Source organism: Pseudomonas guariconensis (genome assembly GCF_015680235.1).
Taxonomy (GTDB): Bacteria; Pseudomonadota; Gammaproteobacteria; order Pseudomonadales; family Pseudomonadaceae; genus Aquipseudomonas; species Aquipseudomonas guariconensis_A.
Window position 1 is genome coordinate 1 of the sequence record NZ_JADLJL010000015.1, and the last position, 52,500, is coordinate 52,500.

A 52,500-nucleotide genomic window follows, 5' to 3' on the forward strand; every position below is an offset into this window, starting at 1 on the left:
GCCAGGCATCCATGCCTGGCACCCACCTGCGCAAGGCTTCCACTCGGCCTCCTGACGTCGCGTTTGGCGGCGCCTGGGCTATCGCGTATCACAAGCAAAGGCAACAGAAGGGCTGCTTGGTAGGATCATGTCACTGTGCTGTTGTGATCAGAATCTTGGCTGCCATTCCCTTAATGATTGGGGCCGCTACGCGCCCCATCGCGGCACAAGGCCGCTCCTACAGGATCACGCAAGGCTTGCCAATGGCGGGTTGCCTGTGGGGAGCGGGCTTGTCCGCGATGGCAGGGCTTTGTCTTGCGCTGGGTCAATACTGCCCCGCGCAACCAGGCAGATCCTCGGAGGTAGACAGACCTTCCAAGAGGACTCGGCCATGAGCAGCACCTTTTTCATCCCCGCCGTGAACATCATGGGCATCGACTGCCTTGACGAGGCAATGACGGCCATCGCCGGCTACGGCCTGCGCAAGGCGCTGATCGTCACGGACCACGGCCTGGCGCAAGCCGGTTTGGCCGAGCGTATCGCCGGCCTGTTGGCCCTGCGCGACATCGATTCGGTGATATTCGACGGTGCCAAGCCGAACCCGAGCATCGCCAACGTCGAGGCCGGGCTGGCCTTGTTGCAGCATGAACGGTGCGATTGCGTGGTGTCCCTTGGCGGCGGCTCGCCCCACGACTGCGCCAAGGGCATCGCCCTGTGCGCAACCAACGGTGGGCGGATCAGCGACTACGAAGGCGTCGACCGCTCCGCCAAACCGCAATTACCGCTGATCGCCATCAACACCACCGCAGGCACCGCCAGCGAGATGACCCGCTTTTGCATCATCACCGATGAGGCGCGCCACGTGAAGATGGCCATCGTCGACCGCAATGTCACGCCGATCCTTTCGGTCAATGACCCGGCGCTGATGGTCGGCATGCCCGAGGGACTGACCGCCGCCACCGGTATGGATGCCCTGACCCACGCCATCGAAGCCTACGTGTCGACTGCCGCCACGCCGATCACTGACGCCTGCGCGCTCAAGGCCGTGACCTTGATCAGCGATAACCTGCGCCGGGTCGTCGCTGATGGCAGTGACCTGCAGGCACGGGAGAACATGGCCTATGCCCAATTCCTCGCCGGCATGGCGTTCAACAATGCATCTTTGGGCTACGTGCATGCCATGGCACACCAATTGGGGGGCTTTTACGACCTGCCGCACGGGGTGTGCAACGCCATCCTGTTGCCCCATGTGCAACGTTTCAACGCCAAGGTCAGTGCCGCCCGCCTGCGCGATGTGGCCAAGGCCATGGGCGTGAAGGTGTGTGGGTTGGACGCGGAGCAGGGCGCAGGCACGGCGATTTCGGCCATCGAGAACTTGGCGGCGGCGATCGGCATTCCGGCCGGTTTGGCAGCGCTCGGGGTCAATCTGGAGGATGTACCGGTGCTGGCGGCCAATGCCTTGAAGGATGCCTGCGGCCTGACCAACCCGCGGCCGGCGAGCCAGGCGCAGATCGAGGCGATTTTCAAGGCGGCGTTCTAACAGACTCAAGCGTTTCGCCCGGCCTGTAGGGCTGCGCAGCAGCCCCAGACCCCATGATGCCTTCACCGCTCGCGCATAAAGAACCCAGCCACATATTTGCGGAACGTCTCCAGGCTCTTGAAGTCGGCATAACGTTTGAAATTCTCGGCATCCGGCTCCGGGCCGATGGGTTGCTCCAGCAGGGAAACCGACAGCACCCGGTCCTGGTCCGAGGTGAGCACCAGCTCATCCATCACCTGCCCACCAATGACCGGCCGACGCATCAGCACCTTGACGCCTTTGCTCGCCATCCAATCGATCAGCGACACCAATGCCTTGAGCGGCTCGCGCTCTTCGTCGCGGTACACCGGGAACAGATGCCCGCGCGACAGCACCGGCACGCTGGCGACGTGGATCAGTTCATAGAAATGGCTACCGGCGGTGGTGGGTGAATAGAGCGCCAGGGCCAGCAATGGCCCGCTGGTGCGGCTGCCGCCCCAGAACAGATGGTGGCCCTGGAAGTCGAAGCCGTCCTCGGTGCGGGCGTTGAACAGCTTGCGCCCCTTGACTTGGTCGATGCAGTCGAGCAGCAGGCCATGGCGGCGGTGGTTGCCGAAGGCCGTGGCGTCACGCAGGCGGGACTTGAGCATCATCATGTGCTTCATGTCCAGGCGGGTTTCCAAGTAGTTGCTCGCCGGCACCCGCTCCACCAGTGGATAGCGACCGGCCACGCCGCGCAGGTCGGCGAACTGGACCGTGAGGTCTTTCTTCAGGTGGGTGGCGTAGACATTCAAGCCACTGGCTTCGATCCAGGTCAGCAACAACGACAACAAGCGCTGCTGTACGCGGCGTTCGGCAGGAGCGCCAGGGCCACCTTCCCCAGCCCGATTGAAATCACCCAGCAGGCGCAGCGCAGTGTCTGGCGGCAGCCAGGCGGCCGGTGCGGCGGTTTGCTCGCTGCGTTCGCCGGTTTCGCGCTCGACCTTGGTGAACGGGCAGCCGGGCGCATGCTCGGGGGTGTCCGGGTTGTTGCGCAGGAACAGGGTGCCGGTACTGCCATTGAGGCTGACGTTGAGCACTGGCACGGCATCTCGGCGGCAGTCGCAGGCTAGCCATTGGTTGGCGCTGCGTACCTTCATCAGCCACTGGTTGGCCTGCAGCAGGCGTGGGCCGGCGAGGGTGCCGGAGGCGAAACCGACCAGCAGTTCCTCTTCGGCCGGCGTGAGGCTGCGCACCTGCGCAGCGGTCTTTTCGATGATTCGCATTCAGCAGCTCCAAGCTACGAGCCTCAAGCTTCCGGTAAAGTCAGGGCGCTTTCAAGCCGAACGCCTGAAGCTCGCAGCTTGTGGTTCACTGGCCGCCGAACAGCTTGGCGGCGCGGGCGCGGATTTCCTCGGGGCTGAGGTCTTCCTTATGGGTGGAAACGAACCACAGGTTGCCGAATGGATCCTTCAGCGTCCCGCTGCGGTCGCCATAGAACTGGTCCTGCACCGGGCGCAGGGCCAGGGCGCCGGCGGCGACGGCCTGGTCGTAGATTTTGTCGCAGTCGTCGACATACAGGTGCAGGCCGACGGCGGTGCCGCCCAGCGACTGGCTGGCCGCCAGGCCGCCCTCCATGTCGCAAGGGTCGGCGAGCATCAGCGAGGAATCGCCGATCTTGAGCTCCGCATGGCCTACGCGGCCGTCGGGGCCTTCGAGGCGGAACATCTCCACCGCACCAAAGGCCTTCTTGTAGAACTCGATGGCCTTTGCCGCGTCCTTGATGCCCAGGTAGGGCGTGATGCTGTGTTGTCCTTCGGGAACAGGTTTGACCGCCATTGCAAGGTTCCTCCTTCAGGTAAGGTCAGTACCGACCCGCCACGGGGTATACCGCGGCAGGCTTCACGCATTTACCGAGGCTGTATATTTGTACAGTTTCGGCAAATGCGCAAATGCCATTTCCCTATTAGAGGCCGTCTGCCTAGAAGATGTAGTCGGTGGTCAGGAAACTCGACTGGCGGTTGCGGATGATCTCGCTGATCAGTGCTTTGTTGGCGTCCTGGAACTTGGCGGCCACCAGGGTACGGATGGAGAACACCCGCAGGGCGTCATGTACCGACAGGGTACCTTCGGCGCTGTTCTTGCGGCCGTTGAACGGGTAGCTGTCCGGGCCGCGCTGGCACTGGGCGTTGAGGTTGATGCGGCCAACCTGGTTGGCGAAGGTGTCGACCAGCATGCCGATGGTCTGCGGGTCGTTGCCGAACAGGCTCAACTGCTGGCCGTAGTCGGAGTCGAGCACATAGTCGATCACCGTCTGCAGGTCGCGGTAGGGCACCACCGGCACCAGTGGGCCGAACTGTTCCTCGTGGTAGACGCGCATGCTGGGCGCCACCGGGTAGAGCAGGGCCGGGTAGAAGAACGAGCCACGGCTGGTGCCGCCGCCTTCGTTGAGCACGCGGGCGCCCTTGGCGGTGGCATCGGCCACCAGGCCATCGAGGTAGTCGACCTTGCCAGGCTCGGGCAGCGGCGTCAGGGCTACGCCCGGCTCCCAGGGCATGCCGGGCTTGAGCGCGGCGAGCTTGCGCTGGAACTTGTCGAGGAACGGCTCGACCACATCTTCGTGGACGAACAGGATCTTCAGCGCGGTGCAGCGCTGGCCGTTGAACGACAGGGCGCCGGTGACCGCCTCCTCGACGGCGTTGTCCAGGTCCACTTGGGGCAGGACGATACCAGGGTTCTTCGCATCCAGGCCCAGGGCCGCGCGCAGGCGGTGCGGGCGCGGGTGCAGTTTTTTCAGGTCGCTGGCGGCCTTGTGGGTGCCGATGAAGGCGAACACGTCGATCTTGCCGCTGGCCATCAGGGCACTGACCGTTTCGCGGCCACGGCCATAGATGACGTTGATCACCCCAGGCGGGAAGCTGTCGCGGAAGGCTTCGAGCAATGGGCGGATCAGCAGCACACCGAACTTGGCCGGCTTGAACACTACGGTGTTGCCCATGATCAGCGCCGGGATCAGGGTGGTGAAGGTCTCGTTGAGCGGGTAGTTGTAAGGGCCCATGCACAGCGCGACGCCCAGCGGTGCGCGGCGGATCTGGCCAAGGGTGCCTTGCTCGAGTTCGAAGCGGCTCGACCGCCGGTCGAGGTCCTTGAGGGCATTGATAGTGTCGACGATATAGTCGCAGGTGCGGTCGAACTCTTTTTCCGAGTCCTTCAGGTTCTTGCCGATCTCCCACATCAGCAGCTTGACCACCGCCGTGCGCTGTTCGCGCATGCGCCCCAGGAAGGCTTCGACATGCTGGATACGCTCGGCCACACGCATCGTCGGCCAGGCGCCGCGGCCTTTGTCGTAGGCCTGTACGGCGGCGTCCAGGGCAGTGAGGGCGGTATCGGCATCGAGCAGCGGGGCGCTGCCGAGAATCACTTGCTGCTCGCTGTCGCCGTGCTTGAGCCAGACCGGGCTGCGCACCGTGGCCAGGGGGCCGTCCCAACGCCTGAGCTGGCCACCGACCAGGTAATCGCGTTGCTCTAGGGGTTCGCCCAGGCGCCAGGCCTCGGGGATGTCATCGGGGGCGGGAAACAGCGAATCGAGCAGACGGTCCATGGGTACTGCACCTCGTTTGTTCTTGGGTAGGTGAATCGCTTCAGCTGCGAGCATGCACCCACTGGAAGAAAAACACCAGTCTGGCTCAAATTTGCCGTGGCCGGGCCGATACAGGATCAATCGCCGCCGATTTCAGCCCAATGAAGACTCTCCCCGTACCCCCTGATCAGCCGCCGCCCCATCCAGGCACGCTGCGGCGCACTGTGCACCGCTTGCTGCCGGTCGGTTTCGCCCTGGTGGGCATCGGCTTGTCCATCGCGCTCGGGCACTTGGACATGCGCCGTGAGCAAAGCGAGCAACTGAACAACATCGCCGCGCGCCTCTCTGGGGTACGCAGCGCCCTGGAGGCGCAGCTGCGAGCGGCATTCGCCGAAGCCGAAGGCATCGCCCAGCTGATCACCACCGATGGGAGAATCAGCCCCGGGCATTTCCACGGCATGGCCCAAGACGCCCTCGAGTCAGTGCCCTACATGCACCACATCGCCCTGGCGCCGGACGATGTGATCAGTGCGGTCCACCCCGAACAGGGCAACCAGGCGATCATGGGCCTGGACTACCGCCGGTTGCCCGACCAGTTCCCCATGCTGCAGTCGGCCCGTGAGCACCGCGAGGCCGTGCTGGCCGGCCCGGTCGGGCTGTACCAAGGTGGGCGGGCATTGATCTACCGGCGGCCGGTGTTCGTCGCCGGCAAGCGGGGGGTGAAGCTTTACTGGGGCAATGTGTCGATCGTCGCCGACATCGACCGCTTGCTGTGGGCCGCAGGCCTGCGCCCGGACATGGACATCCAGGTGGCGTTGCGCGGGGCGGACGGCAAGGGTGCGGACGGCGCGATGATCTGGGGCGATCCGCACCTGTTCGACGACCCGCTGCTCAGCCAGGTGGTGACGGTTCCGGGCGGGCATTGGCAGATGGCCGCCGCGCCCCGCGATGGCTGGCCGGTACTGGGCCTGTTCGCTTCACCGCTGTTCCTCTTCGCCCTGACCTGCACGGGGTTGTTCAGCCTGTTCGTCGCCCAGCTCAACGGCAACCAGCGCCTGCTGCAACAGCGCAACCGCGAACTGCGCCAGTCGCAGGCGCAGCTCGAACGCCTGGCCCACTACGACACCATCACCGGGTTGCCCAACCGCGTGCTGTTCCAGAAACAGCTGGCCGAGGCCATTGCCAGGGGCCATGGGCTGGCCGTGCTGATCCTCGATATCGACGGTTTCAAGCAGGTCAACGACAGCTTGGGCCATCCAATGGGCGACCTGTTGCTGCAACAGGCCACGGCGCGCTTCCTGCAGGAACTGGACAGCGCCGACCGGGTTTGCCGCCTGGGTGGCGACGAATTCGTGTTCATGCTCCAGGGCAGCCAGGGCCAGATCAGCCACCAGGTGTGCGCCTTGCTGCGCTGCTTGCAGCGGCCGTTCGACCTCAACGGCAATGCGGCGCTGGTCACTGGCAGTATCGGCCTTGCCCGCTGCCCGCAGCATGGCGAGGCGGTGGACAGCCTGCTGCGCCACGCCGACACCGCCATGTACGCGGCCAAGGAGGGCGGTCGCAACGCCTGGCGGTCCTACCACCCGGACATGACCGAACGCCTGCAGCAGCGTCTGGAGCTGGAGCGCAACCTGCGCCGGGCCCTGCAGCACGACGAATTCGAGCTGTGGTACCAGCCCAAGCTCGACCTGTTCAGTGGTCGCGTGGAAGGGGTGGAGGCACTGCTGCGCTGGCGTGACCCTGAGCGCGGGTTGGTATCGCCGGCCGAGTTCATTCCCCTGGCAGAGCGCACCGGCCTGATCATCCCGTTGGGCGAACGTGTGCTGGAGTTGGCCTGCGCCCAGCTGGCCGCCTGGCGCGCCGCCGACTGCCTGCCAGGGTCGATGGCGATCAACGTGGCGGCGCTGCAGATCGAGCGCAGCGACTATGTCACCAGCCTCGCCACGGTGCTGGCCCGCTACGACCTGCCGGCGAGCCTGCTGGAGGTGGAGATCACCGAAAGCCTGCTGATGGAAAGCCAGCAGCAGGCCTGCGCGGTGCTCGCGCAGTTGCGGGCCATGGGCGTAGCCACGGCGGTGGACGACTTCGGCACTGGCTATTCGTCACTGGCCTACCTGCGTGCCTTGCCCATCGACCACCTGAAGATCGACCGGGCGTTCATCAAGGACCTGCCGGGCGATGACGATGCCCAGGCGGTGGCCTGCGCGATCATCGACCTGGGCCATGCCCTGGGCTTTCGGATCACCGCCGAAGGTATCGAGACCCAGGCCCAGTACGATTTCCTGCGTAATGCCGGATGCGACCAGGGCCAGGGCTTTTTGTTGGCACGGCCGATGCCGGCGGCGGACCTGGCCCAATGGCTGCAGGCGAGCCGGGACTGCGGCTGAGTGGCGAGCCGGCCAGGCCGGTAGCCTCAGGACTCGACGAGCCTGGGGACTGCCCCATAGCCAATGCGCTGGGTTTGCCTGAGCTGCTGCTCGACCAGCGACTGCAGGGATTCGCCGGTGGGCAGGTAGGCATCGCCGAAGTCCTGCCCACCCAGGGCGCTGGGGTGCGTCACGATTTCCAGGATGCCATGGGCCGGGGCCAGCCCGGCCTTCAGGTCAGCGGGGGTGCAGACGTAGTCGGCCGTGGCGCCACTGAGCTGGCGCAGGCGGCGGTTGAGCAGGGTCTTGTACAGGCGCTTGACTGGGCCGATGTTGTGGCCGAGGTTGCGCGCCAGGCGCACCGGGACGCCTTGGCTGCGGGCAAAACGCGCGACCACTTCACCTATCGGCCAGATGTTGTGCACATGCTGGTGCGAGTCGAGGTGGCTGGGCACAAGGCCGTGGGCCAGGCAGTGTTGCCATTGCGCGTGCAGCTCCTGCTCCACGGCGGCACGTTCGCCCCGGGACAAGCGCAGGGTCGCGCGCTTGAGCGCGAAGGCGAACTCCCCGCTAGGCGAGCAGAACCGCGGTTCGGCGAGAATCGCCTGGCTCATCGGCCGGCCCTGGGTCAGGTTGAAGTGCAGGCCTATCCTGCCCAGCAGCGCGGGCTGGCGAGCCAGGGCGCAGGCCGCGGCGAAGGCGGGCATGTTGGCCATGGCCGTGGCCGAGCTGATCAGCCCGGCCTGGAACGCTTGCAGGATCACCGCATTGGTGTGTGGGCTCATGCCGAAATCGTCAGCGTTGACTATGACCTGGGAGGGCATCGGGGTTCTCCTGTGGGGAATCGGATGGGGTGAGGGCGGTCGATGGCCGTGCGCGCCCGTTCAGATAGGGCTTGAGCAGTCGCCAGGCGCGCAGGGCCAGGCCCAGTAGGCGGCCGTCAAGGCGCTTGCTGTAGAGGCTCAGGCGCCATTGTTCGAGCGGGTCGGTCATGCGTTCATGCAGCTGGTGGCTGGAGTGGTGCAGGCTGACCCGCGAAGCGTCGATCCAGGTCCATCCATCGTCCAGCCCCCAGCGAATCCACTCATCCAGCAGCACGCGACCGCTGCCCAGGTCGCGATGATCCGGCATGAAGGCCAGGTTGTAATCGTAGAGCCGCCCCTGTTCGAGCAGGCCGAGGCGGTAGCTGATGCAGCGACCGTCCAGCTCCAGGAGCACCAGGTACACCAGGCCTTCTCTGGCCAGGGCGGAGAACGCCTGGTACATCCATTGGCGGCGCTGCACGCCTGAGAAGATCCCGACCTCGTCATCGCCTTTCCAGCTGGCGGCTTCCACGGTGCTGACGGCATCGAGCAAGGCGCCGATGTCATGCACGTTGGCCTGCACCCGGCGCACTTGGGCACCGCAGGCGGCAATGCGCTTGCGCGCCCGGCGCAACTTGTAGCGTGGTGCGCCGCCGGGCTCCTGGCGATCGGCCTGGCTGACCCGGTGCAGCGGGACCACACAGCTCAGGCGTTGCTCGCAATGCGAACTCGCCGCGGCCCAACGGCCCAGCCAGCCATGGGGCTGTACCGACACTTCGCTCAGTTGCAGTAGGGCATGGGGCAGGTGCTTACAGATGGCCTGGAAGACGGTGTCGGCATCGGCCTCGGGGAGGTCGACGAGCAGGGCGATGCGGTCGCTCAAGGGGTGGCCCAGGTGGCGCACCACCGGGGCGTTGAACGGGCCATACGGTTCGCGCATGCGCACCAGCGGCAGGCACAGCCGCAGTTGTCCGCCCCGATAGCCCAGCAGCACCTGCAGGCGTTGGCCAAGCTGCAGGGCACCTTCGGCGGCCCGCAGCCAACCCAGGTGGTTGAACGGGGTGCTACCCGCTACCCGCCGGCGCAGGGCCTCGTATTCGTCGGCCGGGAAGTCGGGGGTGAGCAGCGAGTCGTGCCAGCTCAGTCGCAGGTCCATGGCTTCAAGGCTCCTTGACGGTGGCTTGGTGTGTGGGGGCCGGGCGCGTGGCGTACATGCGCCGGCCCGCAGAGGGCGTGTCAGGGTGCGCCTGCGCAGCGTTCCAGCTCAGGGCGAACAAGGTCTGGCCAGGCACCTGGAAACGCACCTGGCCGCCTTTGCAGGCGTACGTGGTCGGCCGTGGCTGGTTGTCCGGGCCGAACAGCTCCAGCCGGGCGTCCGGGCACGCATCCAGGGCCAATGTGACCTGCTGCAGTCGGTCGGCCTTGTTGACCCCCAGCAGGCTACGCCGATGCGCTTCGGCCATGGCCAGGGCATCGACTTCGAACCCGTCGTTGTCCAGGGCCAGCACCTGGCCCAGCCAGTGCCGCTGGATGAACTGCTGGGCCAGGCCGACGGGCTTTAGCTGGAAGTGGGTGTCGTCGATGACCTGGACCATGCCCTTGGGCCATTCGGGCTCGTCGGCGACATGGAACCAGTTGAGCATGTCCAGCAGGCCATCGGCCGAGGCATTGATCACCACCGACGCCCACCAGAGACCTGCGTAGTGGGTGTTCTGGTCGTAGGGGCTCAGGCTCGAGCCGCTGGAGAGGTTGGTCTGGTCCAACAGCAGCGCCTTGCGTGGCCGGCCCTGATCGTCTAGCCCCACCAGGGCGGCGGCCTGTCGCACACTGTCACGGTAGCTACGGGTGGCCAGCAGGTCGCGGACCATCCACTCGTGCCAGGCCAGAGCATCGACCTGGGTGCCTTGTTCCTCGAGCAGGCGCCGGGCCCAGTCAATGCCGCGCAGGCCCTTGGCGTCGTCCCTGAACGGGCCGCCGAGCCAGCGCGAAGATGCCGGGATGGCGATACGAACGCCCGCTTCGCGCGCTCCAGGCCAGTTGTGGACCACGGCGGTCATGAGGCGGAAGTAGTCGCGGAAGCTGGCGTAGTCGGGGTAGTTGAGGTTGGGTTCGTCGGCCACGCTCAGGTAGTGCACGCCCTTGCCGCCCAGCCGGGTGGTCGCTGCGAGCCAGGCCTGCAGGCCGTTGCGGGTGGGCGCATCGGCTGCCAGCACGGCGCGCCGGCCGGTGCCGGCCAGCAAGGTGATGTCCTGGTCGATGGCGAAGCGCTCCTGGTACAGGCGGCGCCAGGCGTCTTCGTAGTGCGGCTTGCGCACCAGGACGTCGACGAAGCTGTAGAAGCCCGCCGCCTGCGGGCGCAGGGCGTCCAGGGCGGCAAAGCTGGACGGTGGCGGCGGCACGTAGTGCATGGCCACACCCAGCAGTGGCGTCGGACCCAATGGTCGTTCGGCAAGCGTGAGTGCCACCTGGCCCTGGGCGAGCGGCAGGTCGCCCAGATGCTCGGCTCGCTGGGCGAACAGATTGGCCGTGCCGTCCAGCCAGAACGCGGCCTTGCCGCTGCCTTGCAGGTACAGGCGCCAGGTTTCGTCGCGGGCGCTGACCGGCAGCCTTTGCTGGTCGAACTGCCAATAGGCGCGGTAGGGCGCGAGCGCGACCTCCACCTTGTAACCGTCGCCCAGGCGCTGGGCCAGCAGGCGATTCACCCCGCCATGGTATTTACCGGCCAGGCTCGCCTGTTCGCCCGCCTTGACGCGAAAGAACAGGGTGGTGCCCGATGCCACTTCGGCGTTGAAGTGCACCTTCGCCGGCGCGAACAGGGCCCGGGTCGTATCCAGGTGCTCGACCTGGTAGCTGCGGAAGCTGTAGCCAGGAATCTCCAGCCGGTAAGGGCCTGCGGCAGCTTCCAGTGGCCAGCTTTGCTCGCCCCGCACCTGCTCGGCGCTGATCGCCCGTTCGGCCCGTAGCCGCCCTTGGCCATCGAGCAGATACAGGTGCTCGCCATTGGCATCGGCCTGCCAGGCCGGGTGCCACTGGATGCGCAGCTCGTCGGTGCGCTCGGGCTGCAGGTACAGGCTGCCGTCGCGGATGTCTCCCCACTGTAGGCTGGCTGCCAAGGCCCACGACGGTACCAGCGCCGCGAGCAGGGCCAGGCACTTCACGCGGGCCTCCGTTGCAGCATTTCACGCAATGGGGCGTGGTCGCTGGGCAGGATGATCAGGGTCTGCCACAGGGCCACGTTGCTCAGTTGGCAATACACCACGAGCATCGCAAAGGTAACCGCCAGGTAGGCGATCGACGAGGCCAGGGCCGCGCCGACGATGCCCCAGGCCGGGATCATGAAGATGTTGAGCAGCAGGTTCAGCGCCGCGCCAGCGCCCATGATCAGCGACACCGTGCCCGGCCGGTTCTTGCCCAGCAGGTCCAGGCGCAGGATGGCGGTATAACACAGGCCCAACAGCCCCGGGAGCAGGGCGAGCAAAGCTGGGTAGGCGGGGGCGTACTCGATGCCGAACAGGGTGATGATCAGCCACTTGCCGATCAGCGCCATGCTCAGGCAGGCCAGCAGCATCACCGTGGCGGTCAGCCGCAGGGCCAGGGGGGTGAGACGCTGCATGTCGGCATCCTGTTGCAGCAGGTGCTTCATCAAGGGCGTGGTGACGGCTTCGGGGACGATCAGCAGCAGCTCGGCCGCCGCCGTGGCCATGGCGTAGTGGCCCAGGGCGGTACTGCCGAGCACCGCACCGATGAACAGGTAGTCCGAGCGCAGGATCACTTGCTGGAACAGCAGGTCAGGGTGGCTCTTGGCGCTGTAGCTCAACAATTCGCGCTGGTCGCTGCGGTCCCAGCGCAGGCGTACCGGGTACTGGCGTGCCAGCCAGGCCACGCCCAATACCAGCACCACGGCAAGCCCCAGCAGCCAGCTGATCAGCGCCGCCTCCATGGCCTGTTCGCGCCACATCCAGAACAAGGCGAGGAACAACAGCAATGGCGCCAACGACTCGGTCAGGCGCAGGGCGTTGAAGGCATCCACGCCACCGCTGGCATTGTGCAGGGTCAACAGGCCGCTCTTGAGCACCGCCATCGGCACGGCCAGCAGCAACAGCCAGGCCAGCAGGCCGAGCTGCTGGGTCACTTCCAGTTGGCCGCCGAACTGACGGACCAAATAGACCCACAGCAGGGTCAGTAAACCGGCGAGCAGGCAGCCATAGACCAGCACCTGGGTCAGCAGCAGGCCCATGTCGCGGCGCTTGGCAGCCTGGTAGCCCACCGCGCTATTGAGCCCACCGCTGGTGACGGCACTGATCAGGTCGGGCAAGGCACTGAGCAGGGCGAACAAGCCTCGTTCGCTCGGGCCGAGGATCCGCGCCAGCAGCACGTTGCGCAACAGGCGCAGGGCGATCATCGCAAGCTTGGTGCCCATGCTCAGCGCCAGATGACGCAGGTAGGTGCTACGGATCATGCAAGGCCTCCACGGGCGATGCGCCAGGCCAGCAGCGAAGGGCAGGCAGCGGTGTGCTGGCTGACCCCGATACGCGGCAGGGCGAGGGGGTCGTCGTCATTCCGGAACAGCCCCTGGCGGGTGCTCAGGCCATAGGCATAGCTGTGCCGGGCGACCCATGAGCGGACCCGGTCGTCGTGGTCGCCGTTGGGGTAGCAGTACACCGGCAGCGGGTGTTCGCAGTGCTCATGCAGGGCGGCATGGCTACGCTGCAGTTCCTCGCCCAGGCGCTGCTCGTCGAGCTCAGGCAGCAAGGCATGGCTGGCACCATGGGGGCCGAAGCGCACCAGGCCGGTCGCTTCCAACTGGCGTACCTGGTGCCAGTCCAGGGCTTGCGGTACAGGCTCGGCCGGGCAGGCGTCGGTCATCCGTTGCAAGGTGGGCTGGCCAAGGCTCTTGAGGCTTTGCAGGTAATGGGCCAGCACTTGGCTGCGGGTATGGGAGCGGCTGCTCAAGAAATACGCCGCCGGCAGTGGGCGCCCGGTTTCACGCAATAGCTCGGCCAATGCCAGGCGCGCGTCCTCGCCGCGGGTGCCCCACAGGGTCTCGCCGATGCTTTCCCACCAGAAACGCTGGCGGCTGCCGATGTAGTCGGTGGACAGGAAGATGCTGGCCGGCACGCGATAGCGCAGCAGCAGCGGGAAGGCATTGACCGCATTGTCGCGCCAACCGTCGTCGAAGGTCAGGGCGACCCTGGGCCGGCCATGGCCGTTGGCAGGCCGGGGGGCCTGCAGCAGGTCCAGCAGGGTGACGCATTCGAAGTGCTGCGACAGCCAGCGCAGCAGGCGCTCGAAGGCCCGCGGGCCCAGGCACAGCTCGTTGCGATGGGGCAGCGCCGCGAGGCTGTCGTCCTCCAGTACCCGGTGCAGCATGAGGATCACCCCGGTGCTGTGCAGGCGGGCACGGGTACTGGGCAAATTGAAGTACAGCCAACCGCTAGCCTGCTTGATACGGGTCTTGATCGGCATAGAGGTGTACTCATCGATTCTGGTCGGGGTTCCACTGGCTGTAGCTGTACCCGCGCAGGAACTGCCACACGCCGATGCTCATGCCAGCCACCGTGACCAGCAGGAAGGCAGCCAGGCGAAACGGCTTGGGCAGGCGGCGACGGGCGTCCAGCAGGCCGAGCACCGCAGCGCCATAGCCGAGCAGTTGGGCTGCCAGGCAGAGCAGGTAGAAGCCGCCCTCGGTGGCCAGCCAGAGGTTGGCCAACAGCAACGGCACCAGTAATACGGGAGCCAGGCGGCGGATCAGCTTGTGGCTGGCCAGGGCAACGGCGTACAGGCCATGCCTGAAGGGGTTGAGCAGCTCACGTCGGGCGGCCAGGCTCAGCAACCCACCGACAGTGACCCGCTGGCGACGGCGGAACTGCTTGCCGGCCTCGTCCACACCTTGGTCCAGTACCACAGCCTCGGGCACGTAGACGATGCGCTTGCCCGCCACCGGCGCGCAGGTACTGATGAAGAAATCATCGTTGGCCTGGCGGGGAATCGGCTGGAACAGCTCGCGACGCAGGGCGAGCAGGGCGCCGTCGGCCGAGACCATGCAGCCGGTGCGGTTCTCGACCTTGCGCAGCCACGCTTCGTAATGGCGGTACAGGCTGTCGCCCAGGCTCAGGCCTTGCCCAGGCTCGGGAATGATCATGTGCCCGGCGGTGCAGCCGACTCCGGGGTCGGCGAAGGGGGCCAGGAGCCGGCGCAGGGTGTCGCCGGACCACTGGTTGTCGGCATCGGTGAACACCAGGATATCGCCCTGGCAACGTTGCACCGCCGTGTTCAACGTGGCGCCCTTACCTTGGCGCGGCAAATCCAGCACCTGCACGCACGCAGCACCGATGCCGCGGGCACGGGCCACGGTGAGGTCGCTGGAGCCATCGCTGGCCACCACCACCTGCAGGTCGGCGGCCGAGTAATCCTGTGCCAGTACGCTGGCCAGCTTGTGTTCGATGTGCCGCTCTTCGTTATAGGCGGCGATGATCACGCTGACCCGTTGCGGGGCCAATGGGCCTGGCAACTGGCGGGGAAAGAAGGGCGCGGCCAGCGTCAGCAGCAGCGGGTAGCCGACCCAGGCGTACATCGGCAGCAACAGGCACGACCAGAAAATGAACTCAGCCACGGGCAGGCCTCCTTGCGGTGCGGTTGAACAGGTTCAGCACGAGGGCGGCGCCGGCCAGGTGCAGGCGGACCCAGTGCAAGGCCCACAGTTGCAGGGTGAACACCGGGGCGCGGTGCTTGAGGCTCTGCCTCAGACTCAGTGCCAGGGCCGGGAGGGCGCCCAGCACCATCAGCAACAGGGCGAGCCGACCAGCCCCCTGGAACAGGGCCAGCAGTGCCAAGGCGGTCAACACCCAAGGCACCAGCGACAGCAGCGGGAAACGCAGCATGCGCAGGCTGGCGCCATGGCTGCGCAGCAGTTGCAGGTGGCTGCCCTGGCGCCACAGTTCCTTGCCCAGCCATTCGCCCCAGGTGCCCTCGAAGCCCCAGTGCAGCACCGTCGGTTGGCGCAGGGCGCGCAGGCGCGCGCCGGCCTGGTGCAGGCGCAGGGTGAAGTCCTTGTCCTCGCCGGTGCGCAGGCGTTCGTCAAAGCCGCCCACCCGCTCGAACCAGTCGCGGCGCAGCAGCAGATTGGGCGCCGCTAGCCAGGTGCTTGGCTGCAGGGTTTGCCCGGCGCGCAGCGTGCGCCGTTGCCAGGCGTAGGCGAACCAGGGGGCTTGGCGAGGCGTATCGCAGTCGAGGGCGAAGACATCGCCTTGGTCGCATTGCTGCAAACTGACCAGCAGGGTGAGCCAGTTGCCAGGTACTTCGATGTCGGCATCCAGGAACGCCAGCCAGGCGCCGCGGCTGGCCCGGGCACCGAGGTTGCGCAGGGCGGCGATGGTCGCGCCCGGCAGCGTCAGCACCGTGGCCCCGAGCTCGCGAGCGATGTCGGGACCGGCATCGGTGGAGCCGTTGTCCACCACCAGCAATTCACACGCCAGGCCCGCCTGCTGGGCCGATGCCCGGGCGCACGCAAGGGTTCGGCCGATGTGGCGGGCCTCGTTGAACATGGGGATGACAATGCTCACCTGGTTCATCGCGCCACCGCCGTGGTCGGGGCCTCGGCGGCCTGGCGCACCAGCACGCTGGACAACGCCAGCATCATCCACAGGTACTTGTGGCTGGGTACGCTGAGGAACATCAGGAATAGCCCGATGGCCACCAGGCTCATGGTCAGGTGAGCGGCAAGGTCGGCATGGTAGTGGTCTGCGGCGGTGCGCCAGCTGGCGCTGGCCCTGGTGAAGTTGCGCAGCGCCAGCAGCATCATGCCGATGAACAGCAAGCCTGCAGGTATGCCGGTTTCGGTGAACAATTCCAGGTAGGTGTTGTGGGCCTGCCGGTAGAGGTCGTCGCTGGTGCGCTTGGCCGGGGCGAAGGCCTTGGAGAACCCGGTGTGGGCATAGTGCAGCGGGAAGGTGCCGGGACCGGTGCCAAGCACCGGGCTGTGGCTGATCATGTCCTTGCCGACCACCAGGTAGGAGGCGCGTCGGCCCAGGGACTCGTCCTTGTGCGCGTTGATCCCTGACTTGAGCTGGGCCAGCGACTGGATGCGCTCCAGGTACGCCGGCGGCATCAGCGCGGCGCCCAATGGCAGCACGATGGCCAGGCCCAGCATGGCGAAGCCCAGGTGCCGCGGCCGGATCCGCGCCAGTTGGGCGCGGTAGACGTACAGCACGGCAACCAGGGTGGCCAGCAGCACGACCAGACCGGACCGCGACTCGGTGCGGGTCATCCCGGCGAGCATCAGCAGGCAGCATACCGCCCAGAACAGCTTGACCGGCACCTGCCGGGCCTTGATCAGCAGCCACAATGCCAGGGGCATGGCGAAGGTGATCAGCAGGGCCAATACGTTAGGGTCAAGCAGGGCCGAGGCGCGACCTTGTTGTTGGTATTTGCTCGAGAACATGGCGAACAGGCAGGTGACGCACACACTCAGGGTCACGACCCGGCACAGGGCTGGCAGGTTGAGCTCGCGCCCTACCAGCAAAGTGATTACGAACACCACCAGGCCTACGGTGAACTCGCGCAGGTGGTTGAGCGAGAGCGCCGCATCGTCGCTGGTCCAGAGGCTGAGCAGGTACAGCGCCAAGAACGGCACCAGCAGACGCCACTGGTTGCTGTACAGGCGCTCACCCGGCAGCTGGCGCACCGCCAGTTGCAGGCCAAGGGTCAGGACCAGGCCGATGCCGACGATCTTGGCCGCAGACACCTCACCATCCTTGAGCAGGCCTTCCAGCGGTACCAGCAGGGCAATCGCCAGCAGGCCCCAGGCGGGCTTGCGGTACAGCACCAGGGCACCGGCCAGGCCCACCACCACCGCGGGTGCGAGATAGGGGAAGGGGCTGGCGAGCAGGGCCAGGCTGAGCAGGGCCGCAAGGCCAACCAACGACAGGGACATGATCATGCGACAACCTCCTCGGTGGCGCCCTGGTAGACCAGAGCCCAGCGTTGTGCCAGGGTCGGCAGGTGGTAGCGTTCGCGTTGGGTTAGCTGTGCCCGGGCGGCTAGTTCCGCGGCCTGGGCGGGGTCTTCGATCAGGGCTTGCAGGTGCTGGGCGAGTTCGTCCACGGCCAGGGGCCTGGCCAGCAGGCCGCTGCGGCCATGTTCGATGACATCCGGGATGCCCCCCACGCCGAAGGCCACCACCGGCACCCCATCCTGCATGGCCTCAAGCAGGACCATCGGCGTTCCTTCGGTGCGCGAACTGATGACCAGGGCATCCAGGCGTGCCATCCAGTTGCGCATGTCGCGCTGGAAGCCCGGCAGTGCAATGCGCGCGCCCAGGCCGGCGGCGTCGATGCGAGCCTGCAGTCGCTCGCGCTCGGGGCCATCGCCAAGCATGACCGCCTTGACCTTGACGTAGCGCCGGCACAAGGGGATCAGCGTGTCGAGGAACAGGTCCGGGCCTTTTTCCCTGGACAGGCGCCCCACGTAGCCGGCCAGCCAATAGCCTTTGGCATGGCGTTCGGGCAGGGCGTGTGCTGGCGGCAGGCCGTTGGGGATCACCCGCAGCTTGCCGGGCGCCACCCCGGCCTGGTGATGCAGGCCGGCGATGCTGTCGGCGACACACACCACCGTGCCTACCACCGGCGTACGGCACAGCTGCAGGCCAAGCCATATATAGAAGCGCTGCTTGAGGCTGCGCGGCGTGAAGCCGTGCTGGGTGGTGATCAGGGGCAACCCATACAGGGCCGCCCCCAGCCAGCCAAGGGCCAGGCCCTTGAAGTTGTGGGCATTGATCAAGGGCCGTGCGTTGCGTTGGGCGAACAATTGCCTGAACACCGCGGCCGAACCACGGCAGACCAGGCAGTCGATACCGGCCTGGCGAAAGCGCGCCGCCAGCTCGGCAGGTGCATCGAGCAACAGCACACGGTGCCGGCCAGGCGCGGCCTGGCAGTGGTCCAAGAGCATGCGCTCGGCGCCGTAGAACCCGCCACTGCTGAGCAGATGGAGGATCGGCCGTTCGCCAGGGTGGGCAACGCTGTTCAATTGCGCACCCAGTGCATCAGCCGTGGCAACGTCCAGGCTTTGTGCGGGTTGGGCAGGCCAGGGGCCTGGTCGTTGATCACCAGCAGTACCGGCAGGCCCAGCTCCTGGGTAATCTGCGCCGGGTGCTTGAAGCGGTGGTCGAAGAACTCCTTGACGTAGACCAGGGCGATGGCCAACAACAAACCAGTGAGCAGGCCGAACGGAATGATCAGGCCGGGGCGCGGAAAGGCAGCGGTGGTGGGCTCGTAGGGTGCACTGAGAATGCGCGCGTTGGACTGGCTGCCGTCGAACAGGCCTTGGCCGCGGCTTTCCTCGTAGCGTTGGGCATAGGTGGAGAAGGCCTTGTGCAAGGCGTCGATCTCGGTGTCTAACTGGCGGGTCTTGCTCTGGGTTTCGCGCAACTGGTGGATGCGCTCCTTGAACTCGCCGATGCGCTGGGTCTTCTGTGCGATCACCTGCTGGGTCACGGCCAGGTCCTGCTGGCGTTCCTGGATACGGTTGGCGATCACCTTGAGGAATTGCGCGCGCAGTTGGGCGATCTGCTGGCGGGCCAGCACCATCTGCTCGGCACCGGGCAGGAACACCGTGGTGTCGGCGTTGTAGCGGGCCATCTGCGAGGTCAGCTGTTCACCGATCTGGCGGATCTCGCGGTCCTCGAAGGCGACGTTGTCTACCGTGGTGGTGAAGGTATAGGGGAAGGCGTAGTCGGCCATCCGCGCCTTGCGTGCGTCAGCCAGGCTGCCTTGCAGGTAGTCGAGCCATTGCTGGTTCTGCAACTGCCGGTCGCGTTGGGCGTTTAGCGCCTGCTCCTCGGTGTTGATGGCGTTGAGGCGGAAGGTGATTTCTTCCTTGGGGTCGGATGAGCCGATCGCCGTCAGCAGCGCCAGGCGCTGGTTCTCCAGGTCGCCCAGGCGGGCCTGGTAATGCAGCTTCTTCTGTTGGTAGAACGCTTCGGGCAACTCGTTGGACTGCAGGTCCTGGCGGTTCTTCAGGAAGTTGTCCAGCAGGCGTGCGACGAACAGCGTGCCAAGCTCCGCATTTGCGGCGCTGTAGGACACCGAAATGACGTTGGAGCCGGGCAGGGTCTTGATGTCCAGGTCATCGAGCGCCTGTTCGGTAAGGGTGTCCAGAGTCTTGTCGCGGCTGCTGTCGGCCGGCCCGGCCAGCCAGGCACGCACCGGCTCGATCACTTGCTGTTGCAGCGGCATGAACAACACCCGCTGGAGCAGGCCCGGCTCGTGCTGGTAATGCCCTTCCTGGCGCAGCTGGCTGATGGTCTGGCGGATCAGGCTGGGCGAGCGCAGGATATTGCTCTCGGTCTCCATGTCGGCCAGCGTCGGCGGGATGAACTGGTCGGCTTCCTGGGACAAGGCCGAGCTGGTGTCGCTTTGCGACAGTTTCTTGGACTGCACGATCACTTCGGCGGTGATGTCGTAGCGCTGTTGCAGCACCAGCGGCAACACCAGGGCAATCGCGGCGAACACCAGGAACACCCGCTTCACCAGGTGGCGATTGGCGAAGAAGATGCGGAAGAACTCATGCACATGGTTTTCTTTCGGTTGCGTGATCATGGTTCGTTCCCCGGTCAGTTGTCGTTGTTCTTGTTGTCGACGCGGTAGCTGAAGCTAAAGCCGAAGCCCTGGAACAGCACCACGTCGGCCAGTTGCCGGGACAGCTCGGCGGCACTGGCCAGAGACGTCTTGGGCACGTAGAGCATGTCTTCGGGCTGCAGGTAGGCCAGCTTCTGGCTGCCGCCGGACAAGGCTTCGTCGACGTCGTAGTTCACCGCGTGGACCATGTTGCCTTCGCGGCGCATGATCACCACTGAGCCAAGCTTGGCCTTGAGGGTCGGGCCGCGCGCCAGGGTCAGCGCCTCGAGCACCGAGACCGGGCGGCGGATGGCGAAGGCGCCAGGTTGGCCCACTTCGCCGAGGACGTAGATCTCGTTGGCGGCGGTGGACTTGAGCAGCACGTCCACGGTCATCCGGCCGGGCAGGCTGGCGTAGCGCTCGTTGAGGTAGTCGCGCAACTGGTTGACGGTCATGCCTTGCAGCGGCACCGAACCGATTTCCGGGAAGGTGGCGCGGCCATCGTTGCCCACGGTGATGTCGCGGCTCATGCCCGTGGTGGGGTGCACCAGGGTGTCGCGCAGGGCCGTTTCGCTGGTCATCGGGCTCAGTACCCGAACACTGACCTGGTCGCGGTTGGGCTTGAACACGCGCTTGTCGTTGTAGGCCTGGCGTATGGTGCTCTCGGCCTCAGTGGTGGTCATACCCTCCACGCGCACCGTGGAGTTGGTGCTGGGCAAGGTGATGGTGCCATCCGGCTGCACCAGCTGGCTGCCGTTCAGGCCGCTGGCGGCCATGAAGGACAGGTCCAGGGTGTCGCCGGACTGGATGCGGTAGACACCGGCCGAGCGGTTGCTGACGTGGAAGATCACTTCCAGCACATCTTGCGGGCGCAGCACCTGCTCGCGCCTGGCCACTTCGGTGGCCTGGCTCTCGGCGGGCGAAGCGGTGAGGATCTGTACCGGCATCTCGCGGTTCTGCTGGCTGGCGCAGCCGGCGAGGGCCAGCAGGCACAGGGCTATCGATGGGTATCTCATGGCGTTCATCCTGTGCGGCCTCTCAGAGGTTGTCGTACAGCCACTTGGGCATGTAGTACTTGCGCTTGTTGAACACGCTGCCGATCAGCCGTGCGCCAGCCTGGGACAGGCGCTGGGCCGCGGCCTGGGCCACTTCCCAGCGGGTCTGCTCGCCGCATACCACCAGGATCACGCCATCGACCAGGGGCGCGATCACCAGGCTGTCGGCGCTGGCGTAGATCGCCTCGCCGTCGATCACCACGAAGCGGTACTGCACGCCCAGGTGGCGCAGCAGCATGCGCAGGCGCTCGGGGTCCAGGTGCTCGCGCTCACGCTTCCAAGTGCCACCGGGCAGCAGGTCGAACGGTTGTTCAGCAAGGCGTACGATGCAGTCCTGGGCCAGCGGCGGGGTATCGTGGTCGAACAGCAGGTCGGTGTAGCCGCGTAACTTGCCCAGGCCCAGTTGCTGGCTCAGGCTGTTGGCGCCGCTGCTGCTGTCGATCAGCAACACGCTGCCGGCGCTCATCATCGCCAGCTGGCTGGCGAAGGCCAGGGCGCTGGTGCTGGTGCCGGTTCCGGTATTGGCCGCGGTCAGCAGCAAGGTGCGCTGCTCGAGGTCGAGTACGGTGGCGGTCAGGTTGGTTTCGCTCGGCGGGGCGACACTCAGGCTTCTTGAAGTAGAACCGTCCATCTCAACTTGCTCCGTGGCCAGTGAAGACTTTGAACGGAGTCTTGAGCAGGATTTTCAGGTCCAGCATCAGGCTCTGTTCGTTGATGTAGCTCAGGTCCAGCTGTACGCGTTGGTCGAAATCGATGTCACTGCGCCCGGAGATCTGCCAGAGGCCGGTCATGCCCGGGTAGATGCACAGCCGCACCAGGTGGCTGTCCTTGTAGCGGTAGGCGTTGAAGGACGTGGGGCGTGGGCCGACCAGGCGCATATCGCCGGTGACCACGTTGATCAGGTTGGGCAGCTCGTCCAGGCTGCTGCGCCGCAGCCAACGGCCCACCGGGGTGATGCGCGGGTCGTTGTCGATCTTGAAGTCGATGGCATCGGCGCCGTGCTTGTTCAGGTGGCGCACCGACTCCTTGAGGGACTCGGCGTTGGCGACCATGGTGCGAAACTTGAACATGCCGAACAGGCGGCCACGGTAGCCGGTGCGCGTCTGCACGAAGAATACCGGGCCTGGATCCGAGCGCTTGATCAGCACGGCGAGTACCAGGAACAACGGCGACAGCACCAGCAGCAGGCCCAGCGCCGCCAGGCAGGACAACACCCGGTTGGTGCGCGAGAGCGACCAGGGCCGCCCGCCGGCCCGCCCGCTGATCCAGCCGCGGCCCTGGATATGGATGGCCGCGTCGATGCGCTGCCGGTGGCTGGGGTCCATACGCTTGTCCTGGTACAGCGCCTGGGCTTGCGCACTTTGAGGTTGTCCTGTCATACCGCCCTCCGTTGATCCGCCTGCCCGCGAGGGCAGTACCCTTGAAACCAGGCGACGAAACGCTTGAGCCCTTCGTCCAGGGAAACCTGCGGCGTGAACCCGGTCAGCTCGGCCAAGGCGCTGGCGTCGGCGCAGGTGCTCAGGACATCGCCCGGCTGCAGCCCGAGCAGTTCGACCTGGGCGCTGCGCTGCAGGTGCTGTTCCAACAGGGCGAGGTAGTCGCGCAGGGCCACGGGGCGCTGGCCGCCGATGTTGAACAGCCGCCAGGGGGCGCTGCTGCTGGCCGGGTCCGGGTCGTGGGCGGACCAGCTCGGATCGCCCTTGGGCGCCAGCGGGGCCAGGCGCACCAGGCTCTCGACGATATCGTCGATGTAGGTGAAGTCACGTTGGTGGTTGCCGTGGTTGAACAGCTGGATCGGCCGGCCGTCGGTAATCGCCTGGGCGAACTGCATCGGCGACATGTCTGGGCGCCCCCAGGGGCCGTAGACCGTGAAGAAGCGCAGGCCGCTGCAAGGAATCCTGTACAGGTGGCTGTAGCTGTGGGCCATGGCTTCGTTGGCTTTCTTGGTGGCGGCGTACAGCGACAGCGGGTGGTCGACGGCGTCCTGAACCCGATACGGGGTGCGCTGGTTGGCGCCGTACACCGAGCTGGACGAGGCGTACAGCAGGTGCTCGACCGGGTGCTGGCGGCACCCTTCGAGCACGTTGAGAAAGCCCACAAGGTTGCTCGCCACGTAGGCTTGTGGGTTGTGCAGCGAGTAGCGAACGCCGGCTTGGGCGGCCAGGTGGATCACCACTTGTGGGCGCAACGTGGCGAACAAGCGGGCCATAGCGCCCTGGTCGCACAGGTCCAGGCAGTGCAGCTCGAAGTCGCCGGTCTGTTCGCGCACCCACTGCACCCGGGCGTGCTTGAGCGCCGGGTCGTAGTAGTCGTTGAAATTGTCCAGGCCCTGCACCTGGTGGCCATCGCGCAGCAGGCGCAGGCAGGTGTGGGCGCCGATGAAGCCGGCAGCGCCGGTGACCAGGATTCTCATTGGCCGATCACCCGCGCGGCCACATGGCGCAGACCGATGCCGCAGTAATGCAGGCCATGGGCTGCAACGTGTTCGGGGTTGTACAGGTTGCGCCCGTCGACGATTACCCGCGCCCGCAGCTTGCTGGCCAGCAGGGTGAAGTCGACCACGCGGAAGTTCTTCCATTCGGTGCAGATCACCAGGGCATCGGCGTCCTGCAGGGTATCGTCACGGGTGGCGCACAGCTGCAGGTCGTCGCGGTAGCCATAGAGCCGCCGGCATTCGTCCATGGCTTCCGGGTCGTAGGCACGCACGGTGGCGCCTTCGGCCCACAGCGCTTCCATCAGGTAGCGGCTGGGTGCCTCGCGCATGTCGTCGGTATTGGGCTTGAAGGCCAGCCCCCACAAGGCGACCGAAAGGCCGGCCAGGCTGCCGCCCAGGTGCTGCTTGAGCTTGGCGAAGAGGATCCGCCGTTGCCGGTCGTTGACGTCGTTGACGCTCTGTAGCAGGCGCAGGGGCATGCCGCTGCGCTCGGCGGTGCGCAGCAGGGCCTGGATATCCTTTGGGAAGCACGAGCCGCCGAAGCCGCAGCCGGGGTAGATGAAGTGATAGCCGATACGTGGGTCCGAGCCGATGCCCTTGCGCACCGCCTCGATGTCGGCGCCCAGGTGCTCGCTGAGGTTGGCCAGCTCGTTCATGAAGCTGATGCGCGTGGCGAGCATGGCGTTGGCGGCGTATTTGGTCAGCTCGGCGCTGCGGTTGTCCATGAACATCAGCTTTTCGCGGTTGCGGCAGAAGGGCGCGTAGAGCTCGGTCAACTGCTCACGGGCCAGCTCGTCATGGGTGCCGACGATGATCCGGTCGGGGCGCATGCAGTCGGCCAGGGCGCTGCCTTCCTTGAGGAACTCGGGGTTGGAGACTACGCGTACCTGCAGCCGCTCCTTGCCCAGGCGCTTGAGCTCGTCGCTGGCCAGCGCCAGCACCTGGTCGGCGGTGCCCACTGGCACGGTGGACTTGACGACCAGGGTACGGTCACTGTCCATCAGCTCGACAACCTGGCGGGTGACCTCCAGCACATGGGAGAGGTCGGCCGAACCGTCCTCGTCGGGCGGGGTGCCGACAGCGATGAAAATCAGCTCGGCATGGGTGACCGCATCGCTGGCCTGGGTGCTGAACAGCAGGCGGCCATCGCGGATGTTGTCTTCCAACAGGTCCGACAGCCCCGGCTCGCTGATCGGCGGCACGCCCTGACGCAACTGGTTGATCTTGTGGGTATCGACGTCCACACACAGGACACGGTGCCCCATGTCGGCCATCGCCGCCGCTTGTACCAGTCCGACATAGCCAGTGCCAAACACGCTCACATCCATGCCCAGTGCCTCGATGACAGTAAGGGAGTAGAAACATTGCGTGACTTTGGTATAGCTCAGCTACCTGGATTTGCGTCAAACCTATGGCGTATTTCGTTTAACTTACAAGCACTGATCAGTATGCCTGTTGGCGAGTAACCCTTTTCAAGTCCATGGGTTAGCTTTGAAAGCTAGTGGCGTTTAGCCGGTCGGCGAACCGATGAGCGGCACAGGCCTCTAAAACAGTGGCTTACAGGTGATAGAGGCGCTTGCGGGGAGGGGGAAAAGATGCCGGTTTTTGGCTTGGTCTAAGTGTCGATAAATTGACTTTTCCGTTCTAGGCAAGCCGGGGTGGGGTTTCAGGCGGGTTGGTTTCCCGCAGTTCCAGCGGGTGCAACGCCCGAAACGCCTGCGCTTCTTCCACCAGCCAATCATGCACCGCGCGGGCCCCCGGCTGGCTCAGGCCTCCGGGTGGGTAATGCAGCATGTAGCGCTTGTGGTTGGCGATCGGTACGCCGAACGGCACGATCAACGTGCCACGTTCCAGCTCGTCGTTGAGCAGGGTGCGGCGGGCGATCGCCACGCCCACGCCGGCGATGGCCGCCTCGATGGTCAGGTGGTTGCGGTTGAAGGTATGGCCGCGACGCACGTCCAGGCTGCCGGCACCGATGCCTTCGAGGTAGAACTCCCACTCGGCATATTCCGAGCTGCCACGCCAGGCGGTGATGTCGTGCAGCAGCGGGTAATGCACCAAGTCGGCCGGGCCGTGCAGGGGCGGGCGACCGCGCAGCAACGCCGGCGAGCACACCGGGAACACCTGCTCATCCAGCAGCGGCGTGGAGAGCATGCCGGGGTAGCTGCCGTCGTTGAGGTCGATGGCGAGATCGAAGTCGTCCGGGTGCAGGGCTTGGTTGCTGTCCTCGGCCACCAGGCGCAGCTCGATGTCCGGGTAGCGTTGCTGGAAGCGTGGTAGCCGCGGGGTCAGCCATTTGGCCAGGAACGAGGGAATCGAACGCAGGCGCAGGGTGCCTCGGATCTCGCCAGCGTCCAGGCGCAGCAGTTCGGCCTCGATACTGCCATAGGCCTCGGCCACGGTCTGCGCCAGGCGTTGGCCCTCGGCGCTCAGTTCCACCCCGCGGGCCCGACGCAGGAACAGGCGATAGCCCAGGCGCTCTTCGAGCTGACGCATCTGCTGACTGACTGCGCCCGGGGTGATGTGCAGCTCCTCGGCGCAGCGGGTGAACGACAGGTGCCGCGCCGCGCAGGAAAACACGTTGAGCCAGACGAACATCTGGCCATTGAGTTGTCGCCTCATGGTTTAGTACTGCTAAAGCCTTGCTTAGAAAATTTCGTTGGTCATCGCCAATGATGCGCGGCAGTATCGCGCAACTTCGCAATAGCGTTCAATTTTTCCGGAGGGGCGGGCAGCGGCCACACAAGCTGCCGAGCTCAGGCATTAGCATGGCTATCAGTGTTTTCGACCTTTTCAAAATCGGCATCGGCCCGTCCAGTTCCCACACCGTAGGCCCGATGCGCGCCGCGGCGACCTTCGCCCAGGCCCTGCGCGAGCGTGGCCTATTGGCGCGGGTGGCCCGAGTCCAGGTACGCCTGTACGGCTCGCTCTCGGCCACCGGCGTAGGCCATGCCACTGACCGCGCTTGCCTGCTGGGCCTGATGGGCCAGTGGCCCGACCGCATCGACCCGCACAGCATCGAGCCGCGTATCGCCCAGCTGATGCAGGAGCGGCGCCTGCTGCTCGACGGCAGCCACCCGCTGGCCTTCGAGTATGCTCGTGACATGTTGCTGCTCGACGAGAGCCTGCCGTATCACCCCAATGCCATGACCCTGGACGCGCTGGACGAGCAGGGCAGCCTGTTCAGCCAGACCTACTACTCCATCGGCGGTGGCTTCATCGTCGAGCAGGACGAGATCGATGCGCCGAAGGCCGATGCCGGCCAGGTCAGCCTGCCCTATGAGTTCGACAGCGGCGCTGAGCTGCTGGCCTTGTGCAAGGCCCACCAGCTGAGCGTCAGCCAACTGATGATGGCCAACGAGTGCGCCTGGCGGCCCGAGGCCGAGGTGCGTGAAGGTCTGCTGAAGATCTGGGGCGTCATGAAGGAGTGCGTCGACAATGGTCTGCGCAACGAGGGCATCCTGCCGGGCGGCCTGCAGGTCAAGCGCCGCGCGGCCAAGCTGCACCGCAGCCTGCAGGAGCTGGGCAAGCCGAACGTGATCGGCTCGACCTTGAGCGCCATGGAGTGGGTCAACTTGTTCGCCCTGGCGGTCAACGAAGAGAACGCCGCCGGCGGGCGCATGGTCACCGCGCCCACCAACGGTGCGGCGGGGATCATCCCGGCGGTGCTGCACTACTACATGAAATTCAACCCCAGCGCCTGTGATGACGATGTGGTCGCCTTCCTGCTGGCCGCAGCAGCGGTGGGCATCCTGTGCAAGAAGAACGCGTCCATTTCCGGCGCCGAGGTCGGCTGCCAGGGCGAGGTCGGCTCGGCCTGCTCGATGGCTGCGGCCGGCCTTGCCGAAGTGCTCGGCGCGACGCCGCCGCAACTGGAGAACGCGGCCGAGATCGCCCTGGAGCACAACCTGGGCCTGACCTGCGACCCGGTCGGTGGCCTGGTGCAGGTGCCCTGCATCGAGCGCAACGCCATTGCTGCGGTCAAGGCGATCAATGCCGTGCAGATGGCCCTGCGCGGCGATGGCGAGCATTTCATCTCCCTGGACCGGGTGATCCGCACCATGCGCGACACCGGCGCCGACATGCACGCGAACTACAAGGAAACCTCCCGCGGCGGCCTGGCCGTGGCCTTCGTGGAGTGCTGAGCCGCGTCCCTGAAGGGGCGCTGCTTCATCGAAATTGCAACACCCGCTGTACCGAGCGACAAAAACAACTACAAGACGATACCCATGACTGATGTACAAAACACCACGAGCATTCGTGCGGATTCGGCCGCCCCGGTTTCGACCGAGGGCACGACCAGCTGGAACCGACACGACACCACCTGGGCCCTGGGCCTGTACGGCACGGCAATCGGCGCCGGGACCTTGTTCCTGCCGATCAATGCCGGTGTGGGGGGCTTCTGGCCCTTGTTGATCCTGGCCACGCTAGCCTTCCCCATGACCTTCTACGCGCACCGGGCGCTGACCCGCTTCGTGCTGTCCGGCCGCAAGGGCGGCAGCGAGGACATCACCGAAGTGGTGGAAGAGCATTTCGGCACCGGCGCTGGCAAGCTCATCACCTTGCTGTACTTCTTCGCCATCTTCCCGATCCTGCTGGTCTACAGCGTGGCCCTGACCAACACCCTCACCAGCTTCCTCGAACACCAGTTGCAGGTGGCCGCTCCGCCACGGGCACTATTGTCGCTGTTGCTGATTCTGGGCTTGATGGTCGTGGTGCGCTGCGGTCAGCAGATCATCGTCAAGGCCATGAGCGTACTGGTGTATCCGTTCGTCGCCTCCTTGCTGCTGCTTGCCTTGAGCCTGATCCCCAACTGGAACGGCGCCTTCTTCGCCCAGGCCAGCGAAGGGCTGGACGCATCGAAACTGCTGCTGACCCTGTGGCTGGCGATACCGGTGATGGTGTTCTCGTTCAACCACTCGCCGATCATCTCGGCCTTCGCCGTGGACCAGAAGCACCGCTACGGTGCCGACGCCGACCGCAAGAGCGGCCGCACTCTGGCCACCGCCCACGTGATGATGGTGGTGACGGTGATGTTCTTCTGCTTCAGCTGCGTGCTGGCCTTGAGCCCGGGTGACCTGGCGGCGGCCAAGGCGCAGAACATCTCGATCCTGTCGTACCTGGCCAACCACTTCCAGACCCCAGTGATCGCCTTCGTCGCTCCGCTGATTGCTCTGGTGGCGATCACCAAGTCGTTCCTGGGCCATTACATCGGCGCCAGCGAAGGCTTCCAGGGCATGATCATCAAGAGCCTGCGCGGGCGCGGCAAGGCCTGGCCGGCCAAGCGCCTGGAGCGTGTGACCGCGGCGTTCATGGTGCTGGCCTGCTGGTTAGTCGCGACGCTCAACCCGAGCATCCTTGGCTTGATCGAGAGCCTGGGCGGGCCGGTGATCGCCTGCCTGCTGTTCCTGATGCCGATGTATGCCGTGCGCAAGGTGCCGAGCCTGCGCCAATACTCGGGCAGGCTGTCGAACGTATTCGTGGTGCTGGTGGGGTTGATCACCTTGTCGGCGATCGTCTATACCTTCGTGGCTTGAGTTGGCGGGGGCTGCTTCGCAGCCCCATCGCGGTGCAAGCCCGTTCCCACAGGTGAAGCGTAAGCTCAAGCAGTGCGCGATCCCTGTGGGAGGTCCCCCGGCCCTTCGGGCTGCGCTGTCGCGCGCCCGGCTCACTTAAGCAGCACACGCCGCTTGGTCAGCTCGCCATCGTCGCCACCCGGCCAGTGCAGCTCCACCAATACCTCCGTGTGGGTGCCATTGAGCGAAGGGCGAACCTGGAGCATGGCGAAGTTCTTCGAACCGGCCATGGCGTACCAGCGCTCGCAGACGATGTCGTTGATCCCCGGCATGCTGCCGCCGGCGCTGATCGCCAGCTTCAGCACGCCCGGTGCCGGCATCCGGGAAATGGCGCTGGAGGTGACCTGGAACACCTTGGCGGTCGGGTAGCGCTTGTGCAGCAGGCGGAACACCGCGGCGCAATGCACGTCGCCACTTAGGAACACCACCGGCTTGCCGCTGCTGCCCAGGGTCGCGAACACCTGGTCGAGCAGGTGCTTGCGCTCGGCCTGGTTGGTCTTGTGGTCCCATTCGTCCATGCAGTCGTCCTTGAACGAGCCGATGTCGGCGTAATTGGTCACGGCATTGCGCCAGTGCATGACCGGTACCGGCGACACCACGAACACCGCATCGGCAGCCTCGACCGCCGGGCTCTTCAGCCAGGTGGCGAAACGCTTCATCTGCGCGCTGCCCAGCAGCTTGTACGGGTCGTCTGCCTCGACGTCGTGATGGCCGCGCATGTCCAGCACGTAGAAGGCCGAGCGCCCCTGCTCGAAGGCATAGTCCCACTGGCAGGCGTCGGGGTCGTTGAGGTCGATCGGCGTGGGTGGGTTGTGGCTGTGCTGGTACTCGTAGTACACCCGGCAGGCGGCACGCCACATCAGGTCGACCAGCATTTGGTTGGTCGTGGTGTTGTTGCTGCTCTCGAACAGCAGCGAGATGCGCTTGCGCCGCTCGGCGTTGGTCAACGAGCCCCAGCCGTCCATGATCTCGTGGTCGTCCCAGATCATGTACTGGGGCAGGCGCTCGTAGATTTCCCGCTGGCTGGGCACGTTCCAGTAAACCCGGTAGAACCAGCGGTAGAGGTTGCACAGGTAGCGCTCGATACCGGACTTGTCGTAGCCCTTGCCTTTTTTGTAGGCCTGCAGCAGTTCGTCCTTGTTGTCCTTGAGCCATTCCCAGATGTCCAGGAAGCCGTTTTTTTTGTTTGTGTCCACGTACACCTGGTCGCCACCGCCGATGACGAAGGTAGCGCGCTGGTCGGCCAGTTGCTGGTGCATCAAGGGCCAGGCCCCGGCGCTGCCGTCGGCGCTGACCGGGTCATGGCAACTGTAGAAACCGAAGGTGAGGGTGTTGGGCGCAAGCGGCGGAGTGACGAAGAAGCGCGGGCGGTCGCCGCCGATCTCGGTGCGCCGACCCACCTTGGTGGGGTCGCGTTCATCGCTGATCAAGGCGTAGTAGTAGGTGGTGCCGGGCTTCAGCCCGTCGACATCGAACACCCCGGTCACGTCCGTCTCGAAGCCCAGCGTCTGTGCCTTCAGGTATACGGTCTTGATGCCCTGATCCTTGAGGTACTGGGTCACCGGCAGGTCGCCCAAGCGAACCAGATCGCCACGCAGGGGCTGGGCGCTCACCGCCAGGTACCAGGTACCGGGGCGATACAAGCGTACCCACAGACGCGTGCTGGTCGGTGTTGTGGCACCGATCAGGGCTGCGCTGGAGAGTTTGGAATACTTGCTTTCGTTGGAGGTGGGGTCAAGCAGTGGCATGAGGCTCGTCCTGAGTGCGGATCACGGTGATACCGGCCATTAAAGACCGGGTTTCACCTATTGCCAGTCAGTCAAGCCTTATCGGCTGCACTTGGGTGCCCATCGCCGGCAAGCCGGCTCCCACACTTGCGGGCAGCACTGTCCCTGTGGGAGCCGGCTTGCCGGCGATGGCCGTGCAGTGCCCCGCGTCCTTAACTGACAGGCATTAGGGTTTGGTCCGCGACGATGCCCTTCGCGGGACAAGTCGGACCGTCGCTAAGGTGCTCCATGCCAGGGACGCGGTGCCTCAGCGGGCCTTGTCGCGCAGGGCGACGAAGCTGCGGCGCATGTCGCTCGCCCAGCCGTCAAGCACGGGTTTGACGTCCTCGAGGGTGAGTTTCTGGGTGTCGTTTTCCAGTTCCGTGCCACTGCCCTTGCGTACCACCTGGGCCAGTACCTGCTGGCTGGCGCCATCGAGGAAGGCCGCTTCCACGGCGATCTTCACATCCTGGTCGCGGCCACCGGCGGCCGTATTGACCGCTGCGGCCACCAGGGCGATGGGGATCACCTCGTAGGGCTTCAAGCCCTCCGTGCTGGTGGACACCGCCGTGATCGCCGGACGCACCACGATGGTGTTGGGCCCCGGGGCCTTGGCCAGGGTCAGCACGCTGCCCATCTCGCGGCGCATCGCTTCGTTGAAGTAGCGGTTGATCTGGCCCAGGGTCTGGGCCGAGATCACTGCGGTCGGTTGCGGCTTGGGGTAGAACTGGCTGGGTTCGATGAACACATGGGTGTATTGGCTGGCCTTGACGTTCGGGTCGATCCAGCGCATCACCGGCACGCCGGAGGCACTTTCCGCCGGCTGTAGGCGGCTGTAGTCCTTGAGGAACCCGGAATAGTCGCTGGGGTCGACGCGGTTGCTGGAGCAGGCGGCGACCAGCAGAGCGGCGCACAACAGGGTGACGCGAGGCAGGGCTTTCATGTATTCGGCATCCTTGAGAGAGCGGCCAGAACAACGCTAGCAGGTCATTGTGAGTTGGCCAGTGGCCATGCCGTTGCGTTCACGAACGGGCGCCGACATCAGCCCAACACCTCCCGCAGCCGATACCACAGCATCCCCAGTGCCAGCAGCGGCGAGCGCAGGGCCTTGCCGCCGGGGAAGGTCAGGTGCGGCACGGCGCTGAACACATCCAGCCCCTGGCTATGGCCCGCGGCGATGGACTCGGCCAGCAATCGGGCGGTCCAGTGGGTGACGTTCAGGCCGTGGCCGGAATAGCCCTGGGCGTAATGGACATTGGGGTGCTGGCTCAGTCGGCCGACCTGGGGGAAGCGGTTGGCGGTGATGCCGATCATCCCGCCCCACTGGTAGTCGATGCGCACATCGCCCAACTGCGGAAACACCTTGAGCACCTTGGGTCGCATGTAGGCAGCGATGTCCTTCGGGTCGCGCCCGGAATAGTGGCAGGCGCCGCCGAACAGCAGACGGCGGTCGGCGGTCAGGCGGTAGTAGTCAAGGCCCACTTTCTGATCGCACAGGGCCATGTTCTGCGGGATCAAGGCACGGGCCAGGCGTTCGGGCAACGGCTCGGTGGCTACCACGTAGCTGCCGGCGGGCAGCACCTTGCCGCTCAGGCGCGGCTCCAGCTCGTCCAGGTGGGCATTGCAGCCCAGTACCAGGCTCTGGGCCCGGACCTTGCCGCGGGCACAATGCAAGGTCACGGTAGGGCCATGTTCGATGCGCTGAACCGGGCTCTGCTCGAAGATCCGCACCCCCAGCTGCGCTGCGGCGCGCGCCTCGCCCTGCACCAGGTCCAGCGGGTGCAGGTGGCCTGAGCCCATGTCCACCAGGCCGCCCGCGTACTGGTCGCTGGCGACCACCTCCTGGATCCGCTCGGGGCCCACCAGCCGGGTTTCGTGGCGGTAGCCGAGCGCGGCCAGGTCGTCTTGTTCTTCCTTGAAGGCGGCGAACTGCGCCGGGGTGTTGGCCAGTTCGCAGAAGCCCCAGCGCAGGTCGCATTCGATGCCGTAGCGGGCGATGCGCTCAGCGACCAATTCGACCGAGTCGATGCCGGCCTGCTTAAGGTAGCGCACGCCGTCCTGGCCTACGTAGCGGGCAAAGCCGCTGACGTCGTGGCCGATGCCACGGATCAGTTGCCCACCGTTGCGCCCACTGGCGCCCCAGCCGATGCGCCGGGCCTCCAGCAGGATCACCGAGAGCCCGCGCTCGGCCAGCTCCAGAGCAGTGTTGACGCCCGTCAGGCCGCCACCGACCACGCAGACATCGGCGCGAAGCTCGCCCTCGAGCGCAGGGTAGGGCGCGCTGTGGCGCGCCGTGGCAGCGTAGTAGGACGCTGTGTGTTGGGTAGTGTGCATGACAGGCTCGGCTCAACGGTTGGACTTGATATCGCTCCAGGAGCGGGTCATCAGGCGCATGATCTTCGGGCTCTGGGTGGTGGATACATAGAGTTTGTCCAGCACCGCCTGGGGCGGGTAGACCTCAGGGTTGTTCACCAGCGCCGTGTCCATGAGCGCCTGGGCGTCGGGGTTGGCATTGGCGTAGCCCACGGTGGCACTGACCTTGGCGATCACCTGTGGGTCGAGCAGGTAGTTGATGAAGGCCAGGGCCTGTTCGGGGTTGGCTGCATCCTTGGGGATCGCCAGCAGGTCGAACCACAGGTTGCTGCCTTCCTTGGGAATGCTGTAGGCGATCTTCACGCCGTTGCCGGCCTCCTCGGCGCGCTGGGCGGCCTGGAACACATCGCCGGAATAGCCGAAGGCCACGCAGATGTTGCCGTTGGCCAGGTCCGAGACGTACTTGGAGGAATGGAAGTAGGTCACGTAGGGGCGTACCGCCATCAGCTTGGCCTTGGCCTTGGCGTAATCGCCAGGGCTTTCGCTGCGCGGGTCCAGGCCCATGTAGTTGAGCACAGCCGGGAACAGCTCGTCGGGCGAGTCCATGAAGGCGACGCCGCACTGCTTGAGCTTTTCAAGGTTTTGCGGCTCGAACAGTACCGCCCAGGAGTCGATATGGTCGATGCCCAGTGCTGCCTTGACCTTGTCGACGTTGTAGCCGATGCCGTTGGTGCCCCACAGGTAGGGCACTGCATACTGGTTGCCGGGGTCGTTCTGCTCCAGTTGCTTGAGCAGTGCTGGGTCCAGGTGCTTCCAGTTCGGCAGCTTGTCGCGGTCAAGGGGCATGAAGGCGCCGGCCTTGGCCTGGCGGGCGAGGAAATGGTTGGAGGGCACCACCACGTCGTAGCCGGTACGCCCGGCGAGCAACTTGCCCTCCAGGGTTTCGTTGGAGTCGAATACGTCGTACACCACCTTGATGCCGGTGCTGGACTGGAAGTCGGCCAGGGTGGTGCTGCCTATGTAGTCGGTCCAGTTGTAGACCTTGACCTCGGGCTGGGCCTGGGCGGCCATGCCGAACGCCAGGGTGAGCGCGGCGGGGATCAGGGTTTGCAGATGACGCATGTCGACACCTCGTTTGGCTTTGTTGTTTACGGTGTTGGTTCGGGGCTGCCGGGCGAGGGCCCTGTGCAAGCAGGGGCCGCGTACTGACGCGGCTAGACCCGCTTGCACAGGTGCCCCGAAGGTCAGACGCTCAGCAGCAGGAATTCACGCTCCCACGAGCTGATCACGCGTTTGAAGTTCTCGTGCTCGGCGCGCTTGACCGCCACGTAGCCTTGGACGAACTGCCGGCCCAGGTACTGGTGCAGGATCTGGCAGTCTTCCATGTGCTGCAGCGCATCCTCGATGGTGATCGGCAGGCGCAGGTTGCGCCGCTCGTAGGCGCGGCCCTGTACCGGCGCGCTCGGTTCGATCCGCTCGACCATGCCCAGGTAGCCGCACAACAGGCTTGCGGCGATCGCCAGGTACGGGTTGGCGTCGGCGCCGGGCAGGCGGTTCTCCACGCGCATGGCCTCGGGGCTGGAGGTCGGCACGCGTAGGCCTGCGGTGCGGTTCTCCTCGCCCCACTCGACGTTCACCGGTGCCGAGGTGTCCGGCAGGAAACGGCGGAACGAGTTGACGTTTGGCGCGAACATCGGCAACACCTTGGGGATGTACTTCTGCAGGCCGCCGATGTGGTACAGGAACAGCTCGCTCTTACTGCCGTCGTCGTTGGCGAAGATCGGCTTGCCGGTGGCAATGTCGACCACGCTCTGGTGCAGGTGCATGGCGCTGCCCGGTTCGTCGGTGATCGGCTTGGCCATGAAGGTGGCAGTGACGTTGTGCTTGAGCGCCGCCTCGCGCAGGGTGCGCTTGAACACGGTGATCTGGTCGGCCAGGTCCAGGGCGTCGCCGTGGCGGAAGTTGATCTCCATCTGCGCCGGGCCGTCTTCATGGATCAGTGTGTCCAGGTCCAGGCCCTGAAGTTCGCACCAGTCATAGACGTCTTCGAACAGCGGGTCGAATTCGTTGGCCGCATCGATTGAGAACGACTGCCGGCCGCTCTCGGCACGGCCCGAGCGCCCCAGCGGCACCTGCAGGGGCAGGTCCGGGTCTTCGCAGCGCTGGGTCAGGTAGAACTCCATCTCCGGCGCCACGATCGGCTGCCAGCCTTTGTCGGCGTACAGCTTCAGGACTTTCTTGAGCACGTTGCGCGGCGACAGCTCGATCGGGTTGCCGTGCTTGTCGAAGGTGTCGTGGATGACGATGGCGGTGGGCTCGATCGCCCAGGGAATCTGGTACACCGCGGCAGGGTCGGGGCGGCAGACCATGTCGATGTCGGCGGCATCGAGCAGGTCGTAGTAGATGTCGTCGTCTACGTAGTCGCCGGTGACTGTCTGCAGCAACACGCTTTCGGGTAGACGCATGCCACGCTCATGGAGGAACTTGGCGGTGGGAGCGATCTTGCCGCGGGCGATGCCGGTCAGGTCGCTGATCACGCATTCGACTTCGGTGATCCGGTGTTCTTTCAGCCAGGCGGACAGCTGATCGAAGGGGGCGTTCATACAGACCTCTTGGTTGGGTTTTATGGGCGAGTCCGCGTTGGAATCTTCCCAGGCGACGCGCTGAGGGCTATCTTGGTCGCAGCCCCCTGGGGCGATCTATCCACTTTCTTCGCGAACAAATGCACCAAAAGAGTGCATAAAGGACGAGCGCGTGACAACGGCCAATGCCTTGCAGGTCCAGGCTTTCCATACCCATGATGTGACCGAACAGGTCCGCGCCACCCCGGGTTGGCAGCAGCAATACCGGCAGATGTCCCCCGGGCATTTCAACGGCCAGTTGCGTTGCCTGGGGCTCGATGGCGTGGAGGTCTACGAAGAGCGCCTGAACACGCGGGTCGAGCAGTTCTTCCGCGCGCCGAGCGGGTCGTTGGCGTTCTGCTTCGACCGCAGCGACAACAGCCTGTACCTGCTCAACGAAGACAGCCGCAACATCTGGATCACCCCGGAGAACTACCAGGAAGTGGCAGTGGTCTTCGACCAGGCTTTCATGGCGCGCCACGGGCTGAACCTGGAGCGGCTGGATGGGCTGTTCATGGTGCCCCTGGGCAGTGGGCAGAACGCCTTGTTCGGCAGCTGGCTGAGCGCGACCCTCACGCGCCTGGCCGATACCGGTTGCCCCATGGAGGGCAAGGCCCTGGCCGAACAGCTGCTGGAAGACTGCCTGTTCATCCTCGACAACGCCTGCCAGCGCCTGCAAGGCGATGCCCTGGGGCGACGTGACGAGGCGCGGGCAATCATGCGCCGGGTCAGCGAATGGGCGGCCGACTGCCCGGAAGAAACCCTCAACCTGATGGAACTGGCCGACGTGGCCGGGGTGTCGTTGCGTCAGTTGCAGCAGGCGTTCAAGGCCTTCACCGACATGCCGCCGGGGCAGTGGTTGCGGTTGCGCAGGCTCAACGGGGCTCGACGCGACCTGTTGCGCCATGGCGCCGGGGATGTGACCGTGGCCGAGGTGGCGATGCGCTGGTCGTTCTGGCACCTAGGGCGGTTTTCCGAAAGTTACCGGGAGTTGTTCAAGGAGTTGCCGAGCGAGACGCTCAAGCGTTCGCCGTAGCCGCTCCGCTGCCTATGAGATCGAGCGCCGCGCGGGCGGCGCTCGATCTCATAGGCGCCAAAGGTACCCCGGCGAATATATGCCAGAATCAGTTACGATCCAGCCATACGGTCTGCACGTTGCAGAACTCTCGCACGCCAAAATGCGACAGTTCCCGCCCGAAACCGCTCTTCTTCACGCCGCCAAAGGCCACGCGGGGGTCAGAGGCGCAGTAGCCGTTGATGAATACGCCACCGGTATCCAGGGCCGCGGTCATGCGCTCGGCCAGGGCCAGGTCGGCCGTGTAGATGGTCGAGGCCAGGCCGAACTCACTGTCGTTGGCCAGCTCGACGGCATGGTCGGCGTCGCTGGCAGTGATGATCGCCGCCACTGGGCCGAACAGTTCCTGCTTGAAGGCGGTCATTTGCGGGGTAACGTCGCCGAACACAGTAGGTTCATAGTAGTTACCCACGCCTTCGGCCTTCTTGCCGCCCAGCAGCAGAGTCGCGCCTTCGGCGAGGGTCGCCTGGACCTGGCCGTCGAGTTCGTCGCGCAGGTCGAAACGGGCCATTGGGCCGATGTAGGTGTCGTCGTCCAGCGGATTGCCGATCTTCAGCTGGCGGGTGGCTTCGACGAACTTGCGCGTGAAGGCGTCGACCACGCCTTGCTCGACGATCATGCGCTTGGCCGCCGCGCAGACTTGGCCGGTGTTCTGGTAGCGACCGATGACCGCCGCCTTGACTGCAGCGTCCAGGTCAGCGTCGGCCAAGACGATGAACGGGTCCGAGCCGCCCAGTTCGAGCACGCACTTCTTCAGTGCGGCACCGGCCTGGGCACCGATGGCCATGCCGGCCCGCACGCTGCCGGTGAGGGTGACCGCTGCGATGCGTGGGTCATTGATGGCGCGGGTGACACCCTCCGGGGTGACGTTGATCACCTCGAACACGCCGTCCGGTAAGCCGGCCTGCTTGAACAGTTCCAGCAGCAGGTAGGCGCTGCCCATCACGTTCGGCGCGTGCTTGAGCACATAGGTGTTGCCGGCCAGCAGCGCTGGTATGGCGCCCCGCAGGACCTGCCAGATCGGGAAGTTCCACGGCATCACGGCGAGGATCGGGCCCATCGGACGGTACTCGATGCGGGCCTTTTCGATCTGGGTCGGCTCCGGTGCGAGCATCGCCGGGCCGTGTTCGGCGTACCACTGGCACAGGCCTACGCACTTGCTGACTTCGCCACGGGCCTGGGTGATCGGCTTGCCGATCTCGCGGCTGATCATCTGCGCGAAGGTTTCATGTCGGGCCTGCAGGGCGGCCGCCAGGGCGAGCAGGTATTCGCTGCGTTGACCCAGCGACACCTGGCGCCATTGGCCAAAGCCTGCCTTGGCGCGTTGCAGCGCCGCTTCCAGTGCGGCGTCGGTGTCGAAGGGGTATTGGCCGATCCGCTCGCCGCTGTGCGGGTCGACGGAAATGGCGTGGGTCAGGCTGCTGATCTCGCTCATGGCGGGTTCCTCGTTGTTGTGTCCAGCGAGCGCCCAGACTAGTGGCGTGCAGCTTTAATGAAAACTGAATAATAATGAGCGAAACATTCACGAATGGAGAAAGCCTGTGGACCTGGTGCAACTGGAAATCTTCAAGGCCGTGGCTGAGCACGGCAGCATCAGCGCCGCCGCCCAACAGATCCACCGGGTGCCTTCGAACCTCACCACGCGGATCAAGCAATTGGAGGAAGACCTGGGCGTCGACCTGTTCATCCGCGAGAAAAGCCGCCTGCGCTTGTCGCCGGCGGGGTGGAACTTCCTCGAGTACACCCGGCGCATCCTCGACCTGGTGCATGAGGCGCGCCTGACCGTGGCGGGGGAGGACCCACAGGGCACCTTCGCCCTGGGCTCGCTGGAAAGTACCGCAGCGGTGCGAATCCCCGGGCTGTTGGCGGCCTATAACCAGCGCTACCCCAAGGTCGACCTGGACCTGTCCACCGGCCCGTCCGGGACCATGCTCGAAGGCGTGCTGGCCGGGCGCTTGGTGGCGGCGTTCGTCGATGGCCCGGTGTTGCACCCCACTTTGGAGGGCATGCCGGTGTTCCAGGAGGAAATGGTCATCATCGCGCCGCTCAACCACGCCCCGGTGGGCCGTGCACGCGATGTGAACGGCGAGAGCATCTATGCCTTTCGCGCCAACTGCTCGTACCGCCACCATTTCGAGAACTGGTTCGTCCAGGACCAGGCGGTCCCGGGCAAGATCCATGAAATGGAGTCCTATCACGGCATGCTGGCCTGCGTGAGCGCAGGTGCCGGCCTGGCCTTGATGCCACGCAGCATGCTCGACAGCATGCCCGGCTGCAGCACGGTGAGCGTCTGGCCGTTGTCCGAGGATTTCCGCTACCTCAAGACCTGGCTGGTTTGGCGACGGGGTACGGTGTCGCGCAGCCTGAGCATGTTCATCAAGCTGCTCGAAGAGCGTCGGGCGGCCTGACGGGCGGCCCTGTCTGGCTCGAACGCCACTACTGACGCGACGTCGAACATTGTGTAGACCATCCCTCGAGGGAGGAATGCACCATGCGCAACCATCATTTCGGCTTGTGCGCAGCGCTGCTGGTGGCCCTGGTCATGCCTTGGACCCTGGCTGCCGCGGCCGACCTCAACGCACCGATCGACCCGCAAGGCGTGCACTTGCAGCCGCAGGAGCAGAACGGCGTACGCTACCTGCAAGGTGGTATCGGCCAGGACGAGGCCAATGCCTTGCGTCGCACCCCGGGCTATGACTTGCACGTCACCCTGTCGATCGGCCCCGAAGGCAAGTTCCAGAGCGGCGCCGCAGTGGACATCCAGAATGCCCAAGGCCAGCCGGTGCTGGCATTGCAGGATGTCGGCCCACTGCTGTTCGTGCAGCTACCGCCAGGGCAATACCGTGTGTCCGGGACCGCCGATGGCGAAACCGTGCAGCAGCAGGTCACGGTGGGTGGCAAGTCGCCGGCCAACGTGAACCTGCATTGGCGTTAGCGGGGAAGGGTACATATGTACTCTTTCCGGTTTCTGGACATAGGCCTGATCCGACTTCATGGATCGGGCCTATATTTTTTGAACGATCCTGGATGCGTGCGCTTCTGATACTTCAGTGAGGCGCCTGCCGGAGTATGGCCATGAACCTGGAGATCCAGCTGCAGTCCATGCACGACCGTGGGTACGTGCTGATTCCGGGAGTCCTGGAACCGCTGCGCATAGCCTTGCTGCGATGCGCCATCGACGACTTGCAGCCGCTGCATTGGGATTACCAGGGGCTGTTGGAGCATTACAAGTGCGTCTTCAATCGCGACCCGCTGTGGCTATCGTTTCTCGACCTGCCACCGTTGGTCGAGTTGGCCGAGGCCGCGCTGGGCGCCGATTGTCATGTGATTGGCCAGACTGCCTGGCGCAGCCATCCGGGATATCCCGGCATGGGGTTGCACCTGGATTACCTGCCCATGGAAGTGCCCGACTGGATCCGCGCTCGTGAAGATTTCAGCCAGCCGGCGCAGATTCTCACGGCCCAGGTGTACCTGTGCGACATCGACGATGCCGTGGGGCCGACCTGGATCGTGCCCGGTAGCCACCGTGCCGGTCGACCGCCCCGTGAGGGCGAGGACAGCTGGCTGGGGCAGGCGGCGCGGGCGGTGCTGTGCCAGGCCGGCGATGCACTGGTGTTTCGCAGCGATGTCTGGCACTGCGGTGGGGCCAACAGCAGTGGCGGGCAGGTCCGTGACATGCTTCAGGTGCACTACGGCCGGCGCATGGTGGCGCAGAAGTTTTCGCCGTATTTGACGTGGCAGTTCAACCCCGAAGTATTGCAGGCGGCGACACCTCGGCAACGGCGTTTGTTGGGCGAACATGAGGAGTCGGTCTATGACTGATCGGGCATTAGTTACAAAAACGCAACAGTGTGTCTTCGACCATAGTGGCAAATAAGTTTCAACTTTCTGTTTAACTGGTCGATAATCCAAAAAGTATTACGTCTTGTTACTTGGATGCTCCAGGATCGACAAGCAAAAACGAGGGGCACGAGCCCCCGATTGGCAACAGGCCGGCAGGCATTGCACCGGCTTGTCCGTGAAGACCATCAGGAGATGTCATTGATGAAAACCCGTCTCGCCGCTTCGCTGGCCGCCGCCGTCCTGGCTCTGGCCGGCGCCAACATGGCCCAAGCCGCCCAAGTGTCCGGCGCCGTTGGTGCCACCGGCCAAGGCGACATGACTTACCGCATCGGCCTTTCGTTCGACTGGGACAAGAAGTGGTTCGAAAGCAACACGGGCCACCTGACCGGCTATTGGGATGCGGCCTACACCTACTGGGAGGGCGGTGAAGCCAGTGGTGCCCACTCGCTGTCGTTCAGCCCGGTGTTCGTTTATGAATTCAGCGGTTTCACCTATACCCCGTTCATCGAGGCGGGTATTGGCCTTGCCGCGTTCTCCAAGACCGATGTAGGCGACCAGCGCCTGGGGTCTTCGGTCAACTTCGAAGACCGCATCGGTTTTGGCTTGAAGTTGCCGCAAGAGCAGAAGATCGGGATTCGCGCAATGCACTATTCCAATGCCGGCCTGAAGCAGCCTAACGACGGTATCGAATCGTATTCGCTGTACTACAGCAAAGGCTTCTAATCTCCTCTTTATGTAGGAGCGGCCTTGTGCCGCGATCGGCTGCGCAGCAGCCATGAAGCCTGCCACTTCGATTTCGCAGGCTATCGTGCTCGCAGGTTTTGCGGCTGCCATGCAGCCGATCGCGGCACAAGGCCGCTCCTACAGAGGGGGGGCGGGCCTGTGGGAGCGGGCTTGCCCCGCGATTGCGGCTGCAGCATCAGCGCACTGCCTTGATCGCCAGCACGTTGCACAGCGGGTGTTCCACCACATGGGCTGTGGTCCCGCCGAGGAACGTGCGCATCGCATCGTGCCGGTGGCTGCCCATGACGATCACGTCCGCCCGGCTGTGGCTGACGAATTGGGCGATTTCCCGTATGGCCGGCCCTTCGAGGAAGTGCCTGCGCTCCAGGTCGATCTGGTGATGATCGCCCAGGCGGTTGAAGGCTGCCCGCTGGGCGGTGCGTACGCTGCCATCGAAGCCTGGCATGGTCACGGTACCGGCACCGAAGTCGGCGATATGGGTCTTGGCCGCATCGCACACATGCAACAGGTGCAGCTCGGCATTGCACTGCAAGGCCAGGGCATGGGCGCAGCGGATTACCTGTTCATCCAGGTGCTCGGCACCTTCGTGGCAGTTCAGGTCCACCGCGGCGGCGATCTGCCGGGGCAGCGGCAGGCGGATATCGCTGACCAGGTGCACGGCGATCGGGCTGTCCTTGAGCAGTTGCCAGTCCAGGGGCGTCACCAGCAGGCGCTTGAGCACCGGCTCGTGCTGCACATCCTTGACCAACAGGTCACAGCCCAGGTGCTCGACCTGTTCCAGCACGCTGCCCAACGGGTCGCGGGTGAGCAGCAGTTCGGTGGACACATCCAGCCCGGCAGTGCGTAGCTGCTCGGCCTCGTCGGCCAACCATTGGCGGTTGTGCTCGAGCAGGCGCTCACGTTCGCGGCTGTCGCTCATCAAGCCAAAGGTGTCGACATCATCGACGAACACGTTGATATCCAGCAGTGCGCCGCTGGACTCGGCCAGCGCCGCCGCCCGCTGCAGGGCAGGGGTGTGGCGCATCTGCGGTCCGAGCATCACGAACAATCGCTTGAACTGGCTCATCTCATACCTCCACGTGCGGCAGCCCCCCCTTTCTGCCAGCGCTGGTTGTCCGGGCCAAGTGGCCGAATCCCTCATTCAGTCTAGACCCTGCCGGCAGACCAGCCGGCGCATCGGGACCTGGGGTATGATGCGAGCCCTTTCTCCACATCGAGGCCCGATCCATGTCCCTGAGCGTTGAACAGATTGGCGAATTCCGCGCTTTCGCCGAGCAGCTGGCCGATGTCGCCGCCGCGGCGATCCAGCCGCATTTCCGTGCAAACCTGGACGTCGAGGACAAGGGCGGGCGCCTGTACGACCCGGTGACCGTGGCCGACAAGGCTGCCGAGGACGCCATGCGCGAGCAGATCCTCGCCCGTTACCCGGAGCACGGCATTCTCGGCGAGGAACACGGCGCTGCCGTCGGTAGCAGCCCGCTGACCTGGGTACTGGATCCGATCGACGGCACCCGCGCGTTCATCACCGGCCTGCCGCTGTGGGGTACGCTGATCGCCCTGAACGACGGCTCGCGCCCGGTCGTGGGAGTGATGAACCAGCCCTTCACCGGTGAACGTTTCGTCGGTACCCCGGCCGGCGCCTGGCGCAGCGGCACGCCGCTCAAGACCCGAGCCTGCTCCGACCTGGCCGCGGCCACGCTGATGTGCACCACCCCTGACATGTTCGACACGCCCGAACGCAAGGCAGCCTTCGAGGCCGTGGCAGGGAAGGCGCGGTTGATGCGCTACGGTGGCGACTGCTACGCGTACTGCATGTTGGCCTCGGGCTTCGTCGATGTGATCGTCGAGGCCAGCCTGCAGCCGTACGACGTACAGGCACTGATGCCGATTATCGAAGGCGCGGGCGGGGTGATCACTGCTTGGGACGGCAGCTCGGCGCAGAACGGCGGTTGTGTGGTGGCCTGTGGCGACCCGGCGTTGCATGCGCAGGTGGTGGAGATGTTGCGTCACGCCATGTGACATGGGAGGAGACTGTACTGCCTTCATCGCGGGACAAGCCCGCTCCCACAGAGGTGGGTTGTTCTCTGCGCGGCAGCGCAGCCTGAAGGGCTGGGTGATCTCTTACAAGAACCGCACAATCCAATGGTTATGCGGTGTGCTAGGTGAGCAGGCTTGAAGTACCTTTGGCCTATCCATCGCACTTTTTCGCATTTACGGGCTCTATCCATGGCCAGGCTGGGCCGATGTCCGCCCCAGCCGTTGACCCCAGACCCCGGTGCCGATGGTTGTATCACTGCTAAAACCTTCCTTGCGCCTGCTTTTGGCAGGCGCCACGCTCGCCCTGTGCGCCTGCACCCAGGAGCAGGGCCGCGACATCATCACCCAGTTCGGTGACGGCAAGCCCAGCGAGCTGTTCCAGACCAGCGTCGATCGCATGGCGACCCTGGCCATGCGCGACAACCTGCAGAGCCTGTACCTGCTGATGAACAAGCTCTACCAGCGCAACCCCAGCCAATGGAAACTCTCAGGCTACCTCGATGCTGCCACCGCCGAGCGGCAGATCCGCCTGGCCATCGAGCAGCGCCAGCCGTTGCCTCAATTGGGCAACCGCCGCGACCTGGCGGCCTTGAGCTATGCCTTGAGCCCGGAATTTCGCGGCGACCGGGTCGGTGCATTCATCTATGCCATCGGCAGCATGGTGATCACCGCCCACGGCGGGCGCACCGAGTTCTACATGACCGACACCATCGACCCGCTGTTCATCAACAACGCTGCGGGCAATATCGAGAAGGCTACCTGGATGCTCAGCCAGCGCCAGGATGCCAACGGGGTGTTGCTGTTGTTCTCCAACGAGATCTCCGAAGAAGGCAGCAACCTGAGCTTCGCCGTGGAGTTCGGCAAGATCGTGGCGCGGCTAGACCTGCTGGCACAGATGCTCGACGAACGCTACCGGCGCATCGGCCTGAATTATGCCCAGAGCCTGCTGCTGATGAACTTCCTGCCGGTACAGTAGAGCCCTCGAACGATCAGCTGGCGTCGCGACCAGGATATCTCCCACAGGGTGGGCGCTACCCGCATAATACGCAGCCTTTTCTCATACCGGATTCAGGAACCCCTCCATGCTGGCTTCGCTGTTCGCCGTCCTGGCCCCCGTGTTCATCGTCGCCGGCATCGGCTATGCCTGGGCCCGCCGTGGCCAGGACTACCCGACCGAATTCATCGCCCGCATCGTCATGGTGGTCGGCACGCCGTCGCTGGTGCTTTCCACCCTGAGTCGCACCCAGCTGGACCCGGCGGCCTTCACCAGCATGGCCCTGGCCTGCGTGCTGTGCATGCTCGGCATGGCCCTGGCCGGTTTCATCGTCAGCCGTGCCAGCGGCCAGCATTGGCGCGTGCTGATGCCGGCGTTCATGTTCCCCAACACCGGCAACATGGGGTTACCGATCAGCCTGTATGCCTTCGGCGAGCATGGCCTGGCCCTGGCCGTGGCGTTCTTCCTGACCTTGTCGATCTTCCAGTTCACTCTGGGCATCGCCATGTCCGGTGCCAGCGCCTCATTCAAGGCGCTGCTGCGCAACCCCATCGTGATCAGCCTGGCCGCGGCCTTGCCCATCATCTTCCTGGACCTTGAACTGCCACGCTGGCTGGCCAATACCGCCGACCTGCTGGGCGGCATGACCATCCCGCTGATGCTGCTGACCCTAGGGGTCTCCCTGGCCAGCATCCGCCTGCACCACGTGGGCAGCGGCCTGTTGCTCGGTGGCCTGCGCATCGTGCTGGGTGCTGCGGTGGGCTGGGGCGTCGGCACGGCGCTGGGCCTGGAGCCGCTGGAGCGGGCGGTGCTGGTGGTGCAGTCGTCGATGCCGGTGGCAGTGTTCAACTACCTGCTCGCGGTGCGCGCCAATCGCCAGCCGGAGCAGGTGGCGAACCTGGTGATGTGCTCGACGGTATTGTCGTTCGCCTGGCTGCCTGCCGTGCTGGCCTGGTGGCTTTAGGCCGACAGTCGGTGAACGGTCACGGCATCGGGCGTTGCGGGCTACTGCGCGGTATCGATACTCACCACCACCGACATCCCCGGCCGCAGGCGCTTGGCCTCCGGCTGGTCGGGGTCGACGGTGATGCGCACTGGGATGCGCTGAGCGATCTTGACGAAATTGCCGGTGGCATTGTCCGCCTGCAGCAACGCGAACTCCGAGCCGGTGGCCGGCGAGATCTGCTGCACATGCCCGTGCAGCTTGAGGTGGTTCAACGCATCCACGGTGAAGGTCGCCGGCTGGCCGATGCGCACATTGGCCATCTGGGTCTCCTTCATGTTGGCGATCACCCACAAAGTCTCAGGCACCAACGCCATCAACTGCGCGCCGGAATTGACATACGCCCCCAGGCGCGTGCCGATCTGCCCCAGCTGGCCGTCGCGTGGCGCGGTGACCCGGGTGTTGTCCAGGTCGATGCGTGCCAGCTCCACAGCCGCCTTGGCATTTTCCACCGAGGCTTCCAGCGACGCATGGTTGACCACCACCGTTTCCCGGTCCTGGCGAGCGATCTCCAGGGCCGCCTTGGCCTGTGCCAGGCTGGCCACCGCAGCGGCATGGCTGGCCCGGGCCAGGTCCAGCTCGCGGCGTGACACTGAGCCGTCGCTGATCAGTGCCTGGTTGCGACGCAGGTCGGCGCGGGCCTTGTCGGCCTGGGCACCGGCATCGGTGATGGCCGCCTGGCGCTGGGCGATGGTGGCTTCGGCGCTCCTGCGCTGCTGCAGGTTGTTGGCCAGGGCCGCCTGCTGCTGCTTCAACTGGGCGATGGCCTGGGCCAGGCGCTGCTTGTAGATGCGGTCGTCCAGCTGCACCAGCAGGTCGCCATGCTTGACGAACTGGAAGTCATGCACCGGCACGTCGACGATATAGCCGGCCAGCTGCGGCCCGATGATCGTCACCTGACCGCGCACCAGTGCGTTCTCGGTGCTCTCGATGGCGCTACCGAACGGCGGCAGGCGCCAGGCGTAGAGCACCAGCAGCACGCCGGCCAGGGCCACGCAGGCGAAGCTGATCGAGGAAAGGATACGCACCCGCCGGGTGCGCACCGGGCTGCCGGGCTCGCTGGGCGGCGCGGTGCCTTCGGGCGTTTCGGCAAGGGCGGTGGTGGTCGTGGACTGGGTCGGTTGTGTCATCGGCTCGAAGCATCGCGTGAGGTGTTGGGTGCGGCGGCTGGCCGGGTATACCAGAGCCAGAAACTGCGTATGAGGATCCAGATCATGGTCGCCACGGCAATGGCACCGATCAGCATGAAGACATCGTTGTAGGCCAGGATATTGGCCTCACGGGTGGCTGCGTTGGCCAGCAGGCGCGTGCCGACTTCGTTGCGCAAGCCGGGGTCGGCGATCACCCCCGCATAGCCGGCGCCACCACTTTGGACCCGGGCGTTGACCAGCGGTTCGAGGTAGCTCAAGTGGTCGACGAGGTGGCTGGAGTGAAACTTCTCCCGCGCCGTCTGGAACGTACCCAGCAGGGCCGCGCCGATCAGGCCGCCCAGGTTGTTGCAGATCCCGAACATCACCGAGAAGCTCACCAGGTTGCGCGGGTTGGTACGCACGTGGCTGATGCCCAGGGCCATGGACGGGCCGAGGAAGAAGGTGCTACCGAAGGCCAGCATGAATTGGCTGAGGTACATCTGCTGCGGGCGGGTGAGGTTGGTCGAGCTGCTGTCCATGAACGCCCCGGCGGCCATGGCGGCCAGCGAGATGAACAATGGCGTGACCAGGTGCGCCGGGTTGATGGTCAAGGCGCTGGTGAGCAGCCCCGTGGCCGCGCCCAGCAGCATGACCCAGTACAGGCTGCGCATCTGTTCGCTGCCCATGTTCAACGCCTGCAGGAAGCCCACCGCACCGGTGGATTGCTCGGAGGTGACCATGCGGATGAGGATTACGCACAAGGCCAAGCGCACCACCGCGCCACTGCCCAGCCAACGGGTCATCAGCAACGGGTTGCTGCGGTTGTGTTCGATCGCCAGCCCCGAACACACCAGGGCGATGGAAGCCGCCAGGGCGACACCGATCCAAGGCGCCTCAAGCCACCAGTCGATGCGCCCCAGGGACAGCACGGCGCAGAGCAGGGCGGTGCCGCTGGCCATCAGCGAGAAGGTCAGGAAGTCCAGCGGCTCGAAGGTCTTGAAGCGGTCACCCGGCGGGAGCTTGAGCAACAGGACGCAACCCAGCGCGGTCAATGCCAGGCCCAGTTCGAACATGTACAGGCCACGCCATTCGGCGATTTGCAGCAGGTCCTCGGAAAACACCCGAGCCAGCGGCACAGCCAGCTGCGAGGCGCCCAGGCCCAGCACCATGGCTTTCAGCCGCCATTGCGCCGGGAAGGCCTGGATCATGTAGTACAGCCCCAGAGAACTCAGCGCCGCGCCCACCATACCGTGTGCCGCGCGCACAGCGATGGCGGAGTTGAGGTCGTTGACGAACAGATGAGCGAAGGTGACTAGGGCATAGAGCACCAGGAACACTTCGGTGAAGGCGCGCAAACCGAACTGCTGGCGGAATTTCACCAGCAGCAGGTTCATCGACACGTTCGTCATCACGAAGGCGGCGGGCAGCCAGGCCATTTCCGCACTGGTGGCGCCCAATGCGCCTTGCAGGAAGGTGAGGTTGGCGGTGACCAGCGCGTTGCCCAGGCCACCAGTGATGGCCACCAGCAGCCCGACCAGGCCATAGGCCAGGCGTGTGGCAGGGGCATGCAGGGGGGTGGAAGGGGAACCAGGAAGGCTGGGCTTTTCGTGAGGGAGCCACTGACGCGGCGCGTATTTGTCCATTCCTGATACAGCCCTGGGTTCGCGTGGAAAAAACTCTACGCGAGTAGAGAAGGGGTTGGAATACCTGTGTTTGAACCAAACGAGCCCCGCTCCAAAAAAGCACACCATCCGTTTGCACGGCCCCAAGGAGCGGGCTTGCCCCGCGATCAAGGGCGAAGCCCTTGCCAGGCGGTGGCGATGGCAGGGCCGGCGCAATCGTGGGACAAGTCCCCGCAAGCGAGCCCCTAACAGGTTCATTTACGGTCTACCCACACATTCGGGGTATGTTCCAAGCCGCCGAATCTTCCGATAGTAACGCCACCGGCTCATCCCGAGCAGTCACACGATGGAGTTGCTATGGGCAAGGCACTGAAGGTGATTGGCAGTCTGTTGTTGGCATCCTGCGCCAGCGCCACGCAGGCAGTGGAGGCAGATGCGAGCAACACGCTGCGGCTGTACAACTGGACCGACTATATCGGCAAGACCACCCTGGCGGACTTCGAGAAGGCCACTGGCATCAAGGTGATCTACGACACCTTCGACGGCTACGAAACCGTGCAGACCAAGCTGCTGACCGGGCGCTCCGGCTACGACCTGGTCATGCTCAACGCCTCCCTGGTGCCGCCGCTGATCCAGGCCGGGGTGTTCCAGCCATTGGACAAGGGCCAGTTGCCCAGCTGGCACAACCTGGACGCCAAGGTGGTCGGTGAGCTGCAAGGCTATGACCCGGGCCTGAAGTACTCGGCGCCCTATACCTGGGGCAGCTCGGGCGTGACCTACAACGTCGACAAGATCAAGGCCCGCATGCCCGACGCCCCCATCGGCTCGCTGGCGATGCTGTTCGACCCCAAGGTCGTCTCGCGCTTCGCCGACTGCGGCGTCACGTTGATGGATGCGCCCAGCGAGGTGATCCCGTTGGCCCTGCAGTACCTGGGCAAGGACCCGCACAGCGCCGCGCCCGCCGACCTGAAGGCGGCCGAAAACCTGCTTCTGGGTATCCGCCCCTATGTGAAGAAGTTCGACTCGGTCAACTACCTCACCAGCCTGCCCAACGGCGATACCTGCCTGGCCCTGACCTGGTCCGGCGACTACGCCACCGCCCAGGCCCGCGCCGAGGAGGCGAAGAAGGACATCACGCTGGACTTCTTCATTCCCAAGGAGGGCTCGCTGATCTGGTTCGACAACTTCTACCTGCCCAAGGATGCGCCCCATGCAGCGAACGCGCACCGCTTCATCGAATTCCTGCTGCAACCACAGACCATGGCCAAGGTGACCAATTACATCCACTACGCCAACAGCAATGCCGCCGCCACGCCCTTGGTGCAGGCGGACATCCGCGCCAACCCGGCGATCTACCCCGACGACGCCACCCGTAGCCGCCTGTTCGCCCAGAAGACCCAGGCGCCTCGGGACATGCGGGCCATCACCCGGGTGTGGAGCACCGTCAAGACCGGTCTGTGAACTGACTCCCTATCATTTTTCCCGCAAGGAGCTGCCCCATGGCCACGCCAAGCCAAGCAGTCGCTTCGACATTCGCCCATGACCCACTGGTAGAGGCCGACAAGGCCCACTACATGCACGGCTACCACATGTTCGATGAGCATCGCGAACAGGGCGCATTGAACATCGTCGCCGGGGAGGGCGCCTATATCCGTGACGCCCAAGGCAACCGTTTCCTGGACGCCGTGGGTGGTATGTGGTGCACCAACATCGGCCTGGGCCGAGAGGAAATGGCCCAGGCCATCGCCGACCAGGTGCGCAAGCTGGCGTATTCCAACCCCTTCTCCGACATGGCCAACGACGTGGCCATCGAGCTGTGTCAGAAGCTTGCGCAGCTGGCACCGGGGGACCTGGACCACGTGTTCCTCACCACCGGCGGCTCCACCGCCGTGGACACCGCCTACCGGCTGATCCAGTATTACCAGAACTGCCGAGGCAAGCCGCACAAGAAGCACATCATCGCCCGCTTCAACGCCTACCACGGCTCGACCACGCTGACCATGTCGATCGGTAACAAGGCAGCCGACCGGGTGCCGGAATTCGACTACTCGCACCCGTTGATCCACCACATTTCCAACCCCAACCCGTACCGTGCTCCAGACGGCATGGACGAGGCCGAATTCCTCGACTTCCTGGTGGCCGAGTTCGAGGACAAGATCCTGTCGCTGGGCGCGGACAACGTGGCGGCGTTCTTCGCCGAGCCGATCATGGGCTCGGGCGGGGTGATCATCCCGCCCAAGGGTTACTTCCTGCGCATGTGGCAGCTGTGCCAGACCTACGACATCCTGTTCGTCGCCGACGAAGTGGTGACCTCGTTCGGGCGCCTGGGCACGTTCTTCGCCAGCGAGGAACTGTTCGGCGTGCAACCGGACATCATCACCACCGCGAAGGGCCTGACCTCGGCCTATCTGCCATTGGGCGCGTGCATCTTCTCCGGGCGGATCTGGCAGGTGATCGCCGAGCCGGGCAAGGGGCGCTGCTTCACCCATGGCTTCACCTACAGCGGCCACCCGGTGTGCTGCACTGCGGCGTTGAAGAACATCGAGATCATCGAGCGGGAGAACCTGCTGGCCCATGTGAACGAGGTGGGCGCGTATCTGGAGCAACGCCTGGGCAGCCTACGCGAATTGCCGCTGGTGGGTGACGTGCGCTGCATGAAGCTGATGGCCTGCGTCGAGTTCGTCGCCGACAAGGCCAGCAAGGCGTTGTTCGACGATGCGGTGAACATCGGCGAGCGTATCCATCGAAAGGCCCAGGCGAAGGGGCTGCTGGTGAGGCCGATCATGCACCTGAATGTGATGTCGCCGCCGCTGGTGATCACCCACGCCCAGGTCGACGAGATCGTCCAGACCCTGCGCCAGTGCATCCTCGAAACCGCCCATGAGCTGCGCGCCGAAGGGTTGTACCACGGTCGATGAGCCACTTGAAACAGGCTGTGCGCGTCCATGCTCGGCAGGCTAGACTGCCGGGCATGACCCAGCCCACCCTCGATACCCCCGTCACCCTGAGCTTCGGTGCCTTGCAGCAATGGCACGCGGCCCTGCAACAGGCGTTCGCCCACAGCGCCAGCCCCGACGGCCTGGCGCACCTGGCTGCAGCCATCGCTGGGCTGGTGTCGGCGGAGTCGATGATGATCAGCCTCGAGTGCCGGGGCCGGGCGCCGCGGCTGCTCTACCAGCACGGTATTCCCGAATGCCACCGCGACGCCGTGCTCAACCGCTACTTCGCAGCGGGCTACCTGCTGGACCCGTTCTGCCTGGCAGTGGAGAACGGTTTGGCCGAGGGGTTCTATCACCTTCAGGACATCGCACCGGACAACTTCTTCGACAGCGACTACTACAAGGCCTATTACCTGGGCACCGGTTGCAGCGAAGACAGCTACTTCATCGCCGACATCGCCGAGGACCGCAAGATTTCCCTGAGCCTGTTCCAAGGCCGCAGTGGTACACGGCTCAGTGCAGGGCAGGTGGACTTGCTGCGGGCGGTCGAGCCGATGGTACGCGAGCTGCTGGCCCGCTATGCCCGCCATCACCTGATGGAGACACCGGGCCCGGCAGAGCCGGCGGGGTTGCAGGCGGCCTTCGACAGTTTTGGTTGTCGGGTGCTCACCGACCGCGAGCGCGAGGTGGCGCACATGATCCTGCGTGGGCATTCGGTGAAGTCCACGGCCATCGAGCTTGGCATCTCGCCGGAGACGGTACGCATGCACCGCAAGAACCTTTACTTAAAGCTTGGGATCAACTCGCAGTCCGAGTTGTTTGCCCGCTTCATCGATTGGTTGAGGCAGGGGTAGGGGCGGGCGAAAGGTTGCGTTGCCGGTGCGGGCCCAATCGCCGGCAAGCCGGCTCCCACAAAAATGCCGGTCAGTTAAGCAACTGGGGCCGCTAGGCGCCCCATCGCGGCGCAAGGCCGCTCCTACAGGAAACCCGCCATTGGCCAGGTTTGCATGATCCTGTAGGAGCGGCCTTGTGCCGCGATGGGCTGCATAGCAGCCCCAATTACATGTCCCAAATAGATTAACTGGCCGGCATTAGGGCGCGGGCTTGCCCGCGATTGGCCGGGCGTGGGGTGAGGGTGTCGGCTAGGGCTTTGCCCTTGATCGCGGCGCAAGGCCGTTCCTACAAGTTGTGAGAAGGTACTTGGGAAGACATCGTGGGGGTTTGCACCCGCCGGGTTTCCTCCTCCAGATAGGCCAACAGCGCCGCGACCTCGGTATCGCCCAAGCGCAGGTTAGGCATGGCCAGGCCTTTGTATTGGGCGTACAGCAGCATGGCCAACGGGTCTTTTTCGGCGAGCATGCGGTCGGGTTCCTTGAGCCAGCGCACCAGCCAGCGAGCATCGCGTTGCCGGGTCACTCCCAGCAGGTCCGGGCCGATGCCGCCCGAGGCGCTGGGGCCGGCATCGCCCAGGCTGTGGCACGACGAGCAGCGGGTCCTGAAGATCTGCTCG

The 52,500-nt window shown here is 65.1% G+C and carries 44 protein-coding genes (1 of these 44 only partly in view); 15 read left to right on the forward strand and 29 right to left on the reverse strand.

Translation table 11 applies throughout. The features are described 5' to 3' along the window. Nucleotides 1-370: 370 nt before the first annotated feature. Complete coding sequence (gene yiaY, locus IRZ56_RS12440) at nt 371-1,519, forward strand: L-threonine dehydrogenase (protein ID WP_196145214.1); 1,149 nt, start codon at nt 371-373, stop codon at nt 1,517-1,519. Between the two features lie 62 nt (nt 1,520-1,581). Here yiaY and IRZ56_RS12445 read toward each other — a convergent pair whose 3' ends face one another. The 3 genes from IRZ56_RS12445 to IRZ56_RS12455 form a co-directional block, all read right to left on the reverse strand. Continuing rightward, on the reverse strand, nt 1,582-2,763 hold the full coding sequence (locus tag IRZ56_RS12445) for a hypothetical protein (protein WP_196145215.1): 1,182 nt from the start codon (nt 2,761-2,763) through the stop codon (nt 1,582-1,584). 85 nt (nt 2,764-2,848) lie between these two features. Beyond that, a complete protein-coding gene (locus tag IRZ56_RS12450) occupies nt 2,849-3,316 on the reverse strand; it encodes a VOC family protein (RefSeq protein ID WP_196145216.1) in 468 nt (155 codons plus the stop codon). A 142-nt stretch (nt 3,317-3,458) separates the two neighbouring features. Then, entirely contained in the window at nt 3,459-5,078 is a 1,620-nt protein-coding gene (locus IRZ56_RS12455) for an NADP-dependent glyceraldehyde-3-phosphate dehydrogenase (protein ID WP_196145217.1), read from the reverse strand. A 140-nt stretch (nt 5,079-5,218) separates the two neighbouring features. On the opposite strand from IRZ56_RS12455, the gene IRZ56_RS12460 reads away from it, so the two are divergent. Then, nucleotides 5,219-7,444, forward strand: coding sequence for a putative bifunctional diguanylate cyclase/phosphodiesterase (locus IRZ56_RS12460; protein WP_196145218.1), 2,226 nt, complete (start codon nt 5,219-5,221; stop codon nt 7,442-7,444). Nucleotides 7,445-7,470: 26 nt separating this feature from the next. Here IRZ56_RS12460 and IRZ56_RS12465 read toward each other — a convergent pair whose 3' ends face one another. From IRZ56_RS12465 to IRZ56_RS12540, 16 genes are all read right to left on the reverse strand, one after another. Continuing rightward, nucleotides 7,471-8,247, reverse strand: coding sequence for a ChbG/HpnK family deacetylase (locus IRZ56_RS12465; protein WP_196145219.1), 777 nt, complete (start codon nt 8,245-8,247; stop codon nt 7,471-7,473). Next, nucleotides 8,219-9,382: a GNAT family N-acetyltransferase gene (locus IRZ56_RS12470; protein ID WP_196145220.1), complete on the reverse strand. Its 1,164-nt coding sequence runs from the start codon at nt 9,380-9,382 to the stop codon at nt 8,219-8,221. The genes IRZ56_RS12465 and IRZ56_RS12470 overlap by 29 nt, the downstream gene beginning before the upstream one ends. Before the next feature lie 4 nt (nt 9,383-9,386). Then, on the reverse strand, nt 9,387-11,384 hold the full coding sequence (locus IRZ56_RS12475) for a hypothetical protein (RefSeq protein ID WP_328311503.1): 1,998 nt from the start codon (nt 11,382-11,384) through the stop codon (nt 9,387-9,389). Then, complete coding sequence (locus tag IRZ56_RS12480) at nt 11,381-12,685, reverse strand: oligosaccharide flippase family protein (RefSeq protein ID WP_196145221.1); 1,305 nt, start codon at nt 12,683-12,685, stop codon at nt 11,381-11,383. Before IRZ56_RS12480 ends, IRZ56_RS12475 begins: the two co-directional genes overlap by 4 nt. After that, entirely contained in the window at nt 12,682-13,692 is a 1,011-nt protein-coding gene (locus IRZ56_RS12485) for a polysaccharide deacetylase family protein (protein ID WP_196145222.1), read from the reverse strand. The genes IRZ56_RS12480 and IRZ56_RS12485 overlap by 4 nt, the downstream gene beginning before the upstream one ends. Nucleotides 13,693-13,702: 10 nt before the next feature. Beyond that, nucleotides 13,703-14,839, reverse strand: coding sequence for a glycosyltransferase family 2 protein (locus tag IRZ56_RS12490; protein ID WP_196145223.1), 1,137 nt, complete (start codon nt 14,837-14,839; stop codon nt 13,703-13,705). Beyond that, nucleotides 14,832-15,797: a glycosyltransferase family 2 protein gene (locus IRZ56_RS12495; RefSeq protein WP_196145224.1), complete on the reverse strand. Its 966-nt coding sequence runs from the start codon at nt 15,795-15,797 to the stop codon at nt 14,832-14,834. The genes IRZ56_RS12490 and IRZ56_RS12495 overlap by 8 nt, the downstream gene beginning before the upstream one ends. Continuing rightward, entirely contained in the window at nt 15,794-17,164 is a 1,371-nt protein-coding gene (locus tag IRZ56_RS12500; protein ID WP_196145225.1) for an O-antigen ligase family protein, read from the reverse strand. The genes IRZ56_RS12495 and IRZ56_RS12500 overlap by 4 nt, the downstream gene beginning before the upstream one ends. Beyond that, nucleotides 17,161-18,249 (reverse strand): glycosyltransferase, encoded by a 1,089-nt coding sequence (locus tag IRZ56_RS12505; RefSeq protein WP_230381149.1) that lies wholly within the window; start codon nt 18,247-18,249, stop codon nt 17,161-17,163. Before IRZ56_RS12505 ends, IRZ56_RS12500 begins: the two co-directional genes overlap by 4 nt. Beyond that, a complete protein-coding gene (locus tag IRZ56_RS12510; protein WP_196145226.1) occupies nt 18,246-19,820 on the reverse strand; it encodes a GumC family protein in 1,575 nt (524 codons plus the stop codon). Before IRZ56_RS12510 ends, IRZ56_RS12505 begins: the two co-directional genes overlap by 4 nt. Before the next feature lie 14 nt (nt 19,821-19,834). Then, entirely contained in the window at nt 19,835-20,854 is a 1,020-nt protein-coding gene (locus IRZ56_RS12515) for a polysaccharide biosynthesis/export family protein (RefSeq protein ID WP_196145227.1), read from the reverse strand. Nucleotides 20,855-20,876: 22 nt separating this feature from the next. After that, nucleotides 20,877-21,524 carry a CpsD/CapB family tyrosine-protein kinase gene (locus IRZ56_RS12520; RefSeq protein ID WP_196145228.1) on the reverse strand — a complete coding sequence of 216 codons (648 nt, stop codon included), beginning with the start codon at nt 21,522-21,524 and terminating at the stop codon, nt 20,877-20,879. Nucleotide 21,525: 1 nt separating this feature from the next. Then, nucleotides 21,526-22,272 carry a sugar transferase gene (locus tag IRZ56_RS12525; protein WP_196145229.1) on the reverse strand — a complete coding sequence of 249 codons (747 nt, stop codon included), beginning with the start codon at nt 22,270-22,272 and terminating at the stop codon, nt 21,526-21,528. Next, a complete protein-coding gene (locus IRZ56_RS12530) occupies nt 22,269-23,306 on the reverse strand; it encodes an NAD-dependent epimerase/dehydratase family protein (protein WP_196145230.1) in 1,038 nt (345 codons plus the stop codon). The genes IRZ56_RS12525 and IRZ56_RS12530 overlap by 4 nt, the downstream gene beginning before the upstream one ends. Next, nucleotides 23,303-24,655 carry a UDP-glucose dehydrogenase family protein gene (locus IRZ56_RS12535; RefSeq protein WP_196145231.1) on the reverse strand — a complete coding sequence of 451 codons (1,353 nt, stop codon included), beginning with the start codon at nt 24,653-24,655 and terminating at the stop codon, nt 23,303-23,305. Before IRZ56_RS12535 ends, IRZ56_RS12530 begins: the two co-directional genes overlap by 4 nt. Before the next feature lie 316 nt (nt 24,656-24,971). Continuing rightward, nucleotides 24,972-25,949 (reverse strand): LysR substrate-binding domain-containing protein, encoded by a 978-nt coding sequence (locus IRZ56_RS12540; RefSeq protein WP_196145232.1) that lies wholly within the window; start codon nt 25,947-25,949, stop codon nt 24,972-24,974. A gap of 146 nt (nt 25,950-26,095) precedes the next feature. Between IRZ56_RS12540 and IRZ56_RS12545 the strand changes: the two genes are divergently transcribed. Further along, nucleotides 26,096-27,472 carry an L-serine ammonia-lyase gene (locus IRZ56_RS12545; RefSeq protein ID WP_196145233.1) on the forward strand — a complete coding sequence of 459 codons (1,377 nt, stop codon included), beginning with the start codon at nt 26,096-26,098 and terminating at the stop codon, nt 27,470-27,472. 84 nt (nt 27,473-27,556) lie between these two features. Then, nucleotides 27,557-28,864 (forward strand): serine/threonine transporter, encoded by a 1,308-nt coding sequence (locus IRZ56_RS12550; protein ID WP_196145234.1) that lies wholly within the window; start codon nt 27,557-27,559, stop codon nt 28,862-28,864. A 131-nt stretch (nt 28,865-28,995) separates the two neighbouring features. On the opposite strand, the gene IRZ56_RS12555 is transcribed toward IRZ56_RS12550, so the two are convergent. The 5 genes from IRZ56_RS12555 to IRZ56_RS12575 form a co-directional block, all read right to left on the reverse strand. Continuing rightward, on the reverse strand, nt 28,996-30,651 hold the full coding sequence (locus IRZ56_RS12555; protein ID WP_196145235.1) for an alkaline phosphatase D family protein: 1,656 nt from the start codon (nt 30,649-30,651) through the stop codon (nt 28,996-28,998). A 286-nt stretch (nt 30,652-30,937) separates the two neighbouring features. Continuing rightward, on the reverse strand, nt 30,938-31,612 hold the full coding sequence (locus tag IRZ56_RS12560) for a DUF3313 domain-containing protein (protein ID WP_196145236.1): 675 nt from the start codon (nt 31,610-31,612) through the stop codon (nt 30,938-30,940). A 98-nt stretch (nt 31,613-31,710) separates the two neighbouring features. Further along, nucleotides 31,711-33,003: an NAD(P)/FAD-dependent oxidoreductase gene (locus tag IRZ56_RS12565; RefSeq protein ID WP_196145237.1), complete on the reverse strand. Its 1,293-nt coding sequence runs from the start codon at nt 33,001-33,003 to the stop codon at nt 31,711-31,713. 12 nt (nt 33,004-33,015) lie between these two features. Next, on the reverse strand, nt 33,016-34,104 hold the full coding sequence (locus tag IRZ56_RS12570) for a polyamine ABC transporter substrate-binding protein (RefSeq protein WP_196145238.1): 1,089 nt from the start codon (nt 34,102-34,104) through the stop codon (nt 33,016-33,018). 122 nt (nt 34,105-34,226) lie between these two features. Continuing rightward, nucleotides 34,227-35,585, reverse strand: coding sequence for a glutamine synthetase family protein (locus IRZ56_RS12575; RefSeq protein WP_084858925.1), 1,359 nt, complete (start codon nt 35,583-35,585; stop codon nt 34,227-34,229). A gap of 151 nt (nt 35,586-35,736) precedes the next feature. Here IRZ56_RS12575 and IRZ56_RS12580 point away from each other — a divergent pair, with 151 nt between their 5' ends. After that, nucleotides 35,737-36,639: a helix-turn-helix domain-containing protein gene (locus tag IRZ56_RS12580; protein WP_196145239.1), complete on the forward strand. Its 903-nt coding sequence runs from the start codon at nt 35,737-35,739 to the stop codon at nt 36,637-36,639. An 88-nt stretch (nt 36,640-36,727) separates the two neighbouring features. Here IRZ56_RS12580 and IRZ56_RS12585 read toward each other — a convergent pair whose 3' ends face one another. Further along, complete coding sequence (locus tag IRZ56_RS12585; protein ID WP_196145240.1) at nt 36,728-38,113, reverse strand: aldehyde dehydrogenase family protein; 1,386 nt, start codon at nt 38,111-38,113, stop codon at nt 36,728-36,730. A gap of 106 nt (nt 38,114-38,219) precedes the next feature. Between IRZ56_RS12585 and ptrR the strand changes: the two genes are divergently transcribed. The 4 genes from ptrR (at nt 38,220) to IRZ56_RS12605 (ending at nt 41,244) form a co-directional block, all read left to right on the forward strand. Then, on the forward strand, nt 38,220-39,086 hold the full coding sequence (gene ptrR, locus IRZ56_RS12590; RefSeq protein WP_196145241.1) for a putrescine utilization regulator PtrR: 867 nt from the start codon (nt 38,220-38,222) through the stop codon (nt 39,084-39,086). A gap of 83 nt (nt 39,087-39,169) precedes the next feature. After that, nucleotides 39,170-39,613: a carboxypeptidase regulatory-like domain-containing protein gene (locus tag IRZ56_RS12595; protein WP_196145242.1), complete on the forward strand. Its 444-nt coding sequence runs from the start codon at nt 39,170-39,172 to the stop codon at nt 39,611-39,613. A 140-nt stretch (nt 39,614-39,753) separates the two neighbouring features. Continuing rightward, entirely contained in the window at nt 39,754-40,500 is a 747-nt protein-coding gene (locus IRZ56_RS12600) for a phytanoyl-CoA dioxygenase family protein (protein WP_196145243.1), read from the forward strand. 282 nt (nt 40,501-40,782) lie between these two features. After that, entirely contained in the window at nt 40,783-41,244 is a 462-nt protein-coding gene (locus IRZ56_RS12605; protein WP_411969637.1) for an acyloxyacyl hydrolase, read from the forward strand. 196 nt (nt 41,245-41,440) lie between these two features. On the opposite strand, the gene IRZ56_RS12610 is transcribed toward IRZ56_RS12605, so the two are convergent. After that, a complete protein-coding gene (locus IRZ56_RS12610) occupies nt 41,441-42,331 on the reverse strand; it encodes a universal stress protein (protein ID WP_196145244.1) in 891 nt (296 codons plus the stop codon). Between the two features lie 161 nt (nt 42,332-42,492). On the opposite strand from IRZ56_RS12610, the gene hisN reads away from it, so the two are divergent. From hisN to IRZ56_RS12625, 3 genes are all read left to right on the forward strand, one after another. Then, the gene (hisN, locus tag IRZ56_RS12615) at nt 42,493-43,284 is read left to right on the forward strand and encodes a histidinol-phosphatase (RefSeq protein ID WP_196145245.1); all 792 of its coding nucleotides are present in this window, start codon (nt 42,493-42,495) and stop codon (nt 43,282-43,284) included. A 262-nt stretch (nt 43,285-43,546) separates the two neighbouring features. After that, complete coding sequence (locus IRZ56_RS12620; protein ID WP_196145246.1) at nt 43,547-44,278, forward strand: hypothetical protein; 732 nt, start codon at nt 43,547-43,549, stop codon at nt 44,276-44,278. 106 nt (nt 44,279-44,384) lie between these two features. Continuing rightward, entirely contained in the window at nt 44,385-45,260 is an 876-nt protein-coding gene (locus IRZ56_RS12625) for an AEC family transporter (protein ID WP_196145247.1), read from the forward strand. A gap of 41 nt (nt 45,261-45,301) precedes the next feature. On the opposite strand, the gene IRZ56_RS12630 is transcribed toward IRZ56_RS12625, so the two are convergent. Further along, nucleotides 45,302-46,429 carry an HlyD family secretion protein gene (locus IRZ56_RS12630; protein ID WP_196145248.1) on the reverse strand — a complete coding sequence of 376 codons (1,128 nt, stop codon included), beginning with the start codon at nt 46,427-46,429 and terminating at the stop codon, nt 45,302-45,304. Beyond that, on the reverse strand, nt 46,426-48,072 hold the full coding sequence (locus IRZ56_RS12635) for an MFS transporter (RefSeq protein ID WP_196145249.1): 1,647 nt from the start codon (nt 48,070-48,072) through the stop codon (nt 46,426-46,428). The genes IRZ56_RS12630 and IRZ56_RS12635 overlap by 4 nt, the downstream gene beginning before the upstream one ends. A 336-nt stretch (nt 48,073-48,408) precedes the next feature. On the opposite strand from IRZ56_RS12635, the gene IRZ56_RS12640 reads away from it, so the two are divergent. From IRZ56_RS12640 to IRZ56_RS12650, 3 genes are read left to right on the forward strand one after another with little or no spacing between them, the layout of a single operon-like run. Then, on the forward strand, nt 48,409-49,512 hold the full coding sequence (locus IRZ56_RS12640) for a polyamine ABC transporter substrate-binding protein (protein WP_196145250.1): 1,104 nt from the start codon (nt 48,409-48,411) through the stop codon (nt 49,510-49,512). A gap of 38 nt (nt 49,513-49,550) precedes the next feature. Next, nucleotides 49,551-50,969, forward strand: a complete 1,419-nt coding sequence (locus IRZ56_RS12645) for an aminotransferase (protein WP_196145251.1) — start codon at nt 49,551-49,553, stop codon at nt 50,967-50,969. A gap of 53 nt (nt 50,970-51,022) precedes the next feature. Continuing rightward, nucleotides 51,023-51,844, forward strand: a complete 822-nt coding sequence (locus IRZ56_RS12650) for a helix-turn-helix transcriptional regulator (RefSeq protein WP_196145252.1) — start codon at nt 51,023-51,025, stop codon at nt 51,842-51,844. Between the two features lie 325 nt (nt 51,845-52,169). Here the strand turns inward: IRZ56_RS12650 and IRZ56_RS12655 are convergent, their stop codons facing one another. Next, nucleotides 52,170-52,500, reverse strand: the 3' portion of a protein-coding gene (locus tag IRZ56_RS12655; protein ID WP_196145253.1) for an SCO family protein. It continues 662 nt past the right edge of the window; only the last 331 of its 993 coding nucleotides appear in the window; its start codon lies beyond the right edge, outside the window; it ends in the stop codon at nt 52,170-52,172.

What these genes read in the sequence shown, in the direction of transcription:
- yiaY (WP_196145214.1), top strand. Translation starts at nt 371, where the DNA reads ATGAGCAGCACCTTTTTCATCCCCGCCGTGAACATCATGGGCATCGAC.
- IRZ56_RS12445 (WP_196145215.1), bottom strand. Translation starts at nt 2,763, where the DNA reads ATGCGAATCATCGAAAAGACCGCTGCGCAGGTGCGCAGCCTCACGCCG.
- IRZ56_RS12450 (WP_196145216.1), bottom strand. Translation starts at nt 3,316, where the DNA reads ATGGCGGTCAAACCTGTTCCCGAAGGACAACACAGCATCACGCCCTAC.
- IRZ56_RS12455 (WP_196145217.1), bottom strand. Translation starts at nt 5,078, where the DNA reads ATGGACCGTCTGCTCGATTCGCTGTTTCCCGCCCCCGATGACATCCCC.
- IRZ56_RS12460 (WP_196145218.1), top strand. Translation starts at nt 5,219, where the DNA reads ATGAAGACTCTCCCCGTACCCCCTGATCAGCCGCCGCCCCATCCAGGC.
- IRZ56_RS12465 (WP_196145219.1), bottom strand. Translation starts at nt 8,247, where the DNA reads ATGCCCTCCCAGGTCATAGTCAACGCTGACGATTTCGGCATGAGCCCA.
- IRZ56_RS12470 (WP_196145220.1), bottom strand. Translation starts at nt 9,382, where the DNA reads ATGGACCTGCGACTGAGCTGGCACGACTCGCTGCTCACCCCCGACTTC.
- IRZ56_RS12480 (WP_196145221.1), bottom strand. Translation starts at nt 12,685, where the DNA reads ATGATCCGTAGCACCTACCTGCGTCATCTGGCGCTGAGCATGGGCACC.
- IRZ56_RS12485 (WP_196145222.1), bottom strand. Translation starts at nt 13,692, where the DNA reads ATGCCGATCAAGACCCGTATCAAGCAGGCTAGCGGTTGGCTGTACTTC.
- IRZ56_RS12495 (WP_196145224.1), bottom strand. Translation starts at nt 15,797, where the DNA reads ATGAACCAGGTGAGCATTGTCATCCCCATGTTCAACGAGGCCCGCCAC.
- IRZ56_RS12500 (WP_196145225.1), bottom strand. Translation starts at nt 17,164, where the DNA reads ATGATCATGTCCCTGTCGTTGGTTGGCCTTGCGGCCCTGCTCAGCCTG.
- IRZ56_RS12510 (WP_196145226.1), bottom strand. Translation starts at nt 19,820, where the DNA reads ATGATCACGCAACCGAAAGAAAACCATGTGCATGAGTTCTTCCGCATC.
- IRZ56_RS12515 (WP_196145227.1), bottom strand. Translation starts at nt 20,854, where the DNA reads ATGAGATACCCATCGATAGCCCTGTGCCTGCTGGCCCTCGCCGGCTGC.
- IRZ56_RS12520 (WP_196145228.1), bottom strand. Translation starts at nt 21,524, where the DNA reads ATGGACGGTTCTACTTCAAGAAGCCTGAGTGTCGCCCCGCCGAGCGAA.
- IRZ56_RS12525 (WP_196145229.1), bottom strand. Translation starts at nt 22,272, where the DNA reads ATGACAGGACAACCTCAAAGTGCGCAAGCCCAGGCGCTGTACCAGGAC.
- IRZ56_RS12530 (WP_196145230.1), bottom strand. Translation starts at nt 23,306, where the DNA reads ATGAGAATCCTGGTCACCGGCGCTGCCGGCTTCATCGGCGCCCACACC.
- IRZ56_RS12535 (WP_196145231.1), bottom strand. Translation starts at nt 24,655, where the DNA reads ATGGATGTGAGCGTGTTTGGCACTGGCTATGTCGGACTGGTACAAGCG.
- IRZ56_RS12540 (WP_196145232.1), bottom strand. Translation starts at nt 25,949, where the DNA reads ATGAGGCGACAACTCAATGGCCAGATGTTCGTCTGGCTCAACGTGTTT.
- IRZ56_RS12545 (WP_196145233.1), top strand. Translation starts at nt 26,096, where the DNA reads ATGGCTATCAGTGTTTTCGACCTTTTCAAAATCGGCATCGGCCCGTCC.
- IRZ56_RS12550 (WP_196145234.1), top strand. Translation starts at nt 27,557, where the DNA reads ATGACTGATGTACAAAACACCACGAGCATTCGTGCGGATTCGGCCGCC.
- IRZ56_RS12555 (WP_196145235.1), bottom strand. Translation starts at nt 30,651, where the DNA reads ATGCCACTGCTTGACCCCACCTCCAACGAAAGCAAGTATTCCAAACTC.
- IRZ56_RS12560 (WP_196145236.1), bottom strand. Translation starts at nt 31,612, where the DNA reads ATGAAAGCCCTGCCTCGCGTCACCCTGTTGTGCGCCGCTCTGCTGGTC.
- IRZ56_RS12565 (WP_196145237.1), bottom strand. Translation starts at nt 33,003, where the DNA reads ATGCACACTACCCAACACACAGCGTCCTACTACGCTGCCACGGCGCGC.
- IRZ56_RS12570 (WP_196145238.1), bottom strand. Translation starts at nt 34,104, where the DNA reads ATGCGTCATCTGCAAACCCTGATCCCCGCCGCGCTCACCCTGGCGTTC.
- IRZ56_RS12575 (WP_084858925.1), bottom strand. Translation starts at nt 35,585, where the DNA reads ATGAACGCCCCCTTCGATCAGCTGTCCGCCTGGCTGAAAGAACACCGG.
- IRZ56_RS12585 (WP_196145240.1), bottom strand. Translation starts at nt 38,113, where the DNA reads ATGAGCGAGATCAGCAGCCTGACCCACGCCATTTCCGTCGACCCGCAC.
- IRZ56_RS12595 (WP_196145242.1), top strand. Translation starts at nt 39,170, where the DNA reads ATGCGCAACCATCATTTCGGCTTGTGCGCAGCGCTGCTGGTGGCCCTG.
- IRZ56_RS12600 (WP_196145243.1), top strand. Translation starts at nt 39,754, where the DNA reads ATGAACCTGGAGATCCAGCTGCAGTCCATGCACGACCGTGGGTACGTG.
- IRZ56_RS12605 (WP_411969637.1), top strand. Translation starts at nt 40,783, where the DNA reads ATGGCCCAAGCCGCCCAAGTGTCCGGCGCCGTTGGTGCCACCGGCCAA.
- IRZ56_RS12610 (WP_196145244.1), bottom strand. Translation starts at nt 42,331, where the DNA reads ATGAGCCAGTTCAAGCGATTGTTCGTGATGCTCGGACCGCAGATGCGC.
- hisN (WP_196145245.1), top strand. Translation starts at nt 42,493, where the DNA reads ATGTCCCTGAGCGTTGAACAGATTGGCGAATTCCGCGCTTTCGCCGAG.
- IRZ56_RS12620 (WP_196145246.1), top strand. Translation starts at nt 43,547, where the DNA reads ATGGTTGTATCACTGCTAAAACCTTCCTTGCGCCTGCTTTTGGCAGGC.
- IRZ56_RS12625 (WP_196145247.1), top strand. Translation starts at nt 44,385, where the DNA reads ATGCTGGCTTCGCTGTTCGCCGTCCTGGCCCCCGTGTTCATCGTCGCC.
- IRZ56_RS12630 (WP_196145248.1), bottom strand. Translation starts at nt 46,429, where the DNA reads ATGACACAACCGACCCAGTCCACGACCACCACCGCCCTTGCCGAAACG.
- IRZ56_RS12635 (WP_196145249.1), bottom strand. Translation starts at nt 48,072, where the DNA reads ATGGACAAATACGCGCCGCGTCAGTGGCTCCCTCACGAAAAGCCCAGC.
- IRZ56_RS12640 (WP_196145250.1), top strand. Translation starts at nt 48,409, where the DNA reads ATGGGCAAGGCACTGAAGGTGATTGGCAGTCTGTTGTTGGCATCCTGC.
- IRZ56_RS12645 (WP_196145251.1), top strand. Translation starts at nt 49,551, where the DNA reads ATGGCCACGCCAAGCCAAGCAGTCGCTTCGACATTCGCCCATGACCCA.
- IRZ56_RS12650 (WP_196145252.1), top strand. Translation starts at nt 51,023, where the DNA reads ATGACCCAGCCCACCCTCGATACCCCCGTCACCCTGAGCTTCGGTGCC.